Annotated in this window: 53 protein-coding genes and 3 pseudogenes (1 of these 56 cut by a window edge); 27 read left to right on the plus strand and 29 right to left on the minus strand. The window is 70.8% G+C overall.

Annotation, left to right across the window (positions count from 1 at the left end):
• A protein-coding gene (locus IF11_RS0134470; RefSeq protein ID WP_030355747.1) for a thioredoxin domain-containing protein crosses the window boundary here: on the minus strand, nt 1-2002 show its 5' portion. The gene continues 59 nt to the left of window position 1, outside the view; only the first 2002 of its 2061 coding nucleotides appear in the window; the start codon lies at nt 2000-2002; its stop codon lies off the left edge, out of view.
• A gap of 127 nt (nt 2003-2129) precedes the next feature.
• Here IF11_RS0134470 and IF11_RS0134475 point away from each other — a divergent pair, with 127 nt between their 5' ends.
• The gene (locus IF11_RS0134475; RefSeq protein ID WP_030355748.1) at nt 2130-5366 is read left to right on the plus strand and encodes a tetratricopeptide repeat protein; all 3237 of its coding nucleotides are present in this window, start codon (nt 2130-2132) and stop codon (nt 5364-5366) included.
• A 72-nt stretch (nt 5367-5438) separates the two neighbouring features.
• Here IF11_RS0134475 and IF11_RS0134480 read toward each other — a convergent pair whose 3' ends face one another.
• Together IF11_RS0134480 and mca are read right to left on the minus strand one after the other, a co-directional pair.
• The gene (locus IF11_RS0134480; protein WP_420894583.1) at nt 5439-5708 is read right to left on the minus strand and encodes a hypothetical protein; all 270 of its coding nucleotides are present in this window, start codon (nt 5706-5708) and stop codon (nt 5439-5441) included.
• A complete protein-coding gene (gene mca / locus IF11_RS0134485) occupies nt 5701-6582 on the minus strand; it encodes a mycothiol conjugate amidase Mca (protein WP_030355750.1) in 882 nt (293 codons plus the stop codon). The genes IF11_RS0134480 and mca overlap by 8 nt, the downstream gene beginning before the upstream one ends.
• A gap of 99 nt (nt 6583-6681) precedes the next feature.
• Between mca and IF11_RS0134490 the strand changes: the two genes are divergently transcribed.
• Together IF11_RS0134490 and greA are read left to right on the plus strand one after the other, a co-directional pair.
• Complete coding sequence (locus tag IF11_RS0134490) at nt 6682-7083, plus strand: DUF4307 domain-containing protein (RefSeq protein ID WP_030355751.1); 402 nt, start codon at nt 6682-6684, stop codon at nt 7081-7083.
• A 234-nt stretch (nt 7084-7317) separates the two neighbouring features.
• Nucleotides 7318-7815, plus strand: a complete 498-nt coding sequence (gene greA, locus IF11_RS0134495; RefSeq protein ID WP_030355752.1) for a transcription elongation factor GreA — start codon at nt 7318-7320, stop codon at nt 7813-7815.
• 106 nt (nt 7816-7921) lie between these two features.
• Here the strand turns inward: greA and ilvA are convergent, their stop codons facing one another.
• Nucleotides 7922-9187 (minus strand): threonine ammonia-lyase, encoded by a 1266-nt coding sequence (ilvA, locus tag IF11_RS0134500; protein WP_078491067.1) that lies wholly within the window; start codon nt 9185-9187, stop codon nt 7922-7924.
• 246 nt (nt 9188-9433) lie between these two features.
• Here ilvA and IF11_RS0134505 point away from each other — a divergent pair, with 246 nt between their 5' ends.
• Genes IF11_RS0134505 through IF11_RS0134515 form a run of 3 tightly spaced genes read left to right on the plus strand, consistent with a single transcriptional unit; the run spans nt 9434 to nt 10841 of the window.
• A complete protein-coding gene (locus IF11_RS0134505) occupies nt 9434-10045 on the plus strand; it encodes a MarR family winged helix-turn-helix transcriptional regulator (protein WP_407706377.1) in 612 nt (203 codons plus the stop codon).
• 32 nt (nt 10046-10077) lie between these two features.
• Nucleotides 10078-10590 (plus strand): sigma factor-like helix-turn-helix DNA-binding protein, encoded by a 513-nt coding sequence (locus tag IF11_RS0134510; RefSeq protein ID WP_037729297.1) that lies wholly within the window; start codon nt 10078-10080, stop codon nt 10588-10590.
• Nucleotides 10587-10841, plus strand: a complete 255-nt coding sequence (locus IF11_RS0134515; RefSeq protein ID WP_030355756.1) for a hypothetical protein — start codon at nt 10587-10589, stop codon at nt 10839-10841. The genes IF11_RS0134510 and IF11_RS0134515 overlap by 4 nt, the downstream gene beginning before the upstream one ends.
• Nucleotides 10842-10943: 102 nt before the next feature.
• Here IF11_RS0134515 and IF11_RS0134520 read toward each other — a convergent pair whose 3' ends face one another.
• Nucleotides 10944-12104: a cystathionine gamma-synthase gene (locus IF11_RS0134520; protein WP_030355757.1), complete on the minus strand. Its 1161-nt coding sequence runs from the start codon at nt 12102-12104 to the stop codon at nt 10944-10946.
• Nucleotides 12105-12331: 227 nt separating this feature from the next.
• On the opposite strand from IF11_RS0134520, the gene IF11_RS0134525 reads away from it, so the two are divergent.
• Entirely contained in the window at nt 12332-13411 is a 1080-nt protein-coding gene (locus IF11_RS0134525) for a hypothetical protein (protein WP_051746456.1), read from the plus strand.
• 72 nt (nt 13412-13483) lie between these two features.
• Nucleotides 13484-14140, plus strand: coding sequence for a peptide-methionine (S)-S-oxide reductase MsrA (gene msrA, locus IF11_RS0134530; RefSeq protein ID WP_030355759.1), 657 nt, complete (start codon nt 13484-13486; stop codon nt 14138-14140).
• Between the two features lie 42 nt (nt 14141-14182).
• Here msrA and IF11_RS0134535 read toward each other — a convergent pair whose 3' ends face one another.
• The gene (locus tag IF11_RS0134535) at nt 14183-14548 is read right to left on the minus strand and encodes a PH domain-containing protein (protein ID WP_030355760.1); all 366 of its coding nucleotides are present in this window, start codon (nt 14546-14548) and stop codon (nt 14183-14185) included.
• 284 nt (nt 14549-14832) lie between these two features.
• Here IF11_RS0134535 and IF11_RS0134540 point away from each other — a divergent pair, with 284 nt between their 5' ends.
• The 8 genes from IF11_RS0134540 to iscB all read left to right on the plus strand — a co-directional run bounded on the left by IF11_RS0134540 (nt 14833) and on the right by iscB (nt 23608).
• Nucleotides 14833-15657, plus strand: a complete 825-nt coding sequence (locus IF11_RS0134540) for a hypothetical protein (RefSeq protein WP_030355761.1) — start codon at nt 14833-14835, stop codon at nt 15655-15657.
• A 130-nt stretch (nt 15658-15787) separates the two neighbouring features.
• A complete protein-coding gene (locus IF11_RS0134545) occupies nt 15788-16360 on the plus strand; it encodes an RNA polymerase sigma factor (protein ID WP_030355762.1) in 573 nt (190 codons plus the stop codon).
• The gene (locus tag IF11_RS0134550; protein ID WP_030355763.1) at nt 16357-17223 is read left to right on the plus strand and encodes a zf-HC2 domain-containing protein; all 867 of its coding nucleotides are present in this window, start codon (nt 16357-16359) and stop codon (nt 17221-17223) included. Before IF11_RS0134545 ends, IF11_RS0134550 begins: the two co-directional genes overlap by 4 nt.
• A gap of 105 nt (nt 17224-17328) precedes the next feature.
• Entirely contained in the window at nt 17329-18141 is an 813-nt protein-coding gene (locus IF11_RS0134555) for an ABC transporter ATP-binding protein (RefSeq protein WP_030355764.1), read from the plus strand.
• Entirely contained in the window at nt 18138-19568 is a 1431-nt protein-coding gene (locus IF11_RS0134560; RefSeq protein ID WP_063759286.1) for a hypothetical protein, read from the plus strand. The genes IF11_RS0134555 and IF11_RS0134560 overlap by 4 nt, the downstream gene beginning before the upstream one ends.
• A complete protein-coding gene (locus tag IF11_RS0134565; RefSeq protein ID WP_051746458.1) occupies nt 19565-20188 on the plus strand; it encodes a hypothetical protein in 624 nt (207 codons plus the stop codon). The genes IF11_RS0134560 and IF11_RS0134565 overlap by 4 nt, the downstream gene beginning before the upstream one ends.
• Before the next feature lie 192 nt (nt 20189-20380).
• Nucleotides 20381-21808, plus strand: a complete 1428-nt coding sequence (locus tag IF11_RS0134570; protein ID WP_078491069.1) for a ParB/Srx family N-terminal domain-containing protein — start codon at nt 20381-20383, stop codon at nt 21806-21808.
• A gap of 417 nt (nt 21809-22225) precedes the next feature.
• The gene (gene iscB, locus IF11_RS0134575; RefSeq protein ID WP_240627914.1) at nt 22226-23608 is read left to right on the plus strand and encodes an RNA-guided endonuclease IscB; all 1383 of its coding nucleotides are present in this window, start codon (nt 22226-22228) and stop codon (nt 23606-23608) included.
• A gap of 369 nt (nt 23609-23977) precedes the next feature.
• Here the strand turns inward: iscB and IF11_RS0134580 are convergent.
• The 6 genes and pseudogenes from IF11_RS0134580 to IF11_RS41120 form a co-directional block, all read right to left on the minus strand.
• Nucleotides 23978-24436: pseudogene (locus tag IF11_RS0134580) on the minus strand (UDP-N-acetylglucosamine--N-acetylmuramyl-(pentapeptide) pyrophosphoryl-undecaprenol N-acetylglucosamine transferase); the annotation flags it as partial.
• Nucleotides 24437-24658: 222 nt separating this feature from the next.
• Entirely contained in the window at nt 24659-25648 is a 990-nt protein-coding gene (locus IF11_RS37285) for a GNAT family N-acetyltransferase (RefSeq protein ID WP_051746459.1), read from the minus strand.
• A 113-nt stretch (nt 25649-25761) separates the two neighbouring features.
• Nucleotides 25762-26445, minus strand: a complete 684-nt coding sequence (locus IF11_RS0134590; RefSeq protein ID WP_030355771.1) for an ABC transporter ATP-binding protein — start codon at nt 26443-26445, stop codon at nt 25762-25764.
• Nucleotides 26446-26491: 46 nt separating this feature from the next.
• Nucleotides 26492-27940: an ABC transporter permease gene (locus IF11_RS0134595; RefSeq protein ID WP_030355772.1), complete on the minus strand. Its 1449-nt coding sequence runs from the start codon at nt 27938-27940 to the stop codon at nt 26492-26494.
• A 162-nt stretch (nt 27941-28102) separates the two neighbouring features.
• The gene (locus IF11_RS0134600; RefSeq protein ID WP_030355773.1) at nt 28103-29362 is read right to left on the minus strand and encodes a L,D-transpeptidase; all 1260 of its coding nucleotides are present in this window, start codon (nt 29360-29362) and stop codon (nt 28103-28105) included.
• Between the two features lie 164 nt (nt 29363-29526).
• Nucleotides 29527-29907: a hypothetical protein gene (locus tag IF11_RS41120; protein ID WP_078491071.1), complete on the minus strand. Its 381-nt coding sequence runs from the start codon at nt 29905-29907 to the stop codon at nt 29527-29529.
• A 107-nt stretch (nt 29908-30014) separates the two neighbouring features.
• On the opposite strand from IF11_RS41120, the gene IF11_RS0134610 reads away from it, so the two are divergent.
• Nucleotides 30015-30302, plus strand: coding sequence for a hypothetical protein (locus IF11_RS0134610; protein ID WP_030355775.1), 288 nt, complete (start codon nt 30015-30017; stop codon nt 30300-30302).
• A 51-nt stretch (nt 30303-30353) separates the two neighbouring features.
• On the opposite strand, the gene hutH is transcribed toward IF11_RS0134610, so the two are convergent.
• The 6 genes from hutH to IF11_RS0134640 all read right to left on the minus strand — a co-directional run bounded on the left by hutH (nt 30354) and on the right by IF11_RS0134640 (nt 37649).
• Nucleotides 30354-31901, minus strand: a complete 1548-nt coding sequence (gene hutH / locus IF11_RS0134615; RefSeq protein WP_078491072.1) for a histidine ammonia-lyase — start codon at nt 31899-31901, stop codon at nt 30354-30356.
• Nucleotides 31902-32163: 262 nt separating this feature from the next.
• Nucleotides 32164-32580, minus strand: a complete 417-nt coding sequence (locus IF11_RS0134620) for a DUF6010 family protein (RefSeq protein ID WP_030355777.1) — start codon at nt 32578-32580, stop codon at nt 32164-32166.
• Nucleotides 32581-33014: 434 nt separating this feature from the next.
• A complete protein-coding gene (locus IF11_RS0134625; protein ID WP_030355778.1) occupies nt 33015-34190 on the minus strand; it encodes a GGDEF domain-containing protein in 1176 nt (391 codons plus the stop codon).
• 118 nt (nt 34191-34308) lie between these two features.
• Nucleotides 34309-35118: an enoyl-CoA hydratase/isomerase family protein gene (locus IF11_RS0134630; RefSeq protein WP_030355779.1), complete on the minus strand. Its 810-nt coding sequence runs from the start codon at nt 35116-35118 to the stop codon at nt 34309-34311.
• A gap of 278 nt (nt 35119-35396) precedes the next feature.
• Nucleotides 35397-36548 (minus strand): adenylate/guanylate cyclase domain-containing protein, encoded by a 1152-nt coding sequence (locus IF11_RS0134635; RefSeq protein ID WP_030355780.1) that lies wholly within the window; start codon nt 36546-36548, stop codon nt 35397-35399.
• 222 nt (nt 36549-36770) lie between these two features.
• Nucleotides 36771-37649: a biotin--[acetyl-CoA-carboxylase] ligase gene (locus IF11_RS0134640; RefSeq protein WP_030355781.1), complete on the minus strand. Its 879-nt coding sequence runs from the start codon at nt 37647-37649 to the stop codon at nt 36771-36773.
• A gap of 118 nt (nt 37650-37767) precedes the next feature.
• On the opposite strand from IF11_RS0134640, the gene IF11_RS0134645 reads away from it, so the two are divergent.
• Together IF11_RS0134645 and IF11_RS42590 are read left to right on the plus strand one after the other, a co-directional pair.
• Complete coding sequence (locus tag IF11_RS0134645) at nt 37768-39381, plus strand: acyl-CoA carboxylase subunit beta (RefSeq protein ID WP_030355782.1); 1614 nt, start codon at nt 37768-37770, stop codon at nt 39379-39381.
• 22 nt (nt 39382-39403) lie between these two features.
• Entirely contained in the window at nt 39404-39610 is a 207-nt protein-coding gene (locus IF11_RS42590; RefSeq protein ID WP_030355783.1) for an acyl-CoA carboxylase epsilon subunit, read from the plus strand.
• 47 nt (nt 39611-39657) lie between these two features.
• On the opposite strand, the pseudogene IF11_RS0134655 reads toward IF11_RS42590, so the two are convergent.
• Nucleotides 39658-40452 (minus strand): annotated as a pseudogene (locus IF11_RS0134655) (MFS transporter); the annotation flags it as partial.
• Nucleotides 40453-40564: 112 nt separating this feature from the next.
• Here IF11_RS0134655 and mmpB point away from each other — a divergent pair.
• Nucleotides 40565-40693: a morphogenic membrane protein MmpB gene (gene mmpB, locus IF11_RS42830; protein WP_276311302.1), complete on the plus strand. Its 129-nt coding sequence runs from the start codon at nt 40565-40567 to the stop codon at nt 40691-40693.
• Nucleotides 40694-40741: 48 nt separating this feature from the next.
• Nucleotides 40742-41356 carry a nucleoside triphosphate pyrophosphatase gene (locus tag IF11_RS0134665; protein ID WP_206300674.1) on the plus strand — a complete coding sequence of 205 codons (615 nt, stop codon included), beginning with the start codon at nt 40742-40744 and terminating at the stop codon, nt 41354-41356.
• 28 nt (nt 41357-41384) lie between these two features.
• Here the strand turns inward: IF11_RS0134665 and IF11_RS0134670 are convergent, their stop codons facing one another.
• Nucleotides 41385-41876 (minus strand): hypothetical protein, encoded by a 492-nt coding sequence (locus tag IF11_RS0134670; protein WP_030355786.1) that lies wholly within the window; start codon nt 41874-41876, stop codon nt 41385-41387.
• Between the two features lie 306 nt (nt 41877-42182).
• Here IF11_RS0134670 and IF11_RS0134675 point away from each other — a divergent pair, with 306 nt between their 5' ends.
• From IF11_RS0134675 to IF11_RS0134685, 3 genes are all read left to right on the plus strand, one after another.
• Nucleotides 42183-43937: an acetyl/propionyl/methylcrotonyl-CoA carboxylase subunit alpha gene (locus IF11_RS0134675; protein WP_030355787.1), complete on the plus strand. Its 1755-nt coding sequence runs from the start codon at nt 42183-42185 to the stop codon at nt 43935-43937.
• Nucleotides 43938-44032: 95 nt separating this feature from the next.
• On the plus strand, nt 44033-44614 hold the full coding sequence (locus IF11_RS0134680) for a TetR/AcrR family transcriptional regulator (RefSeq protein WP_030355788.1): 582 nt from the start codon (nt 44033-44035) through the stop codon (nt 44612-44614).
• 356 nt (nt 44615-44970) lie between these two features.
• The gene (locus IF11_RS0134685; protein WP_078491074.1) at nt 44971-45384 is read left to right on the plus strand and encodes a DUF5707 domain-containing protein; all 414 of its coding nucleotides are present in this window, start codon (nt 44971-44973) and stop codon (nt 45382-45384) included.
• A gap of 140 nt (nt 45385-45524) precedes the next feature.
• Here IF11_RS0134685 and IF11_RS0134690 read toward each other — a convergent pair.
• Together IF11_RS0134690 and IF11_RS0134695 are read right to left on the minus strand one after the other, a co-directional pair.
• Nucleotides 45525-46565: pseudogene (locus IF11_RS0134690) on the minus strand (DeoR/GlpR family DNA-binding transcription regulator); the annotation flags it as partial.
• A gap of 230 nt (nt 46566-46795) precedes the next feature.
• Nucleotides 46796-48232, minus strand: coding sequence for an NAD(P)H-quinone dehydrogenase (locus IF11_RS0134695; protein WP_030355791.1), 1437 nt, complete (start codon nt 48230-48232; stop codon nt 46796-46798).
• 239 nt (nt 48233-48471) lie between these two features.
• On the opposite strand from IF11_RS0134695, the gene IF11_RS0134700 reads away from it, so the two are divergent.
• The 3 genes from IF11_RS0134700 to IF11_RS0134710 all read left to right on the plus strand — a co-directional run bounded on the left by IF11_RS0134700 (nt 48472) and on the right by IF11_RS0134710 (nt 51663).
• Complete coding sequence (locus IF11_RS0134700) at nt 48472-48909, plus strand: gamma-glutamylcyclotransferase family protein (RefSeq protein ID WP_030355792.1); 438 nt, start codon at nt 48472-48474, stop codon at nt 48907-48909.
• A gap of 179 nt (nt 48910-49088) precedes the next feature.
• Nucleotides 49089-49916 carry a purine-nucleoside phosphorylase gene (locus IF11_RS0134705; RefSeq protein WP_030355793.1) on the plus strand — a complete coding sequence of 276 codons (828 nt, stop codon included), beginning with the start codon at nt 49089-49091 and terminating at the stop codon, nt 49914-49916.
• An 82-nt stretch (nt 49917-49998) separates the two neighbouring features.
• Nucleotides 49999-51663 (plus strand): phospho-sugar mutase, encoded by a 1665-nt coding sequence (locus tag IF11_RS0134710; protein WP_030355794.1) that lies wholly within the window; start codon nt 49999-50001, stop codon nt 51661-51663.
• A gap of 428 nt (nt 51664-52091) precedes the next feature.
• Here IF11_RS0134710 and IF11_RS0134715 read toward each other — a convergent pair whose 3' ends face one another.
• From IF11_RS0134715 to IF11_RS0134750, 7 genes are all read right to left on the minus strand, one after another.
• The gene (locus IF11_RS0134715; RefSeq protein ID WP_030355795.1) at nt 52092-52568 is read right to left on the minus strand and encodes a hypothetical protein; all 477 of its coding nucleotides are present in this window, start codon (nt 52566-52568) and stop codon (nt 52092-52094) included.
• 80 nt (nt 52569-52648) lie between these two features.
• A complete protein-coding gene (locus IF11_RS0134720) occupies nt 52649-52873 on the minus strand; it encodes a DUF397 domain-containing protein (RefSeq protein WP_030355796.1) in 225 nt (74 codons plus the stop codon).
• 701 nt (nt 52874-53574) lie between these two features.
• Complete coding sequence (locus IF11_RS0134730; protein ID WP_078491076.1) at nt 53575-54426, minus strand: helix-turn-helix domain-containing protein; 852 nt, start codon at nt 54424-54426, stop codon at nt 53575-53577.
• Complete coding sequence (locus IF11_RS0134735; protein WP_030355799.1) at nt 54402-54929, minus strand: DUF6879 family protein; 528 nt, start codon at nt 54927-54929, stop codon at nt 54402-54404. The genes IF11_RS0134730 and IF11_RS0134735 overlap by 25 nt, the downstream gene beginning before the upstream one ends.
• Nucleotides 54913-55104 (minus strand): hypothetical protein, encoded by a 192-nt coding sequence (locus IF11_RS0134740; RefSeq protein ID WP_030355800.1) that lies wholly within the window; start codon nt 55102-55104, stop codon nt 54913-54915. The genes IF11_RS0134735 and IF11_RS0134740 overlap by 17 nt, the downstream gene beginning before the upstream one ends.
• A gap of 492 nt (nt 55105-55596) precedes the next feature.
• Nucleotides 55597-55848, minus strand: coding sequence for a DUF397 domain-containing protein (locus IF11_RS0134745; RefSeq protein ID WP_030355801.1), 252 nt, complete (start codon nt 55846-55848; stop codon nt 55597-55599).
• Nucleotides 55845-56720, minus strand: a complete 876-nt coding sequence (locus tag IF11_RS0134750) for a helix-turn-helix domain-containing protein (protein WP_030355802.1) — start codon at nt 56718-56720, stop codon at nt 55845-55847. Before IF11_RS0134750 ends, IF11_RS0134745 begins: the two co-directional genes overlap by 4 nt.
• Nucleotides 56721-56766 lie beyond the last annotated feature (46 nt).

Raw genomic sequence — 56766 nt, forward strand, 5'->3', positions numbered from 1 at the left:
AGACGAACCTCCGGCAGACATACGCGGCGGCCTCCCCGCCGACCAGCGGACGGTCCGTCAGCAGCGGGAACTCATCGCTTCCGGCCACTCCCGCCGCGACGACGGCGCCGGGCGCGGTGCCCAGCAGGGCCGTACGGTGCAGCGGGCTCCGCCACGGCCCCGGCTCGCCCGCTTTCGCCGCCGCTTCCCCCGGCGTCTCCACGACCGCGATCTCGCGCGGCCCGTCGAGCAGCGCCTCGGCCACCGCGAGCCCCCAGCCGATGAAGCGCGGCGCCCTCGGCCCGAGTGCCTTCACCACCCCCAACGCCCCTTCGGCGGCGGTGCGATGGGCCTCGGAGCCGGTGTGCGCGGCATACGAGAGGAGCGCCCCGGCGGCGGCCGTCCAGCCGGAGGGCGTGGCGTTGTCCGTGGGGTCCTGGGGGCGCCTGATCAGATGTTCGGCGTCGTGCGCCGTGTCGTACAGCGTCCCGCCCTCGGCCACGAACTGGTCGAGCACAATGTCCAGCAAGAACCCGGCGAATTCCAGCCAGGCCCCCTCACCGGTGACCCCCGCGAGCGTCAGGAAGCCCTCGGCGACATCGCCATAGTCCTCCAGCACCCCCGCGTTGGCGCCGGTGCGGCCGTCCTTCGACGTACGGGCGAGCCGCGCCGCGTCGTCCAGATGCACCCGCATGAGCAGATCGGCGGCCTCGGTGGCGCGTTCCACCAGATCCGGCCGGTCGAAGTAGGCGCCGGTCTCCGCCAGGGCGGCGATCGCGAGCCCGTTCCAGGCGGCCACGATCTTGTCGTCCCGCCCCGGCCGCGCCCGCCCGTCGCGCGCCGCGAGCAGCCGCCGCCGTACGGAATCGACCCGCTCGGCGTCCACCACCCCGCTGTCCAAGGGCAGTTGCAGCACGGACGCGCCCTCCTCGAACGTGCCCTCCTCCGTCACCCCGAAGTACCGCGCCGCGAAGGCCGCGTCCGACTCCCCCAGCACCTCGCGCAGCTGGTCCGGCGTCCACACATAGAAGGCGCCCTCTACATGCGCGCCGCTGCCGTCGTCGCTGTCCGCGTCCAGCGCGGAGGCGAACCCGCCCTCGGCCGTGCGCAGTTCACGCACCATGAAGTCGGCCGTCTCCAGCGCCACCCGCCGCGCCAGATCGGATCCGGTGGCCCGCCACAGATGCGCGTACACCCGGCACAGCAGCGCATTGTCGTACAACATTTTCTCGAAGTGGGGCACCGTCCACTCACGGTCCACCGAATACCGGGCGAACCCGCCGCCCAGCTGGTCGTAGATCCCGCCCCTGGCCATCGCCTCACACGTATCGGCCGCCATCTGGAGCGCGCCCTCCGCGCCGGTACGGGCGTAATGACGCAGCAGGAACTCCACCACCATCGACGGCGGGAACTTGGGCGCCCCGCCGAACCCGCCCCGTACCGCGTCGTACTCCCGGGTCAGCCCCAGCAGCGCCTGCGCCTGCTCCTCCTCGCCGGGCACCCCGTCCCCCCGGTACGCGAGCGACCGCCCGGCCAGCTCCCCCACGATCCGCGCCGCGACCTCCGTGACCTCCCCGCGCCGGTCCTTCCACGCGGCACTGACCCCCTCCAGGACCTGCGGGAAGGACGCCATGCCGTGGCGGGGCGCGGGCGGGAAGTACGTACCGAAGTAGAACGGCTCGCCGTCCGCCGTCAGAAACACCGTCATGGGCCACCCGCCCTGCCCGGTGGCCGCCTGGACCGCCTCCATATACACGGCGTCGACATCGGGCCGCTCCTCGCGGTCGACCTTGATGCTGACGAAGTGGGCGTTCATGTACTTGGCGGTGGTCGGGTCCTCGAAGCTCTCGCCCGCCATCACATGGCACCAGTGGCAGCTGCTGTACCCGACGCTCAGCAGCACCGGCACATCCCGCCGCCGCGCCTCCTCGAACGCCGCGGGCGACCAGGGCCACCAGTCGACGGGGTTGTCGGCGTGCTGGAGGAGGTAGGGGGAGGTCTCATGGGCCAGTCGGTTCGCCATGCGCCCCATCCTGCCCCAGCCCTCGGGAGACGGCGGACGACACACGCACCCGTGGGCGCCCCTCGCGCTCGCGCCGCGCGCGCAGGACAATGTCGGTTCTCACCCATGCTCTCGGAGGGGGACGCATATGCGGGAAAGCCACCGGGCCGAAGCCGAAGGGCTGTTGGTACGTGCCGTGGAGGAAGAGGTACGGCGCTCCGGCGGGCGGACCGAAGGGAACACACTGCTGGCGCGCGGGCGCAGCGCCCTGGACGCCATGGCGGCGGGTGCGGACGAGGAGTACGCCGCGTACGTGCGGGCGCTGGACGCGGAGCGGGCCGAACGGCCGCCGCTGTCGGAGCGGTTCAGCAGGCAGTCCCTCGGAACGCCCGCACTGGTCACGTCCGTCGCCGCGGTCGCCGCCGTCGGCGCGGATGTCGCGCTGGGCACCGCCACGGGCATCGCGTTCGGCGCCGGAGCCGTCGTCGCGGTCGCCGGGGCCGCGACCACCGTCGCCAAGGTGACCGCCTCGCACTGGCCGGCCGCGCACCGCAGGGCCGGGGCAGCCGGCCAGCCGGGCGGCACCGAGCAGTTGCGGCTCCAGTGGCTGACGGCGCTGGAGGTACGGGGCATCCGCCCGTTCCTCGACCAGCAGCGGGTGCTGACCTCCGCGACCCGGCGCACCGCCAAGAAACCCACCGTCGTCCCGCAGCTGCGCGGCGGGGACCGCAGCGCGGCCGCCCGCCGGCGCAGTGTGCTGGAGCAGTCCTTCGGCCATCTGCCCGAGCCGGACGGGCCGTTCGCCGGGCGGCGCGCGGCGATGGCGCAGATCGCGCAATGGGTGCACGCGGCCCGCGTGTCGACGGAGACGAAGCCGACGGTCGTGGTGCTGTACGGCGCCCCGGGCTCCGGCCGTACCGAGCTGGCCGTACGGGCCGCGCATCAGCTCAAGGACCAGTTCAGGGGCGCCTGCGTGGTCGATCTGCGCGGCGGCGGCTCCTTCGAGGCGCCGCTGTCGACCCGCGACGCGCTGCTGCATCTGCTCAACCGGCTGGGCGCGCCGCGCGAACAGCTGCTGTTCCGCGAGGGGTCCTCCCCGGAGCAGCAGGTACGGCGGCTGAGCGAGCTGTACCACCAGCATCTGACGGGCCTTCCGGTGACGGTCGTCCTGGACGACGCCTCCGATCCCGAGCAGGTGCGGACGCTGGTGCCCGAACGGTCCGACAGCCTGGTGCTGGTGACGGCGCGCGAGCGGCTCGGTCTGCCGGACGACGTACCGGCCTGGGTGCACCAGCTGCCCGTCGAGCCGCTGGACACGGCGGGCGCGGAAGAGCTGCTGCGGGCCGTGGCCGAACCGTCCGCCGCGTCGGCGGAGGGACCGTACGACGCGCAATCCACCGACCGCGTCGGCGAGTTGTGCGGCGGCCTGCCGCTCGCCCTGCGGATCGCCGGGTCCTCGCTCGGGGAGCGCACGGCCCATCGGCTGGCCACGGACCTCGACGCGTACGGCCCGGTCGAACCGGTCGAACGGGCCCTGTGGGTGCGCTACACCGACCAGAGCGACCAGGCCCGCAGGCTGCTGCGCCGCCTCGCGCTGGCGGGCCGCGCCTCCCTGGGCGCGGCCGCGGCGGCGGCGCTGCTGGCGACGGACGAGCAGGAGGCCGGCCGGCTGCTGGCCGAGCTGTCCCGGACGGGTCTGATCGACCACGTACGGGCCAGCCGCTACCGGCTGCACGACGCCGTCAGGGTCTTCGCGCACTCACGGCTGCGGGACGAGGAGGGCGCCGAGGACCGAACGGCCGCCCAGGAGCGGCTGATCCGGAACTACGGCGAGCTCGCCGACTCCGTGATCCGGCTGGTCGACGGAAAGACGTCCACCCGCGTCGATCAGTTCAAGAGCGCTGCAGGCGCGCACGGCTTCTCGTCGCTGGACTCGGCGCTGCGCTGGCTCGATGACGAGTCCAGCTTCATCACGGCCGCGCTGCGGCACGCGGAGGGCGTCGACCAGCAGACCGTACTGGACCTGCTGGGCGCGCTCTGCGACTACTGCCTGCTGCGCGGCGACCTCTACCGGCTGGGCGAGATCAACGAGCTGACGCAGGCGGTGGGCCAGGGGCTGCTGCTCCGCTCGGTCCAGTGGCGTACGGGCATCGCGGCCCGCCAGCTCGGCGAGCTGGACAAGGCGCGCACGACCCTGACGACGGTCGTCGGTCTCTACCGGGAGGCGGACCACGACGCGGGCGCCGCCCGCGCGCTCTGCTCGCTCGGCATCACCCTGCACCACCAGGGCAATCTGACCGAGGCGTCGGCGAAGCTGCGCGAGGCGCTGGCACTCCAGTCCCCGGAACCGCTGGCCGGCGACCGGGGCTGGACGCTGCACGCCCTGGCGGCCGTCGAGCGCGACCGCGGCTCGGTGGCCGAGGCGCTCACGCTCCTCTCCCGCGCGCTCGTCCTGCACCGCGAGAACGAGTCCCTGCACGGCGAGGCGTGGACGCACTTCCAGCTGGGCCAGTTGTATCTGCGGCTCGGCGAGGTGGCGCGGGCGGAGGCGGAGCTGCGCGCGGCCCTCGATCTCTACGGCAGGACCCGCGACGGCCGCGGCGAGGCGTGGGCGATGACCCAGCTCGCCCGTACCCGCCTGGTGGACGGCGACCCGGCCCCGGCGGTCGACGAACTGCGCGACGCCCTCGCCCGCCACCGCGACAACGAGGACGCGCGCGGCGAGGCGTGGACGCTCTACTACCTGGGCCAGGCGCTGGAGGAGACCGGCGACCGCGACCAGGCGGTACGGGAACTGGAGCGGGCGCGCACGATGTTCTCCCGGATGCGCGACGTGTACGGACTGGCCTGCGCCCGGCACCACTCGGGCCGGGTCACCCGCGACCAGCGCGCCGCCCAGACCGGCAACCTCCGCAACTCGGGCTTCGCCCGCCAGCTGCTGACCGACGCCCGCGCGGACTTCCGCCGCATCGGCGTCGCCCACGGCGAGGCCTGGACCTGCCTGGAACTGGCCATCATCGACGCCGGCAACAACCGCCCCGGCCAGGCGCTCCAGCTCTGCGACGAGGCGGCGGCCCTCTTCGCCTCGTACGACGACCACCGCGGCGTCGACTGGTCCCGCTTCCTGCGCTGCACGCTCCTGCCGTACGCCTCGGCGGGCGGCATCGAGGTGGGCTCGGTCGTCGCCGAACAGGAACTCTCGGACCTCTCCGCCGCCGGCCACGCCTCCCGCGACGGCAAACTCGCGGAATCCATCGCGACGCTCGGGGTCATGCTGAGCCGGGGCGTACGACTGGAGGACGGCTGGCAGGCCTGGCACCTGGGAATGGTCCCGAACCGCCACGCACGGGAGGTGATGGGCGTACCGGTGACGGCCGTCACATAGCCATCGCCTCCGGCCCCATGACGCCCTGTGGGTGTCATGGGGCCGGACGCGACGCCGGCTGAGGCGGTCGCGCTACTCGCCCTGCGAGGCGGCGGACGTCGGCTCGTTCTCCGCGGGCTGCTTCGAGGACTGCGCGGACGCGGCGGGCGTCCGCACCGGAGTCTCCTCGAAGTTGACCATGCTCATGTGGCGGTTCATCGACTTCATCAGCATCCACACGCCCCCCGCCATCACCGCGAACACGATGAACCCGAGCACACCGGGCGTCACCTTGTTCTCGTCGAGCTCCTTGGCGAGAGGAGCCGCGAACGCCATCGCCTGAGTCGCATACATATCAGCCATTGTCGCGGATGCCCGCGAACAGGTCGCTCTCGGGGAGGGATGTATCGACGAGCGACTTCGCGAGCTCGTACTCCTCCGTCGGCCAGACCTCCCGCTGGATGTCCATCGGGATACGGAACCAGCCGCCGTCCGGGTCGATCTGGGTGGCGTGCGCGATCAGCGCCTTGTCACGGATCTCGAAGAAGTCGGCACACGGAACATGCGTGGTCAGCGTCCGCTCCACGCGCTCGAACTCCTTCCAGCGCTCCAGCCACTCGCCGTACGGGGACTCAAGACCCCGGGCGAGCAGCGCCTCGTGGAGCGCGACCGTACGCGGCCGGTTGAAGCCCTGGTTGTAGTAGAGCTTCTCCGGCTGCCAGACGGGACCGAAGTCGTCCTCCGGGTACTTCTCCTTGTCCGCCGCGGCCTCGAACGCCACCATCGAGATCTTGTGGGTCATGATGTGGTCCGGGTGCGGATACCCGCCGTTCTCGTCGTACGTGGTGATGACCTGCGGCCGGAACGACCGGATCAGGCGTACGAGACGGCCCGCCGCCTCGTCCACGTCCTCCAGCGCGAAGCAGCCCTCGGGCAGCGGCGGCAGCGGGTCGCCCTCGGGCAGACCCGAGTCGACGTACCCCAGCCACTCCTGCTTGACGCCGAGGATCTCGCGCGCCTCGTCCATCTCCTTCTTGCGTACCTCGTGGATGTGCTCCTCGATATAGGCGTCACCCTGGAGCTTGGGGTTGAGGATGGAGCCGCGCTCGCCTCCCGTGCAGGTCACGACCAGCACGTCCACCCCCTCGGACACGTACTTGGCCATGGTGGCCGCGCCCTTGCTCGACTCGTCGTCGGGGTGGGCGTGAACGGCCATCAGTCGCAGCTGCTCAGTCAAGACTCGATCCTCAGTGATGTGTCGCATCGGACGGCTTCTATAGTGACGGATATCGGGGGGCGGAAATTCCGGGTTGCCCGACTCCGAAGGGAAACGAACATGGCCGCGGTGCGCGAGGAGCCTCTCCGGAGCCGCTACGGCCGCTCGGCGGACCAGCGCGCGGACCGCGGTCTGAAGGTCGTCGGCGCGGTGCTCGGCGTCGCGCTGATCGGTCTGATCGGCTGGTTCGGCTATCACTACGTGGTCGACCGGAGTGTCTCCGGAGAGCTCATCAAGTTCAAGCGGGTTTCCGCCACCGAGGTCGAGGCGCATCTGGAGGTCCGCAAGGACCGGGACGCCACCGGCAGCTGTACGTTGCGCTCCCTCGCGGAGAGCGGCGCGGAGGTCGGCCGGCTGGACGTGCGCTTCGGCGCGGGCGAGACGCGGATCGACCGGGTCGTCACGGTGCGTACCACGTCCAGCGCGACCAGTACCGAGCTGCTGGGCTGTACGTCGGACTGAGCCCCGCCCCGGGCGACGCGGGCTTCCCGGCGCCGGGAGCGGCGGAACCAGGGCCGGGACCCGCCGCCGGTATCGCCGATGGGCCGCGCTGACCTGCGTCGATGTAATTCTGATGGCTTTCGTCCTCCCCCTCGCGCCACGAAATTGTTAGGCTCGTGGTTTCGCCCACCCGAGAAGGCACATTCTTCTGGGTAGGGCGTTGCTTTGTATTCCCGGTACCTACGAGGAGCACCTGTGACCCAGACCAGTGAGAACGTCACCTGGCTCACCCAGGAGGCGTACAACCAGCTGAAGGCCGAGCTGGAGTACCTGTCTGGTCCCGCGCGCACGGAGATCTCTATGAAGATCGCGGCGGCCCGTGAGGAGGGCGATCTGCGGGAGAACGGCGGGTACCACGCGGCCAAGGAGGAGCAGGGCAAGCAGGAGCTCCGAGTGCGCCAGCTGACCCAGCTCCTGCAGAACGCGAAGGTCGGCGAGGCCCCGGCGGACGACGGGATCGTCGAGCCCGGCATGGTCGTGACGATCGCCTTCGACGGAGATCCGGACGACACCCTGGACTTCCTGCTGGCCTCGCGCGAGTACGCCAGCTCGGACATCGAGACCTATTCGCCGCAGTCGCCGCTGGGCAGCGGTGTGAACGGCAAGAAGGTCGGCGAGAACGCGGAGTACGAGCTGCCCAACGGCAGGACCGCCTCCGTGAAGATCCTCAACGCCAAGCCCTACCAGGGCTGAGCCAGGGCCGGTACACCCACGGGTGTACCGGCCCTTACGGGTGTACCGGCCCTTACGCGGACCGCCGGGGTCCGGAACGCGGGCCCCTCAGCCCGGAGCGGGCCCCTCAGCCCAGAATCGTGTAGCCCGCCTCCCGCAGCGCCGCCGCCACCTCCGTGCAGTGCGCGGGCCCCTTGGTCTCCAGATGCACTTCCACGTCCGCCTCCGTCAGCCCGAGCCGCGGATCGGTCCGTACATGGCTCACATCGAGCACATTGGCGTCGGCCACCGACAGCACCCCGAGCATCGTCGCCAGCGCGCCCGGCCGGTCCGTCACCCGCAGCCGCAGGCTCAGATAGCGTCCGGCCGCCGCCATGCCGTGGCGCAGGATGCGCTGCATCAGTACGGGGTCGACGTTGCCGCCCGAGAGCACCGCGACGACCGGGCCGCGGAAGGAGCCGGGGTCGCTGAGGAGCGCGGCCACCGGGCTGGCCCCGGCCGGTTCCACCACCAGCTTCGCCCGCTCCAGACAGAGCAGCAGGGCGCTGGACAGCTCGTCCTCGGAGACCGTACGCACCTCGTCGACCAGCTCCTGGACCAACTGGAACGGGATGTCACCGGGGCGGCCCACCTTGATGCCGTCCGCCATCGTCTGCGGTGACTCGACCACCATCGGCCGGCCCGCCGCGAGCGAGGGCGGATACGCGGCGGCGCCCGCCGCCTGGACCCCGATCACCCGGATGTCGGGGCGCAGCGACTTCACCGCGAGGGCGATGCCAGCGGCCAGCCCGCCGCCGCCGATCCCGACGACGATCGTCCGTACCTCCGGGCACTGCTCCAGGATCTCCAGGCCGACCGTGCCCTGTCCGGCGATGATGTCCGGGTGGTCGAAGGGGTGGATGAAGACCGCGCCGGTGTTCCTGGCGTACTCCTCGGCGGCGGCCAGCGTCTCGTCCACGACCTGTCCGTGCAGCCGCACCTCCGCGCCGTAGTCGCGGGTCGCGGCGACCTTCGGCAGGGGCGCTCCGACCGGCATGAACACCGTCGACCGGACGCCGAGGAGGGTGGAGGCGAGCGCGACGCCCTGGGCGTGGTTGCCGGCGCTGGCCGCGACGACGCCCGCCGCGCGCTCCTCCGGGGAGAGGCCGGCGATCCGTACGTACGCGCCGCGCAGCTTGAACGAGCCGGTCCGCTGGAGGTTCTCGCACTTGAAGAGGACCGGTGCGCCGACCAGCTGCGTCAGATATCTGCTCCCCTCCATCGCGGTCATCCGCGCCACGCCGGACAGCATCTTCTGGGCCCCTCGGATGTCATCGAGAATCAGGGGGTGCGGAGGATGGTGCGCGTGGTGGTGCGCGGGGCGCGGCACCGGGCGGGACGTACCGAAGCTCATGAGTGCCAGTCTCGCAGCTCACGGGCCGGGCGGCCGTCGGCGTCCACCGCCGGGCTCCGGCCGGGGTCGGGTACGGGCTCCGACCGAGGCCGGGTACGGGCTCCGAACCGGGTCGGGTACGGCAACAGGTACGGGTCAGGTGCAGGTCGGGTGCGGCATCAGGTTTACGCAGGGCAGGTACGGTCCAAGCCATCGCCGCGTACTCTGTCCCCCACCAACCGACCCCCGCACGAGAGAGCCCCAGCCATGCCCCCCATTCAGGACATGACTTCCGCTGCGTCGGTCTCCAGGGAGACGGCCTCCGAACCCTCGGACGACGCCGGCCTCCTCGATGCCCTCCAGCACCAGGTGGCCGTCTTCGCCCGGCGGGCCGAACAGACGCGGCTCGGCGGTGTGGGCCAGGTCCGCAACTCGATGGACCGCGCCGCGTATCTGCTGCTCAACCGGCTCGACCGGGAAGGCCCGATGGGCGTCAAGGCGCTGGCCGCCGGGATGGGCATCGACTCCTCGACGGTCACCCGGCAGGTCGCGCCGCTGGTCGACAGCGGCCTGGTCAAGCGCACCTCGCATCCGGAGGACGGCCGCGCGGTCGTGCTCGAACTGTCGCCGCGCGGACTGGCCAGACTCGAAGAGGTCCGCTCGTCACGGCGCGAGCTGATGGCGCAGGTCACGGGCGGCTGGACGGAGGACGAGCGGAACTCCTTCACCACGCTGCTCACCCGGTTCAACGGCGCGCTCTCGGCGCGGGCGGCCGGACTGCCCTCCAGTGACGGCGGTACGGGTGATGAGGACGGCACAGGCGGTACGGGCGGTACGGATGAGCCGGGCGCGGTCGCGGACGCGGGGACGCCCTCTTGACCCTGAACCCCTGACTGGCCTCATATGAGGTCGTGCGAGAGCGGCGGGCTGCCTTGGATCGCCGCCGCGCCCGGGAGTTCGAGGCGTTCGCAGCGGGCGCGGCCGGCCGGCTGCTGCATGCGGCCGTACTGCTCACGGGCGAGCCGCCCGACGCCACCCCGCGGGCCCAGCGCCTGCTGATCGCCGCGCTGTCCCGTACGTACGCGGAGTGGGACCGGCTCAGTGGCGCCGACGGCGAGGATCCGTACGACCGCGCCCGCCGGGAGCTGGTGCTGCGCTTCGCCCGCGAGGCCGCCTGGCGCGACCCGGTCCGGCGGGGCGGCCGGGCGGCCGGCGTGCTCGGGGGGCTCGGTCCGCAGGAACGTATCGTCCTGGTGCTGCGCCTGTACGAGGGGCTGGCCGAGGAGCAGACCGCGGCGCTGATCGGTCTCACGGAGGAGCGGGTCCGCGTGGTCTGCGCGCGGGCGGTCGCGGCGATGCGCGAGCCGTCGCGGCGGCGCCGTACGAGGCCGGGCCCGTCCGGACTCCGGGAGGCGGGCCCATGAGGGGCGCCGACCGGAAGCGGGCCGAGGTGCTTCGGATGATGCTGGATCCGGTACGCCCCGACGTACCCGCCGATATCGTCCGCCGCGCCACCGAACGCGGGGCCCGGCTGCTGCGCAGACGCCGGGCCGCGCGGCGGGTGATCTGGACGCTGCTGATCGTGGCGCTGATCATGTTCGGGGTCTGGGCGTCGGCCGCGCATCCGTGGTCGGTGCCGCCGACGGAGACGACACCGCCGCTGGAGGACTGGTGACGGTCCGGACTTGTGACGGTCCGGCCGGTCGGCCTCCAGCGGCGGTGAGCGATCAGTGGTTCAGCGGGTAGCGGTTCAGCGGTCAGCGGGTGAAGGGGTTGTTCAGCCCAGGGCCTGCTGGAGATCGGCCAGCAGATCGTCGGCGGACTCGATCCCCACGGAGAGCCTGACCAGGTCGGAGGGCACCTCCAGCGCCGAACCCGCCGCCGAGGCGTGCGTCATCCGGCCGGGGTGCTCGATCAGGGACTCGACACCGCCGAGGGACTCGCCGAGCGTGAACAGCTTCGCGCGGTCGCAGACCGCGACCGCCGCCTCCTCGCCGTCCTTGACCTGGAAGGAGATCATCCCGCCGAACGCCTTCATCTGCTTGGCGGCGACCTCGTGGCCCGGGTGCTCGGGCAGCCCCGGGTAGAGGACCTTGGAGACGCGGGGGTGCGAGGTGAGCATCTCGGTGATGCGCGTGGCGTTCTCGCTGTGCCGGTCCATCCGTACGGCGAGGGTCTTGATGCCGCGCAGCACCAGCCAGGCGTCGAAGGGACCGGCGACGGCCCCCATCGCGTTCTGGTGGTAGGCCAGCTCGTCGGCCAGCTCCGCGTCGTCGACGATCAGGGCGCCGCCGACGACGTCGGAGTGCCCGCCCATGTACTTCGTCGTCGAGTGGACGACGACGTCGGCGCCGAGCGCCAGCGGCTGCTGGAGGTAGGGGCTGGCGAAGGTGTTGTCGACGACGAGCCGCACCCCGGCCGAGCGCGCGATCCCGGCGAGCTGGGCGATGTCGGTGATGTTGAGGAGCGGGTTCGAGGGGGTCTCGACCCAGATCGCCTTCGTACGCGGGGTGAGCGCGGCCTGTACGGCCGCCGGGTCCGAGGTGTCCGCGACCGAGAAGTCCACGCCCCAGCGGGAGACGACCTTGGCGAAGAGCCGGAACGTGCCGCCGTAGGCGTCGTTCGGGATCACGACATGGTCGCCGGGCGCCAGCAGCGTACGCAGCAGGCAGTCCTCGGCGGCGAGCCCGGACGCGAAGGCGAGCCCGCGCCGGCCGCCCTCCAGGGCCGCGAGGTTCTCCTCCAGCGCGGTGCGGGTGGGGTTGGCGCTGCGGCTGTACTCGTAGCCGCCGCGGAGGCCGCCGACGCCGTCCTGCTTGTAGGTGGACACCTGGTAGATCGGCGGGACGACGGCGCCGGTGAGGGGGTCCGCGGTGTTGCCCGCGTGGATGGCGCGGGTCTCGAAGTGGTGCGGGTCGCTGGTGTGCTGGTGGGTCATGGGTCCTGAGGGTAGCGCCGCGTCGCCTCCCGGCGGTGCGCCTTCCGACGGGGGGATCGGTCGCGTTGTCCGGGTTGCGGTCGCGGCGCACCCACCCCCAGCCTCAGCGAGGTCGCGGGGTTGCGGGGCCCACCGGCGGGAGGGGGTCGAGGTCGGAGGAGGTGCGTGTCCGGACGTAAAGCGTCGCAGCTCGCGCGAAGCGCGGTGACCACGCGACGGAGTCGCATATCGACCGCAGCGCAGTCCGGAGCAGGGGCGGTATCCGCCAGGTCGCCCCGGGATCGCCCGATGCCGCCGATCCGGCCGCGTACGGCTTCGTACGGCAGGAGGCGCTGGACGTCCGGCTGCCGGGGCCCGACCAGGACCTCCTCGACGTACTCGATGTCGTGCAGCGCACCCAGGACTGGCGGGCCGCCGCGCAGCTGCTCGCGGGCACCGCCAAGGAGGGCGAGGTGCGCTGGCAGCGCGTGCAGGCGTTCGCCGGGGCGGCCTCGCTGGAGCTTCAGGCGGCGGGCGGGCCCGCCAAGGACGGGCAGCGGCCGGCGGGCGGGGCATGGCTGCGGGCCTGGCGCGCGGAGTCGCCGAAGGACGCGGGCGGGGCGGCGGTGCACGCGGAGTTCCTGGTGCAGCAGGCGTGGCGGTCCTCGGCGGCCGGGACCGATGAGTTCCGGATCATCCTGGAGGAGGCCCGGACGGTGTGCGGCGAGGCGGCGCTGCTGGCGCCCGGCGACCCCGTGCCGTACATCATCGAACTGGCCGTGGCCCGTGGACTCGGGTACTCGCCCGAGCAGTTCGACCAGCTGTGGGCGAAGGTGATCGACCGCGCTCCGGCGCACATGGGGGCGCATCTGGCGGCGCTGCACTACTGGTGCGAGAAGTGGCACGGCTCCCGCGACGAGGCCGACCGGTTCGCGACCGCGGCGGCGGCGCGCGCGCCGCGGGGCTCGCTGCTGGCGGCGCTGCCGCTGTTCGCGGTGTACGAGCACCTTCCCGAGGTCAATCTGGTGCAGGGGTTCTACCAGAGCGCGGTGGTCACGAAGGCGGTGGAGGGCGCGCTCTTCGCGGTCCACGCGGCCCGGCAGGACGACCCGATGCTCCCGCACGCACGGCATCTGCTGATCCTCTTCCTCGTACGGTCCGAGCGGTGGGCGGAGGCGATGAACCAGCTGGTACAGGTCGACGGCCATGTCGGAGCGCTGCCCTGGACGCATGACGGCGACCCGGCGGCGGAGTACACGGTGTACCGGGCGCTGGCGGTGGCGGGGTACGAGGCGAACGGCGGCAGCCCGGCGACGCTGCCGCGCTGACCTCCGGGCCCTCGGAATGTCCGGGCCCTCTCATACGTTCCTCTGAGCAGGACCCCACACCTGAGGAGAGCCATGTTCCTGCGACGCACCCCCGAGCTCCCCACTCCCGAGCAGGCCCTGCGCGGCCGCCCGGAGCCGGCGTTCGCGGTCCCCTCCCGCCACACGGTCCTCGGCCACCCCCTGCTGGGCCCGTACCCGGAGGGTCTGGAGACCGCCGACTTCGGCCTGGGCTGTTTCTGGGGCGCGGAGCGTACGTTCTGGCAGAAGGAAGGCGTCTGGACCACGCTGGTCGGCTACCAGGGCGGCTCCACGCCGAACCCCACCTACGAAGAGGTCTGCTCGGGCCTGACGGGCCACACGGAGGCGGTGCGTGTCGTCTACGACCCCAAGGTCGTCTCGTACGCCGACCTGCTGAAGCTCTTCTGGGAGTCCCACAACCCGACCCAGGGCTTCCGCCAGGGCAATGACGTCGGCACGCAGTACCGCTCGGCGATCTACCCGCACACACCGGCCCAGTCCGAGGCCGCGGAATCCTCCCGCGCGGCCTACCAGAAGGTCCTGACGGGCAACGGCTACGGCGCGATCACCACGGAGATCCTCCCGGCGGAAGGCCGCACCTTCTACCCGGCGGAGGCCGACCACCAGCAGTACCTCGACAAGAACCCGGCAGGCTACTGCGGCCTCGGCGGCACGGGCGTCTCCTGCCCGATCGGCGTGGCCTCCGCCTGACCCGCCCGCCCCGTAGCCGGTGGCCCGGTCCGCCCGGTCGGGCTACCGGGCCACGAACTGGGTCAGGATGGCCTGGACCTCGTAGATGTCGACGCCCTTCGTGAACGTCTTCTGGATCGGCGCGGGGTTGCTGGAGATCCAGATCTTCAGCTCGGCGTCGAGGTCGAACGTGCCGGCCGTCTCCACCGCGAAGTGCGTGATGCTCTTGTAGGGGATGGAGTGGTACTCCACCTTCTTGCCGGTGATCCCCTGCTTGTCGACGAGGATGAGCCGGCGGTCGGTGAAGAGCATGGTGTCGCGGATCAACGTGTACGCGGCACGCACCTGTTCGCCCTGGCCCAGGAGGCGCGCGTAGTCCTGCTGGGCCGCCGTCGGGTCGACCGTGTGCGCGTTGCCGAACAGTGCCATGGCTGGCCCCCCATGTATGAAAATTGCCCGATCTTCGGACTATACCGGCTACAGACCGTTGCCCCGGCTCCGACGGACCTTCCCCGCCTTCCGTGTACCCCGCAATACAGTCTCCTGTCATGGACTGGATCGAACGGGTGGGAAACCTGCGTCAGTGGACGCAGAACGGAGAACGCGCCCCGCACAAGCCCGGAACGGCCGCCCGTGACCGGCGCGGGGGCGCGCCAACCGGCGCAGAAACAGGCCCACTTCACGCCCCCCATCCCGGCGGATAGCTTGAGCCCATGTGCGTCTCGATGGACCAGGCGGAGTTCTCAGGCACCACCCTGTACGCCGGGCGGCTGCATCACGCGGCGCACGGGCTGATCCATGTCCTCGGGTATCAGAACACCGCGGCCAATCTCGCCGTCGGGCCCAACGCCATGCTGCTGCATCTGCCCGCGCGGCAGATGTCCCGGGAGAACTTCATCTCGGCGGGGCGCGGTCCGGATGTGCTCAGCCGGATGGTCGATGCCGTACGGCCGGTTCCCGCCGCGGAGCGGGGTGGGATGGCGTGGATGGGGTGGGACTCGGGGCAGCGGGTCGAGGTGTTCGATCACGACATCTATACCGTGCTGCTCGCCACCGATCCGACGCTCCTCGAATCCGCCCTGATACAGGTGCCGTTACGCAGACGGCCGCGTCTGAACCCGCTCCTGCTGGAGTTCTACGCCGCCCACTACCCCGGCCATTCCATCGCCGTGTGCTGCTTCGACAACGCCGAGGCGGAGCGGGCGAAGCCGCTGCTGATGTGGTACCGGCCGACGGCCCCCGACCGGCTGACGCTGCCTGCGCTGGACTGTCATACCGGCGAGCCGCCCGACCTCGACGCCGATGTGCCCGTGGACCATTGGGTGCTGCTCGGCACCGACGAGGCGCCGGAGGACTGGGGGGAGACCGTGGACTATCCGCCCGGGTTGCGCCACCAGCTGCGGCAGTATCTGCCGGACACCGTCATGGGGTCCTATTTCGGCGGCTGTTCCCTCCCCAACGGCGACTTCGCCATCACCCACGACGATCTGCTCGCCGGGGACCTGGACCGCATACACCGGCTCCGGCCCCGTTCCTGAGCCCCCGGGGGATATCGCTCGCAGCGCCCCGAGGTGATGCTGCCGACGGCCGTACGGCACCCTCCCCAGGGATGTGACACAGGGCACACCGGATGGAAAACCTGACGGTGACCCCGTACGTCTAGCCGGTGTGAGATCCAGCGGGAAGACACCAGCGGAGCTTGACGAGGAGGGACTCGTCAAGCTCGTCGCCAAGGGCGACCGCGCCGCGTTCGAGGAGCTCTACCGGCGTACGGCGCCGTGGCTGGCGGTGCGGTTGCGCCGGCGGTGCGCCGATGAGCAGATCGTCGCCGAGGTCATGCAGGAGACGTATCTGGCTGTTTGGCGCGCCGCGAGCGCGTTCGCGGGGGCCGCGGTCGGCGGAACCGCCGTCGGGTGGCTGTGGACGATCGCGGCGCGCCGGCTCGTCGACGCCTTCCGCCGGCGCGCGCACCAGGCCCGGCTGCCCGCCGCCGTGAGCGCCGACGCCACCACGCCGGCCGTCGCGCCCGCCGCCGAGGACGAGGCGCTGGCGGCGGCGGTCGGCGGGGAGGTCGGCGACGCGCTGCGGCGGCTCGCGCCCGAACTGCGCGACGTACTGCGGGCCATGGTGCTCGACGGGATGTCCGTACGGGAGACCTCCGTACTGCTCGGGGTGCCGGAAGGAACCGTCAAGACCCGCGCCCGGCGGGCACGGAGAGCGATGCGGGAGGCACTGTCATGAGCACGGAGGACCACGTGGAACACCCGTCGGAGCGGCTCATCGGCCGGTACGCGCGAGGTGATACGGAAGATACGGAAGCCGCACTCGAAGGCGGCGTAAACGGCACCGGCATCGCGCACGACGAAGTGTGGGCGCTCGAAGCCCATCTGGAGTCCTGCGCGCGATGCCGCGCACGCCTCGCCGTGGCCACCCGCCACACCACCCCGGCCGTGACCGCGCTCGTCGACGGCGTCTGGGACGGGCTGGCACCACAGCTCCCGGCGATCGCGCCGATGCCACGGCGCCACCGATGGGCGCTGCCGCTCTCGGCCTGGGCCTCACCGGTGATGGTGCCGTGGCTGTGCATGACCGTCCTCGTCACCCTGATCGCCGTGATCCTCGACAGCCTGAGCGGCCAGGGCATCTCCTTCGTGCTGCTGCTGGCCCCCGTACTGCCCGTGTTCGGCGTCGCCGCCTCCTGGGCGCGCGGCTTCGATCCGGCGTACGAACTCGTCGCGGGCACCCCGCGCGCCGGGCTCCAACTGGTGCTCCGGCGCACGACATCCGTACTCGTCGTGGTGATCTCCGCGCTGCTGGTGGCCGGTTGGGTGACCGGCGCCGCCGTCGCGCAGTGGCTGCTGCCCTGTCTGGCGTTCACCACCGGCGCGCTCGCGCTCGGCGGGCTGATCGGGGTGACAAGGGCCGCGATCGGGCTGGTGGCGGCCTGGGCCGCGGTGATCGTGGCGCCGACGGTGGCCGTGAGCCGTACGCCCGTCGCCCTCCAGGCGGAAGCCCTGCCCGTGTGGGGCGCCGTCTTCGCGCTCGGGGTGATGGTCGTGATCGCCCGCAGGGGCGCGTACACCCTCCTCGGCATCCACCGCTGAAACGGCTGAAACGGCTGAGACAGCTGTGACCGCTGAGACCGTCGCACATACACGCACACCCACACACACCCGAAAGGGCCTTTCCATGACCGACGTGGTGACGACATGACGCGCGGTGTGACCGCCGCCGAAGTGGCGCCGAAGACCTACGCCTGGGAGATCCGGGCCGAAGGGCTGCGGGTAAGGGCCGGCGGCCGCAAGCTGGCCGTCAACGGCCTCGATCTGAACCTCGGTACCGGAGTCCACGGTCTGCTCGGGCCCAACGGCGCCGGCAAGACCACCCTCATCCGCGCGCTCGCCACCGTCCTCCGGCCCGCCGGGGGCACCCTCGAACTGCTGGGCACCCCCGCCGACGCGCAGACCGGCGGCCGGCGCGAGCTGCGCCGCCGAATCGGTTATCTGCCGCAGGAGTTCGGGTACTACCGGCGCTTCACCGTCCGCGAGTTCGTCGAGTACATGGCGTGGCTGAAGGAGATGCCCCGCGAGGAGATCCCCGGAGCCGTCCAGCGCGCCGTCGAGCGCGTGGGCCTCGCGGACCGCGCCGACGACCGGATGAAGACCCTCTCCGGCGGCATGGTGCGGCGCGCGGGGATCGCGCAGGCGATCGTCAACGATCCGCGCATCCTGCTGCTCGACGAGCCGACGGCCGGGCTCGACCCGGCGCAGCGGCTGCGCTTCCGCGAGCTGCTGCACCAACTCGGCACGGACAGCTGTGTGGTCGTCTCCACGCATCTGGTCGAGGACGTCGCGGCGGCCTGTACGGACGTGGTGCTCATCGCGGACGGCGCGCTGGTGTTCCGGGGCACCCCGGACCAGCTCGCCGCCGCGGGCGGCGCCGCGCACCCGGGCGACAGCCCCATCGAGCGTGGTTACGCGGCGCTGCTCATGCGCTCCGAGCCGGGAAGGGGTACGTGGTGAGCCCGGAAGCCCCCGTACAACAGGTACGCGCACCTCGCAGAGGCCGGATCCTGCGGATCGAACTCCGGCGCTCGGCCGCCCCGTTGGCGGGCGTCCTGCTCCTGATCGTCGCGCTCGGCTTCCTCCAGCTGGTCGGCGGACCGTGGTGGCAGGGCGCCGAGAGCTGGACGCGGCAGTGGACCTCCACCGCCTGGTGGGAACGGTTCGCGATGGTGTTCATGTGGCCCCTGGCGGTGACCGCCGGGGCCGTGAACGGGATACGCGACCGGCGCTCCGGTACGTCCGAACTCCTCGCGACGACACCGCGCCCCGGATGGCACCGCGCCGTCACGGCCGCCGGCGCGTTCGCGCTCACGCTGACCGCCGCCTACGCGCTGGTGTTCCTCTACGGCGGGGTACGGGTGCTCGCCAACGACGGTTACGCCGATCTCGGCTGGCTGCCGATCCTGGCGGTCGGGGCGCTGGCGCTGGTCGCGGGCGCGCTGCTGGGCATGGGGGTCGGCAGGACCGTACCGTCCGCGCTGACTCCGCCGGTGCTCGCGATGGTGTCCCTGACGGCGGTGACGGCCGTGCATGTGACGGTCACCCCCGACATGGTGCCGAACCGGATCGTGCTGCTCTCTCCCGCGCTCTCCCAGGTGTACAGCGCGTTCCTGACCGTCACGTGGCGCGTCCACGCCGGACAGACCGTCTGGCTGCTCGGGCTGGCGGCCACCGGGTTCCTCCTGCTCGTGGCCCGGAGGCCGCGCGCCCGGCTGCTCGCGCTGCTGCCCGTGGCGCTGGGCGCGGCCGTCGCGGTGCCGCTCCTGCCGACCGATTCCGCGCGTAACTACGCGCTCGACAAGGCGGCGACGGCGCTGGTGTGCGACGGCCGCGTCTGCGTGACGAAGCTGCACGAACCCCGGCTGGCCGCGCTCAAAGGACCCGGCGAGGAGGCCCTGCGGCTGCTGGGACGGCTGCCCGACCCGCCGTCGGCGGTACGCGAGAGTGTCGATCCGTGGCCCAGGGACACGGAGGTGTCCCGGCCCTCCGGAGTCGTACCCGTCGACTTCGAGGCCCAGGCTCTCGACGGCGCGACGAAGGACGAGTACACCCGCGCCCTGCTGGCGGGCGCCGGGACGGCGCCGTGTCTCGTCGCGGACATGAGCGACCCGACCGAGGAGCAACGGCGGGCGTACGACGAGACCAAGGTCGTACGCGAACTGGCCGCGCGGACGGTGGCCGCCGCCTGGTTCACCGGTGAACTGGAACCCCTGCGCGGCACCGCCTGGCTGCGCGCCGACGCCGACAAACTGGCCGGGCCTGCCTGGAACGCGCTGCGCGCCCTGCCGCCGGACGTACAGCGCGAGCGGATCACAGCCCTGCGGACGGCCGCGCTCTCCTGCGACGGAGACCTGCTGAACGTACTGAAGGACGGCCCTCGGTGAGACGACGGCAGCCGGAACGACGGGCGGCGGCCCCCACCCGCCGGCCGTCCACCCGCTGGCTCACGCTGTACGCGCGCTCCCGCCAGGTCCCCGCGTCGCTCGCCGCCGCGCTGATCGCCACCGTCGCCGCCTGGTCGCTCACCCGGGGCACCGAGTCCGGTGATCCGAGGACCCAGGTCCTGCTGCTGACCTCCGTCGTGGCGGCGGCCGCGGTCGGCCTGAGCGGGCAGGACCGCGCGCTCGACCGTACGGCGGCGATCCGCTGGGCACCCCGGCGCGCGGCACATGTGCTGTTCATCGGGGTGCTCGCCGGGGCGGTGCTGCTCGCCCTTCCGGCCGCTGGTGACGAGCCGTTGGCGGCCGGGACGCTCGTACGGAACAGCGCCGGGGCGGCGGGGCTCGCCGCGATCGGGGCGGCGCTGTGGGGCGGGCAGTACGCCTGGACGCTGCCCTTCGGCTGGTGCGCGGTGGCGCTGTTCGTACCGCCCACGGACGGGGTGACGGCCCAGGTCGCGACATGGCTGCTCCAGCCGTCCGGTACGACCGTCGCCGGCTGGACGGCGGTCGCTCTCGCGTCGGGCGGCGGGCTGCTCTACGCGCTGGCCGGCCCACGGCGCTGAACCGGCCCCGTACCGACAGCGGCGCCGCACCGACCGGACAACTCCCCACCTTGAAGGCACCGTTCACCCGGCCGCCACCCTCCAGATGACCGAAAGCCACCGGCCGGTGCCCGCAGAGGTGAATGGATATGCGCGACCCACCACGCCTCCCGTTGGGGGCGCGGTCCCGCGACCACACCAACTGGAGACCGTATGACCGGCTCAGCCCGTACGCAGCACCGGCCTGACAGCCATCGCCCCGCACGGGCCGCCAGGCGCCCCGGCGGCGCGGCGCGCGGTCTGGCCGCCGGACTGGCCGCGGGCGCGCTCGCGTTGGGCGGTGTCGTCGCGAGCGGCTCCCCCGCCGGCGCGGCCCCGACGGGTACGACCGGCACAGCCGGAGCCAAGGGCGCCGCGCTCCAGGCCGAGGCCGGTGACCTCCTCGATGTCACGCTGGATCAACTGCGCCCCACCCAGCCCTCCGTGGGCTTCGACCAGATCTACTACAAGCTCGGCCGCTACAGCAGCCCCAAGGACGAGCAGAACGGCGACTTCAACAAGCGGTTCGACGACTGGTGCGAGACCAACGGCCAGGAGGAAGCCGCCACGGTGTCGCCGGGCGCCAAGCTCACCGACCCCTCCAGCTTCACCTGCACCGTCCCGGTCGGCCAGGAGACGGACGAGACGCGCGCCGCGATGAAGACGGTCGTCATCGGCCCCGGCGGCGAGCTGTATCTCACCGACGGACACCACACCCTGACGTCCTTCCTGGAGACGCCCGACGGCGGCCCCACGACGCATATCCGGCTGCGCGTCACCGGCAATCTGAGCGGTCTGTCGCCCGCCGCCTTCTGGCAGGCCATGCAGGAGAAGAAGTGGGTCTGGCTGCGCGACGAGAACAACAACCCCATCACCACGGACCAGCTTCCCCAGCGCCTCGGCCTGGCCCGCTTCCATGACGACCGCTACCGCAGCCTCGTCTACTTCACGCGCGACATCGGCTACCAGGCTCCCGCGGACGCGGCGGAGTACCTGGAGTTCCTGTGGGGCACCTGGCTGCGCGAGCGCGTGAACCTCGACGCGTACGACCTCGACTCCCCCGCCTCCTACCTGACCGCGATCCGCGCCGCCTCCGAGGCCATGTCGGGCACGGCAGGTGACACCGTCATCGCCGACGGCCGCACCGCCGACGAGCTGGGCCGGATGCCGGAGTGGAACGCCGGGAAGAAGCCGACCGGCGGTGAGTTCGGCAAGCTGAGCGCCCCGATCTCCGACCAGAAGCCCGGCAAGCTCGCGTACGCCCTGGACTTCCGCAGCCGGATCCTGGCCGCGCCCGCCTGCACGAAGACGCTGACCGGCAAGCACACCGGCCCGCTGGTCGTCTCCTCGGGCGTCCTCTGCCTGAACGGCACGCGGCAGACCGGCCCCGTCGTGGTCGCCGCGGGCGCGAGCCTGGTGGCGAAGGGCGCGGACATCACCGGGCCCGTCCAGGCGGTCGGCGCCCACACGGTGCAGCTCTGCGGCACCTCGCTGACCGGTCCCCTCTCCGTGGTCAACACCAAGCAGCGGCTGACCCTGTCGGGCGCCGGCTGCACCCCGAACACCCTCAACGGACCGGTCCATCTGGTCGGCAATCCATAGGTTCCTGGGGCCTCCGCCCCTGGGCGCGACTACGCTCGATGCCATGTCCGCGCACTACTTCTTCCTGTCACACGCTCCCTGGCCCTGAACGCTGGGGCCTACCAGCCGTTGGCGTGTAGGCCCGTGTGTGACCAGCCCAAGTCATCACGATCCGCAGATCGGAAGGAGGTGCATTCGATGACTACGTTCGATGCAGGACAGAAGACCCACTCCGGGGTGCTTCCTCAGCCCCGGACCCTGGAACCGGCGTCAGCAGACACTCCTGGGAGCAGGAACGAAACGGGGCGCCGGGGTACGGGCGACCGCACACCCGGTATCGGACATGGGCGAGGGGAGATTCCGCGGACCGGCACCCGGTCCGCGGGGCGTCACCCCGGCACTGATGTGCCGGGCGAGGGCCGTGAGGCCCATTCCGTCGTGTTCGTCCTCGACAAGCACGGCACACCCTTGCAGCCCACGTCTCCGGCGCGGGCTCGCAAGCTCCTCAAGCGAGGCCGGGCAGTGGTTGCCCGGCACACCCCGTTCGTCATCCGCCTCAAAGACCGCACGGCTACCGGATCATCGGTGGACGGTGTGGAGTTGGGGATCGACCCCGGCAGCAAGCGCACAGGCATCGCCGTCTTCACCACGAACGGGGGCGGGGAACGTCGCGGCCTGTTCGCGGTCGAACTCGCCCACCGGGGAGGGCAGATCCGCGACAGGCTCACCGTCCGTGCCGCTTACCGCCGAGGCCGTCGCTCGCGGAACCTGCGCTACCGCGCGCCCCGCTTCAACAACCGCTCCAGACTGCGGGGCTGGCTCGCCCCGTCGCTTCGCCACCGCGTAGAGACCACCATGTCGTGGACGAACCGGCTGGCCCGTTGGGCGCCTGTCACTGCCGTACATGTGGAGCGGGTCGCCTTCGACACCCATCTCATGACAGCCGGTAAACCGCTGGAGGGGGTCGAGTACCAGCACGGCACCCTGCACGGAACGGAGGTCCGCGAATACCTCCTGGCCAAGTGGGGCCGTGTCTGTGCCTACTGCGGGGCGTCGGGCGTGCCGCTGAACATCGACCACATCCACCCCAGCTCACGCGGCGGCTCCGACCGCATCAGCAACCTCACCATCGCCTGCGCCCGCTGCAACCAGACCAAGAACAACAGCCCCGTCGAAGACTTCCTCATAAACAAGCCGAAGCTGCTCGCGAAGATCCTCACGCAGGCCAAGGCCCCGCTGCGGGACGCAGCCGCCGTCAACGCCACCCGATGGGCCCTGTGGCGCGCGCTGGACGCCGCCTTCCCCCACGCCGTGCGTACCGCGTCGGGCGGACGCACCAAGTGGAACCGGCAACGCACAGGGCTCCCTAAAACCCACACCCTCGACGCCCTGTGCGTCGGCGCCTTGAACACCGTCACCCAGCACCCGCACACCGTGCTGACGGCCCTGGCCGGTGGACGTGGCCGCTACCGGCGCACGGACCCCGACCGGTACGGCTTCCCCCGCAAAACCAATCCCCGCACCAAAACCGTTCACGGCTTCCAGACCGGCGACTACGCCCGCGCCATCGTCCTCGCCGGCAAACACGCGGGCACCCACACGGGCCGCATCGCGGTGCGCTCCACCGGCCGATTCAATATCCGCACAGCTCACGGACTTGTTCAAGGCATCCACTACCGGCACATTCGCCTTCTCCAGCGAGCCGACGGCTACGCCTACACCATCCAGGATGAAGGCCCGCCTTCGCCTTCTCACCCAGCCGCGAACCCGTCTCTGCTGCGGCAGGAACTACGGGCGGGGCGCGTGGTTCCGGAGGGGTAACGTCCCGGGCGACGTGGCTACCGTCGGCCTCGCCGTGCCATCGGTTACGCTGAGCGACATATGGATCGGCTCTGCTGGACCTGGCACGGCGACGTTCACTCTCCCACCTCGTACTCGTCGCGGCCGTAATCCTGAACACCGGCTGGATGATCAACAAGACTGATGACGATCCGGTGGTCTCCGCCACCGTGCCGTCGTGGGCGCACACCGACGGTGTCGTCTCGGCCTTGGACCGGCTCGGCGCCGCCCGTACCTCGTGGAGGCCGTCCCCGGCCGCAATCACCGCGAGACCGCTGTCCTCGCCCCGCGCATCACCATGGCGCGCCGCTGGAAACGGCAGCTCGACGTCGCGCGCGGACGGCTCTTCTACTTCCGGTTGGCCAGGCCCAGGCGCACGGTCTGCTCGTGGAGGACCGGCGAGCGGCGGCACATGCGGGCGGCCAGCCCCGCGGGAACAGCGACGTATCCGCCGGTGGCGAGAACGACGTCCGGCCGGAATTCGGCAACGATCTTCCGAGCCTGCGCCACACCGAGCGGCACCCGGGCCATGTCCCGCACATTGGCCGGACTTACCATTTTGAGGGGGTTGCTGGACCGGCGGATCTTGCCCGTGCTGACCGTGGTGAACGGAATGCCCTCGGCCGGGGCGACGCGGGCCTCCAAGCCGTCCGCCGTGCCGATCCAAAGCACATCGAGCGTTCCGCCCTCGGCCGCCAACCTGCCCCGCAACGTTCGGATCGCGGTCAGGGCAGGGTACGTGTGACCGCCGGTTCCTCCACCCGTGACGATCAAGCGGAAGACGCGCGAGGGAAGGGAAGCACCGTTCATCCGGCGCACCCTACTGGCTGTTACAAGCCCAGGCGCACACGTCCGGTGCGTTATCGCCATGCCCTGAGCCTAGGGCCCGGCCGCCTGGTCGGTGGCGGGAGGGGGTCGGGGTCGGAGGAGGTGCGTGTCCGGACGTAAAGCGTCGCAGCTCGCGCGAAGCGCGGTGACCACGCGACGGAGTCGCATATCGACCGCAGCGCAGTCCGGAGCCACCCGCACCCGTCAGAGCTTCGCCTGGAAAATCCCCGCCGGCCGCTCCCGCCGATACCCCAGCGACTCGTTCATCGCCAGCGTCGACTCGTTGTCGTCGGAGACGGTGGTACGGATCTCCCGCACGCCCGGATGCAGTTCACGCAGCCGCCCCAGCAAATGCCGTTTGACGGCGCGGCCCAGGCCCCGGCCCCGGTGCGTGGGGACGACCACCGTGTCGTACTGGAGCGCGCGGGTGTCCGACGGGGCGGTCAGGACGAGTTCGGTGTAGGCGACGACGGCGTCGTCCCGCTCGGTGTCCAGGACGGCCGAGGTGAGGACGACCCCGCCGCGCTGCTCGATCAGCCGGGCCGCGGTCCGTACCCGCTCCACGTCCCAGCTCGGGGTGCGTTCGTCCAGTTGTCTGCTCGGGCCCGACACGTCGCGTCTCGCGTCGTGGGCGCGGGCGAACGCCTCGGCCGTGCCGTCGGGCACGACGCCCGACCAGCCCGCGAAGCGCAGCCCCTCGGGCAGGGCGGGCTGCGGTATTTCCTCCAGCGCCTGGGCGACGCGCTGCACGTACCAGCCGAGCCGCAGCACGTTCGTGAAGCCGAGGCTGTCGACGAACGCCTCGCCCGCGCCGCCGAGTTCGAGGACGGTCGAGACCGAGGAGCGTCCCTGGGCGGCGAGTTCGGCGCGGATCGCCGTCCAGAGCGTCGCGCCGATGCCGCGCCGGCGGGCGTCGGGCCGTACCACCAGGGCGTCCAGGAAGGCCGTGTGCCGGTTGGTCTCGTCGGTGAACAGGAGCAGCGAGGCGACGCCCTCGTACGTGCCGTCCCGCCCCACCACCGCGAGATGAACGTTTCGCCCGCTCACCGGCGGGACCCGCAGCTTTCCCGCCGTCTCCGTCCGGCTCGGCTCCGGCGCGGAGGCCGGGAGATCGCGGACATGGGCCGCGCTGATCACCGCGTGCCAGGCGGCTGTCTCGGCGTCCGAGGGCGGGCTTCCCAGAGTGATCAGCATGGGTCGAACCTACGCGTACGAGGATGGTGACGCCCCCGGGTTACCGGAGACATCCGGGCGGAACCGGGCCGTACGTGGACGCCCGTACGGCCCGGCGAACGCCACTCGCGGACTCAGGCCGCGGCGTTCTCGGTGATCGTGACCCGTCCCTTGCGGATCGTGGCGAGCCGTGGAGCGCGGCGGGCGATCGAGCTGTCGTGAGTGACCATGATGAAGGTCAGGCCGTGCTCTTTCCAGAGGCCCTCCAGCAGTTCCATGATCTCGTCACGCATCGACTCGTCGAGATTTCCCGTGGGTTCATCGGCGAGCAGCACCTTCGGCCGCTTGACAAGGGCGCGGGCGATCGCGACGCGCTGCTGCTGGCCGCCGGAGAGTTCGCCGGGCACATGGCCGAGCCGTTCGCCGAGGCCGACGGAGCCGAGCGCCTCCGCCGCGCGTTCGCGCCGGGCCGCGCCCTTGAGGCCGAGCGGCACGAGCGCCGTCTCGACGTTCTCCTGCGCGGTCAGCGTGGGGATGAGGTTGAAGCTCTGGAAGACGAAGCCGATGCTCTCCGCCCGTACCTTGGTGAGCCTGGCCTCGGGGAGCTGGGCCAGGTCCACCCCGTCGAACTCGACGCTGCCCCGCGTCGGCCGGTCGAGGCCGCCGAGCATCTGGAGGAGCGTGGACTTTCCCCCGCCGGTCGGGCCCTGGATGACGAGCCGGCCGCCGTCCTCGATGGTCAGATCGACGCCGGCGAGCGCGTCGACGGTCTTCTTGCCGCGCGAGTAGCGCTTGGTGACGCCTCTGAGCTGGTACACGGTTCAACTCCTGCTGTGCGAAATCCTGTTGAAAGGGGGGACGGGACTACTCGACGCGGCGCAGGGCGTCCGCGGGCCGCAGCCGGGAGGCCCGCCAGCCGCCGAAGCCGCCGGCGATCAGACCGCCCGCGACGGCCAGCCCCACGGCGATGCCGATGGTGGAGACGGAGACGGGCGCGGTCAGGGCGATGTCGAGGGCCTTGGACGCGGTCTGCCGCGCGGGGCCGCCGCCCATGGGACCGCCGCCGGCGAGGCCGCCGCCCCCACCCGTGGAGCCGAGCTGCGCCGTGAGGGTCGGGCTGATGGCGGTGACGAGGTAGGCGCCGCCGAGACCGAGGGCGATGCCGAGCACCCCGCCGAGCAGTCCGTTGACGAGCGCCTCGCCGACCACCTGGCGGGTGACCCGGCCGCTCTTCCAGCCGAGCGCCTTGAGCGTGCCGAACTCCCGTACCCGGCGGCTGACGGCCGAGGAGGTGAGCAGCCCCGCCACCAGGAAGGCAGCGATCAGCACGGCGATGGAGAGCCACTTGCCGACCGTCGTGGCGAGGTCGGAGGCGGTGGAGAGGGAGCCGGACACGGTGCCGGCGAGATCGGCGGAGGTGGTGACCGTCGTGTCCGGGATGTTCTTCTGGATGGCGGACTTGACGCTGTCGATCTGCTGCGAGTCGGCGGCCTTGACGTAGACCGTGGTGACCTTGTCCTTGGAGTCGGCCAGGGTCTGGGCCTTCTTCAGCGGGATGTAGAGGTTGGCGGCGGAGTCCCCGCTGTCGGCGGTCGCGACGCCGACGATGGAGAACTTCGTACCGGAGATGGTGACGGTCTTGCCGACCGCGAGGCTCTTCTCCTTGGCGTACGCGCTGTCGACGACCGCGACCGCCGCGTCCGTCTCGGTGCTCTTGAACGTACGGCCCGTGGTGATCTTGGACGAGGTCAGCGGGCCCAGCGCGGGCGCGGCGACATCGGTGCCGAACACGGTGTAGGAGTTGACGTCGAACGCGGCGCCGCCGCCCCGGACTTCGCCGCCGCCGGCGCCGCCCGTACCGCCCTGGCCGGTCCTGCCACCGCCTTGCGGCGGGGTGATCTCGCCGGGCTTGAACTCCCCGTTGACCTTGAGCACGGTCAGGCTGAGCCCGCCGACGGCCTGCGCGACCCCGTCCTGGCCGCCGACTTGGGTGACGGTCGAGGAGGCCAGGGTCTGGAAGCCCTGCACCATCACGCGGTCGCTGCTCTGTTCGGCGCCGGTGTCGCCCTTGGCGTCGAACTCGAAGCGCCGGCGGTTGTCGCCCTCGCCGGGCGGGGCCGCGGCCTTGGTGACGGTCATGTCGGTGCCGAGGCCGTACAGCGACTGCAGGACCTTGTCCTGGGCCTGGCTCATGCCCGAGGAGACGGAGCTGACGACGATCACCAGCGCGATGCCCAGGGCGAGCCCCGAGGCGACGACGAGCGCCGCCTTTCTGCGACGGCGCAGCTCGCGCCTGAGGTAGGTGAAGAACATGGGCGTGAAGCTAGGTGCCCGGTGTGATGAGGAGTTAAGGGCCGGGTGAGAGCGGGATGAGAACGCGGACGGCGGCGGCACCTGGAGAAGGTGCCGCCGCCGTCCGCGTACGGACTCGGACCGGCCGGGCGAGTCGGTTCAGGGCCTGACGACCCGTCCGGATCAGGCGGCCGAACCGGCCTGCCAGTCGGACCAGTTCATGTTCCAGCCGTTGAGGCCGTTGTCCGGGGCGATGGTCTTGTCTGCGGAGTTCTTGACGACGACCACGTCACCGATGAGCGAGTTGTTGTAGAACCAGGCGGCCGGCTGGTTGGGGTCACCGGCGCCCTTCACGTCCTTCAGGCCCACACAGCCGTGGCTCGTGTTGACGTTGCCGAACGCGTTGCCGCCCCAGTAGCTGCCGTGGATGAAGGTCCCGGACGTGGACAGCCGCATGGCGTGCGGGACGTCCTTGATGTCGTACTCGCCCTTGCCGTCGTCGTCCGTGAAGCCGACCGTGGCGCCGTTCATCCGGGTCTCCTTGAACTTCTCGGAGATCACCATCTGGCCGTTGTAGGTCGTGTTCTCGGGCGAGCCGGCCGAGATCGGGATGGTCTTGAGCGTCTGGCCGTCCCGTACGACGGTCATCGTCTTGCTTTTGACGTCGACGGTGCTGACCTGGCTGCGGCCGATCTGGAAGGTGACCGTCTTCTGCTGGACGCCGAAGACGCCGTTGGCACCCTCGATCCCGTCCAGGTTCAGCTTGAGGGTGACCGTGGAGCCGCCCGTCCAGTACTGCTCGGGGCGGAAGTCGAGGCGCTGCTGGTTGAACCAGTGGCCGACGACCTGCTGGCCGCTGCTCGACGTGACGGTGATGCCGTCCTGGACGGCCTTCTTGTCGGTGATCGCCTTGTCGAAGTTGATCGAGACCGGCATACCGACGCCGACGGTGGAGCCGTCCTCGGGGGTGAAGTTCCCGATGAAGCTGTTGCTGGGCGAGACAGTGGTGAAGGAGGAGTTCTCATGGGCCTCGCGGCCCTTGGCGTCCTTCGCCGTCGCGGTGATCTTGTACGAGGTGGAGCGCTCCAGCTGGGCGTCCGGCTTCCAGCTCTTGGCATCGGCGGCCAGGGTGCCCTTGACGGCGGTGCCGTCCGCGGTGGTCATCGTCACGCTGGTGAGGGTGCCCTTGGTGACGGTGACCTTGGCGTCGTTGTTGATGCCCACATTCGTCGCGCCGTTCTTGGGCGCGATGGTTATCTGGGCCTGCGAGGTCTCCTTGGCGGCCACCTCGTCCGCCTTGGCCTGTGCCGACGCCGAGCTCTCCGAAGGGGCCTTGTCCGCCCCCTGGCTGCACGCCGCGAGCACCAGTACGCCGCCGAGCACCGCGGACGCGGCCACGAGGCCCTTGCGCCGCTTGCTGTCCCTCATCACACGCTTCTCCATCATCGCCGCTAACCCTGCCGATAACACTTAAGAACACCTGTACCGGTTCGTCCGGTTCCACATCCGCCGGAGATGTGGTGAACACCACTCGCCCCGGGGAAATGCGTGAGCCCCGGCCCGTCGCTGCGGCGGACCGGGGCTTACCAGAGTGACACGCCCGCGCGTTACACCCGACCAGCTCCGACCTCGCCCTCGACCCCCACCTCGCTGTCGTCCTCGTCGTCCTCGTCGTCCTCGTCGTCCTCGTCGAGGCCCCACTCCACCGCGTCGGGGTCGTAGTCGATCACTTCACTGGTCCAGGATGCCTGGGCCAGCTCGATCCCCGGGACCTCCTTGACGAGGTCGAAGGGTTCCACCAGATACGCGAGGGCCTCCGCCTCGTCTTCCCGGACCGCGGACCGGGCATGCGCCCGTTCATCGTCCGGCATGGACTCGTCCGCGCCGATGCGGTCGAGGGCGGCGGCGCTCAGTCGCTGGGGGTCATCGACCTCCAGCACCAATTCCACCTGTACCCGAACATACCGTGATGTCTCAGAATCGCTCATACGACGGAGGGTAAGCTCCCGGCCCCACGACTTTCCCGCGACCCGCTGCGGTCATTACCATCACCGCACCCAGCCAATTCGGCGTTGTCACAAGGGGGATCGATCACGTGTCCATCGCGCGCCGACCGCTCCTGACAGCTACCGCCGCCGGCACCCTGCTCTGCGCTCTGTGGTTCGTGCCCTCAGCGAAGGCCACCGAGGAGCAGGGCGGCCCGCGGGAGCAGTCAGCGGTATCCGCTCAGAGCCTCACCGCCGGGGACTCCGGGCAGCTGACCCTCGCCGACACGGGCGGCGTGGACACCACGCCGTACCTGGTCGGCGGGAGCCTCTGTCTCGGGATCGGCGCGGGGTTCGTCGCGTACTCCGTACGCAGAGGTGCCCGCGCGTCGTTCTGAGACGCGTACATACGGAGGGGCCGCCCGGACGCCGGGCGGCCCCTCCGTATCTCAGGCCAACGGCCCGGTCACCGGCTCCACCGAGGCGACCAGCCCGCCCCCGCGCACGAACGCGTCGGCCCCGGCGAGATCGGGCGCCAGGAAGCGGTCGGGGCCGGGCCCCTGGACACCCGCGGCGCGCAGCCCGTCGATGGCCGCCTGCGAGGCGGGCGCGGGCGTGAGGCCCGTACGCAGCTCGATCGCGCGCGTCGCGGCGTACAGCTCGACGGCGATCACCCGGGTCAGGTTGTCGACGGCGGTACGGAGCTTGCGCGCGGCCGACCAGCCCATGGAGACATGGTCCTCCTGCATCGCGGAAGAGGGGATCGAGTCGACCGACGCCGGCACCGCGAGCCGCTTCATCTCGCTGACCAGCGCGGCCTGGGTGTACTGGGCGATCATCAGTCCCGAGTCGACGCCCGCGTCGTCGGCGAGGAAGGGCGGCAGACCGTGCGAGCGGTTCTTGTCCAGCAGCCGGTCCGTACGGCGCTCCGCGATGGAACCGAGGTCGGCGGCGGCGATCGCCAGGAAGTCCAGCACGTACGCCACCGGGGCGCCGTGGAAGTTGCCGTTGGACTCCACCCGGCCGTCCGGCAGCACCACGGGGTTGTCCACCGCCGACGCCAGCTCCCGGTCGGCCACGACGCTCGCGTACGCCAGCGTGTCCCGGCCCGCGCCCGCGACCTGCGGGGCGCAGCGCACGGAGTAGGCGTCCTGGACCCGCGGGGCCTCGTCCTGCTGGAAGTGCCCGGTCAGCCCGGACCCGGCGAGCACTCGCAGCATATTGGCGGCGCTGGCGCCCTGGCCCGGATGCGGGCGGATGGCGTGCAGCTCGGGGGCGAGGACCTTGGCGGTACCGAGCAGAGCCTCCAGGCTCAGCGCGGCGGTGATGTCGGCGGAGGTGTAGAGCCGCCGCAGATCGGCGATGGCCATGACCAGCATGCCGAGCATGCCGTCGGTCCCGTTGAGCAGGGCGAGCCCTTCCTTCTCCCGCAGCTCCACGGGCTCGATCCCATGCGCGGCGAGCAGCTCCCCCGCGGGCTGCACGACGCCGTCGGGACCCTCCGCGTCGCCCTCGCCCATCAGGGTCAGCGCGCAGTGGGAGAGCGGCGCGAGATCCCCGGAGCAGCCGAGCGAGCCGAACTCGTGCACCAGGGGCGTGATCCCCGCGTTCAGCACGTCGGCCATGGTCCGCGCCACGAGCGGGCGCACGCCGGTGCGCCCGGAGGCCACGGTCTTGAGCCGCAGGAACATCAGCGCGCGTACGACCTCCCGCTCGACGCGGGGGCCCATCCCGGCGGCGTGCGACCGCACGATATTGCGCTGGAGCTGGGCCCGGAGATCCTGGCCGATCCACCGGGTGGCCAGCGCCCCGAACCCGGTGGAGACCCCGTACACGGGCTCGGGCTTGGCGGCCAGCGCGTCCACGACTTCCCGAGCGGCGGCCAGCGCGTCGAGGGCCTCGGCGGAGAGCTCGACCCGAGCGTGGCCCCGGGCCACGGCGACCACGTCCTCGGCGGTCGTCCCGGACGTCCCCACCACGACTGTGTGCATATCCATATTCAGGAGCGTACGGACTGAATCGCAGGGTGTCACTACACGAAGCGCCTCCCGGCGGGGGGGTCGTGGTGCGGGGGTGCGTTGTACCTCCGGGGGCCGGGGCCTCCGGAGGTACATGTCCGGACGGCATGATTTACGGCGCGCAGCTGCCCACAGTCAGAAGACGGGCGTCCACGCGCCACAAATCACGCTTTAGTGTCCGGACACGCACCTCCTACGACCCCGACCCCCTCCCCCGGTCGGCCCGCGCGCCCTCGCGGTGTCAGGCGGTCCGGTCCTGGATCACCACGGGTCGCTTACCGCGGAAGAGCTCACGCAACGTCGGGCCCCCTCGCAGGCACCAGAGCGCGATGACCGGGTCACAGATGGCACAGCCCAGCGACGAGTCGTGGGCGAAAGGGATCAAGGGGCTGCCCTTGATGTGGTGAACGATGTCCCACGCGGTGTGCAGCAGCCAGCCGATGCCGATGAAGGTCCACGAGTCCAGGCCGCGGTAGGCGACATAGGTGACGAGTGCGGCGAATGCGAACTCCCAGCCTTGCAGGCCGCCGCCGCTGAGGTACGCGGCGCCCGCCCCGGCGAGCATGACGGCGTTGAAGCGCCGCCGGTGCGGTTCGCGGATGAGGGACATCAGCAGCGCGTAGAGAACGCCGATCCCGACCGGTATGACGTATTGCATGCGTGCCTCTTCTTGAGGTGTGACGGTACGTCGGCCCGCCATGTGGGGGCCGGCGCGGCGGCTCACCACGCTAGGCCCGCGTCCGGTCGCCCCCCAGAGGCATTACTGACAGGTTCCAACGGGTTGCCGCCACGGCGGGGGGCCGCCTCGCGCACGGCCGCGTCGTCGGTGACGGGCGGCGAAGGGGGGCGCGCAGGGGTCGTGTCCGGGACACTAAGCGTGATGTGTGGCGCACGACCGCCCGCATCCCGACTGTGGCCGGAGTCGCGCCGTACGGGGGTCCGGGGGTGTCCCCCGGGAAAGCACAGCATGCCGTCCCGGGCGCGAGCCCCGGAGCGCACCCCGGCAACAACCCGACCCCAGCCAAAGATCACCCGCACCGAACAACCCGCACCCGGAAACCGGCCCCAGGCCAAAGACGAACGCACTCCGGACTACGCCCCCCCGCCGGGAGGCGCAGGCGCGTCCCGGAAGCGCCGACGGTCCCGAGCCGGCCTCGCCGGCGCAGGCGCGTCCGCCAGCCGCAGCACCGCCCCGTCCCGCCCCGCCACCACCGGCCCCCCCGCCCGCGCCGCCTTCGCCCGGTACTGCGCCGCGTCCGCCAGCCGGAACAGCCGGCGTGCCGACCGCACCTCGCCGATCGGATCCCCCGTCGACGCGATCCCGCACGCCACGCCCTCCCCCAGCTCCAGCCCGGCCGCCCGCTCGCACAGCTCCGTCGCCACCGCCAGCACCTCGTCCGACGTCGGCCCCACCGTCAGCAGACAGAACTCGTCCCCGCCCAGCCGCGCCACCAGTGCGCCCGGAAGCCGCGCGCCGCTCACGGACAGCAGCGTGGCGAACCGTTCCAGCAGACGGTCACCGACCGCGTGCCCCTGGGTGTCGTTGACCTTCTTGAGGCCGTTGAGATCGCAGACGACCAGGCTGACGACGGCCCCCTCCTCCCGGTACCGCTCGATCGCCTCGTCGAGCCGTGCGTCGACCGCGCGCCGGTTCGCGAGCCCGGTCAGCGGGTCGGTGAAGGCGAGTCTGCGGACCTCTTCGAGCCGCTCCGTCTGGGCGATCCCCGCCGCCACCACGGACGCGATGACGGTCGCGAAATCCGCGTCGGCCACGTCGAACAGCGGTGCTTCCGGAGGTCTGGCCACGTACAGCTCGCCCCACGCCCGCCCGTGCAGCACGATCGGCGCGACGACACAGCAGCCACGGCCCCGCCTGCGCAGCGCGGCCACGCGCTGGTGGTTGTAGCCGGGCCGGCCCGAAACCCCCGCGCCCCCAAACGCCGGCCCCGCCGCCGTCTCGACCCACGCCTGCGGCCCGCCGCCCCCCGCCCACCGCTCGTGCAGGAACTCCGCGATCTCGGGGAACTCATGCACGGGGTACGTCTCGTCCTCGGGGAACTCCTCCTCCCCGCCCACCCGCGCCCCCGCGTTCACCAGCACCTTGAGCCGGCCGAGATCCCGCTCCCACACCGACAGCGCCCCGAAGCTCCCCCCGAGTGCCTCCAGCGCGCCCCGCGCGGCGGCCCGCCAGGACTCGATCGCCGTTGGGGCCGCCGCCATCGCCTGAGACAGTTCCACTATGGCGCGCAGTCGCCCATCCACTCCCATCGCCCCAGCTTAAAACGGTTTGACAGGATTTGATCATCTGGACCGTTAGGTGATCACGACGCGTTCACCCGCAGGGAACCGTACGGCGTCCCGGGACGCCACAGGACGCCGTACGGCCTCACTCACCCGGCCACTGCGGCTTCCGCTTCTCGTTGAACGCGGCGACCCCCTCCGCCCGGTCCCCGGAGAACGCGACGGACCGCCACGCGGCGTCCTCGACCTCAAGGCCCGCCCGCAGATCGAGCCCGTGCCCCAGCCGCAGCGCGCGCTTGGCAGCGCGCAGGCCGACGGGCGAGTGGGCGGCGATACGGCCGGCCAGGGCCAGCGCCTCGTCCCGGTCGGCGCCCTCGTCCACCAGCTGGTCGACCAGCCCCAGCGCCGCCGCCTCGGCCGCGGCCACCCGCCGCGCCGTGAAGACCAGTTCCGCGGCACGCGCGGCGCCGACCCGGCGCGGCAGCAGCTGCGTACCACCGCCGCCGGGGATCACCCCGACCGACACCTCGGGCAGCCCCACGACCGCCGTGGAGTCGGCGACGATCAGATCGCAGGCGAGCGCCAGCTCGAAGCCCCCGCCCAGCGCGTAGCCGTGCACCGCCGCGATCGTCGGCATCGGCAGTTCCAGTACGCCCGTATACGCGGCCCGCGCGGTCGGCCGCTGACGCACGAGTTCGGCGTCGCTCAGGGAGTTGCGCTCCTTGAGGTCGGCGCCGACACAGAAGGCCCGCGCGTGAGTGGAGGTCAGGACCGTGACCCGTACGCCCCGGTCGGCGCCGAGCGCGGCGCACGCGGCCCCGAGGGACCGGGCCAGCTCGGTGGAGACGGCGTTCATGGCCTTGGGCCGGTCCAGGACCAGTTCCGCGACATGATCGTCCTGACCGTGCCGCCGTACGACGACGAACTCCCCGAACCTCTGCTCAGCCTCAGCCATGACCGCACCCTCCCGGTTAACGACGGTTCACCTTCACCGGGGCCGATCCTAAGGGGCGGCTCCGGGCCCCCGGGCCTGAACAGCGGCGTTGGACTCGGCGCCCGATGAGGAACTACGACGGCCAAACCGCCGAGCAGCGCCGTGATTCGAGACGGACACGCCTGAGAACCCGGAGCACATCCACGCCGTCGACATCGTCCCCGGCCAGATCGAGGGCGCGCCTCGCTGAGCACGGCGGGCGGACGCACCTCCCCGGTCGGTCCGGATCCGCCCAGGACCTACCTGTTCCGCCGCCCCATCAGCCAGGGCTCCACCACGCCCAGCCCCCGCACCGGCCGCTGCCACATCGGCTGGAGCCCGAAGCGGTACGAGGGCAGCGCCGCGCCCGCCTTCTCGGCCTTCGCCGCGGCCTCCGCGGCCTGCGCCTCGGAGGCCGGGGCGTCGCCGGTGCGGATCAGCTCCTCCGCGAACGCGCCGTCGACCAGCACCGTGTCCTTCGGCGCTATCGACGTCAGCCGGCTCGCGAGGTTCACCGTCGTACCGAACACGTCGCCCATCCGCGTCGTGACCGTCCCGAACGCGATCCCGACGCGGAGGGCCGGCATCGACTCGTCATGGGTCATGGTCTCTATCAGCCGCAGCGCTATCTCCGCGGCCGTTCCCGCGTCGTCCGCCGCGAACAGGACCTCGTCGCCGAGGGTCTTGATCAGCCGGCCGCCGTGCGCGGCGACGAGGTCGGCGGCGGTCGTCTCGAACGCCTCGACCAGCTCGCCGAGCTCCTCCTCCTCCAGCCGGCGGGTCAGCCGGGTGAACCCGACGAGGTCGGCGAAGCCGACGGCGAGCCGCCGGTCGACCATCTCGTCGTCGTCCGCCGCCTGGACGACGCGGCCGGTGGCGGCGGCGAGCTGGCGCCGCCACACGTAGACGAGGAACTCCTCCAGCTCGGGCAGGAGCAGCTCCACCAGGGGGTATGTGACTTCCGTACGGGTCATGCCGGGCTCGGGCGGCTCGGTCAGGCCCTCCAGGAAGGAATCGATCTGCCACTCCGCCAGCCGGGCGGTGGTCTGCCCGGTCGAGCGGGCGACCTGGATCGCCATCGGCTCGCTGAGCAGCCCCGCCTCCACCAGACCGGCGAGCCTCCGCAGAGCCAGTACGTCCGCTTCCGTGAGCGCCTTGGCCTGGCCGATGTCGGCGAAGCCCATGGCGCGCCAGAAGCGGGAGGCGAGGTCCATCGAGACCCCGGCGGTACGGGCCGCCTGGAAGGCGGTGTAGCGGCGGTCCGCGCCGAGGATCAGCTGTTCGAGGCGGATGGCCAGCGGGTCGTCGGACGGCTCGGCCGTGTGGTCGACGACATGGTGGGGGTTGGGGTGTGCCGAGGACTCCGACGGCGGCTGCGCGTCCTCGCCGGAAGTCGAATCGTCGACGGTCACCAGCCGCCTCCTGCCCGTTCCCTGCGCACTGCCCTGCCGATCTGTCGTGGACCGCCTCAACGATACGGCAGATGTGCGCTGGCTCACGTATCGCGGGGGCACCTGGATCGGGGCGCGACGGTCCGGTCACGGGCCGTCGCCGGAGGCCGCCCCAGCGACTCCGCCATATGCATCCTGCATATGCCCGTGCCGGAAAACGCCCCCGGACGGACAGCGCGCGCCTCAGACGACCGGCCGCAGATGGACGATGTCGCCCGCGCCGACCGGATGCCTGGCGCCGTCCTCCGTCGCGACCACCAGCCGTCCGTCGCCGTCCACGGCCACCGCCTCGCCCACCAGCTCGCGGTCGCCCGGCAGGACCGCCCGGACCGTGCGGCCCAGCGTCGCGCACCCCGCCGCGTACGCCTCCTGGAGCCGGGACACCACCGGGTCGCCGTCCGCCTCGCGCCACTCCCCGTACCACCGCTCCAGGGACCGCAGGACCCCGCGCAGCAGGGTGTCGCGGTCGAGGGACACCGCGTTCGCCAGGGCCAGCGAGCCGGCCGCCGGAACGGGAAGTTCCGCCGCGTGCAGCGAGACATTGATGCCGACGCCCACCACGACCGCGTCGTCCCCGGCCCGCTCCGCGAGGATCCCGCCGGCCTTCCGCTCCTCGCCGTCCACGGTCACCAGCAGGTCATTGGGCCATTTGAGTGCCGTGTCCACGCCCGCGGCCCGCGCCAGCCCGGTCGCGACGGCCACTCCGGTCAACAGCGGCAGCCAGCCGTAGCGGTGGACGGGTACGCCGGGGCCCGGTCTGAGCAGTACGGAGAAGAAGAGCCCGGAGCGCGCGGGCGCGGACCATCGCCGGTCCAGCCGGCCGCGTCCCGCCGTCTGCTCCTCGGCGATCAGTACGGTGCCCTCCGGCGCTCCCGGTGTGCCGTCCGCCCCCGCCCGGGCCCGCGCGGCCAGATCGGAGTTGGTGGATCCGGTGGCGGCGACCACGTCGAGCGAGCTCCACAGCCCGCCGGGCCGGATCAGCCCGCGGCGCAGCGCGCGCTCGTTCAGCGGGGGGCGTTCGAGGTCGGACCAGCGGCTCTCGGGTGCATGGGGATCCGTCATGCAAGCCACCCTAGGTGTGGCCAACACCGCACTGCCGAACGGTATCCGCGCCGATACCCTACGGATCAGTAGCACCCGGAACACCCGCATCCGTGACCCCGCAGGGAGCCGCATCCCGATGTCCGAGCCGGAAAACGCCCGAGGAATCCCCCACGGAACCGCCGCCCACACCACCGCGGGCAAGATCGCGGATCTCCAGCGGCGTATCGAGGAAGCCACGCACGCGGGTTCCGCGCGCGCCGTGGAGAAGCAGCACGCCAAAGGCAAGCTGACGGCCCGCGAGCGGGTCGGTCTGCTGCTGGACGAGGGGTCCTTCGTCGAGCTGGACGAGTTCGCCCGGCACCGCTCCACCAATTTCGGCATCGAGAAGAACCGCCCGTACGGGGACGGGGTGGTCACCGGTTACGGCACGGTCGACGGCCGTCCGGTCTGTGTCTACTCGCAGGACTTCACGATCTTCGGCGGCTCGCTCGGCGAGGTCTACGGCGAGAAGATCGTGAAGGTCATGGACTTCGCGCTGAAGACCGGCTGTCCGATCATCGGCATCAACGACGGCGGCGGCGCCCGGATCCAGGAAGGGGTGGCCGCCCTCGGTCTCTTCGCCGAGATCTTCCGCCGCAATGTGCACGCCTCGGGCGTCGTACCGCAGATCAGCCTGATCGTCGGCCCGTGCGCGGGTGGCGCGGTCTACTCCCCCGCGATCACCGACTTCACGGTGATGGTCGACCAGACCTCGCACATGTTCATCACGGGTCCCGATGTGATCAAGACGGTGACCGGCGAGGACGTGGGCTTCGAGGAACTGGGCGGCGCCCGTACGCACAACACGACCTCCGGCGTCGCGCACCACATGGCGGGCGACGAGAAGGACGCCATCGAGTACGTCAAGTCCCTGCTCTCGTACCTCCCCTCGAACAATCTGTCCGAGCCGCCCGCCTTCCCCGAGGAGGCGTCGCTGGAGCCGACGGACGAGGACCGCGAGCTGGACACGCTGATCCCGGACTCCGCGAACCAGCCGTACGACATGCACGCGGCCATCGAGCACGTACTGGACGACGCCGAATTCCTGGAGACCCAGGCGCTGTTCGCGCCGAACATCATCACCGGCTTCGGCCGGGTCGAGGGCTTCCCGGTCGGGATCGTGGCGAACCAGCCGTTGCAGTACGCGGGCTGTCTGGACATCAACGCCTCGGAGAAGGCAGCGCGTTTCGTCCGTACGTGCGACGCCTTCAACGTCCCGGTGCTGACGTTCGTGGACGTCCCGGGGTTCCTGCCGGGCGTCGACCAGGAGTACGGCGGCATCATCCGGCGCGGCGCCAAGCTGATCTACGCGTACGCCGAGGCCACCGTCCCGCTGATCACGGTGATCACCCGCAAGGCCTTCGGCGGCGCGTACGACGTCATGGGCTCCAAGCATCTGGGCGCCGACCTCAACGTGGCCTGGCCGACCGCGCAGATCGCGGTGATGGGCGCGCAGGGCGCGGTGAACATCCTGCACCGCCGCACGATCGCGGCGGCCGGTGATGTGACGGCGCAGGAGGAGACGCGCGCCGAACTGATCCAGGAGTACGAGGACACGCTGCTCAATCCGTATGTGGCGGCCGAGCGCGGCTATGTCGACGCGGTCATCATGCCGTCGGAGACCCGGGCGCATATCGTCCGGGGCCTGCGTCAGCTGCGGACGAAACGGGAAAGCCTGCCTCCGAAGAAGCACGGCAACATCCCCCTCTAGGACTCCGGGAAGGCCGCCGACAGTGATCAAGGTTGTACGAGGAAATCCCACCCGGGAGGAGCTGGCCGCCGCACTCGCGGTGGTCCGGGCCCGCGCGGCGGCGATGGCGGACTCCCCGCCGGGCACACCCGAGCCCCCCGCCGAGTGGTCCGCCCCGACGCGGATCGCCCGCCGCCGGTTCCCCCAGCCGGGGCCGCGGGCGTGGGCGCGTACGTACTGGCCGGGGTAGGCGCGGGTGTCCTGGGCCCCGAGAGGGACCGAGGACGGGGCGCGGGCTCAGCGGCGCTTGAGGAACAGCCCGGCCAGGGCGGCGCCGGCCACCACGATCGCGGCGTTGACCAGGACGGCGAGCCCGATCCCGGCGCGGACCGGGCCGGCGGTGACGACCACGGCGCTCATGATCGGTGTGCCCATGGTGATACCGATCTGCTGGGTCATGGTGGCGAGACCGGTCGCCGTCCCCTGCTCGGAGTCGGGCAGCCCGGAGGTCGCGGTGACCATGAAGCCGACGATGGCGAGCATGTTCCCGACCCCGCCCACGAACGTGCCCGCGAGCAGCAGCGCCAGCCGGCCACGGTCGTCGCCGAGGGCGAACAGGGAGGCGGTGGCGACCGCTTGGAGCAGCCCGCCGCCGACGAGCGTGGCGCGGGTCCCGTACCGGCCGATGACGCGGGGGGCCAGCACCCCGCCGAGGATCGTGCCGACCCCGAGCACCCCGAAGGAGAGCCCGGCGGCCAGCGGTGAGAAGCCCAGGACCTGCTGAAGGTAGAGCGTCATCAGGAAGACCAGGGAGGTCTCGGTGACGAAGGCGACGAGTCCGGCGAGGTTGCCCCAGATGACGGTCCTCCGGCGCAGGATCCATACGGGCACGAGCGGCGCGGCGGACCGCTTCTCCAGGAAGTAGAACCCGGTCAGCGGTACGGCGCCGACGGCCAACGGGACGAGCGCGCGCGGGTCGCCCCAGCCGTACTCACCGGCGGCCGTGAGGCCGTACACGAGCGCGAGCAGTCCACCGGTCACGGCGAGGGCGCCGGGCAGGTCGAGCGGTGGCAGTCGCACTCGCGGGCGCGCGCGCCGGGGCGTTCCGCGGCCTGAGGAGCCGGCGAGGATAGGCCGCCGGGAGCGCCGCGCCTGAGTACACGTACTCAGGCGCTCCGGACCCGGCGGCCGGAGTATCGGTCTCATGCTGTGGTCCGACCCGGAGAACGAGCCGCCCAGGGAGATGCGCGACGCGCAGCTCATGCTGCGCCGCGCCGGTGTGCTGCTCGCGCTGGCGGTGGTGCTGGCGATGATCGTGCTCGGGCTGCACTGACCGTCTCCCGCGGACCTCCCCCGTACCAGCCGGACGCCGCGACTTACGATGGCCCGCATGACCGATCAGCGCCGCCGGCTCGTTCTCGCCTCCGCCTCCCCCGCCCGTCTCGGACTGCTCCGGCAGGCCGGGCTCGACCCCGAGGTGATCGTCAGCGGCGTCGACGAGGACGCCCTCTCCGCCCCGACCCCCGCCGAACTGGCGCTCGTTCTCGCCGAGGCCAAGGCCACCGCCGTGGCCGCGCTCCCCGCGACGGCCGGCGCGCTGGTCATCGGCTGCGACTCCGTCCTCGAACTCGACGGCGAGGCGTACGGCAAGCCCGCCGACGCCGAGGAGGCCATCGCCCGCTGGAAGTCGATGCGGGGACGCGCCGGAATCCTGCGGACCGGGCACTGCGTGATCGATACGACGACCGGCCGCCGCGCCGCCGAGACCGCCTCGACCACCGTCCGCTTCGGGAACCCGACGGACGCCGAGATCGCCGCGTACGTCGCCTCCGGCGAACCCCTCCAGGTCGCGGGCGCCTTCACCCTGGACGGCCGCTCCGCGCCCTTCGTCGACGCGATCGACGGCAACCACGGCAATGTCATCGGCCTGTCGCTGCCCCTGCTGCGCCGGCTGCTCGGCGAGCACGGCGTCACGATCACCGACCTGTGGGCCTGAACCGGCCCCGTCAACACGGCACTTGCGCTCAGGCGGGCGCCGACCCCTCGGCGGGCCCCTCAGCCGGCCCCTCGGCCGCGCCCACCCGCTCGGGCTCGTACGCCACCAGCACCAGCACGATCAGCCCCAGCACGACCATCATGAACGCGAAGGCGCTCCACCCCACCAGCCCCACCGTCACCGAGCCGAGCACCCCGTGCACGACCGCGCAGGTGATGAGCGCGATCCTGCCGAAGCGCCCCGGAGCGCGGTTCCTGAGGGCCGTACGCACCAGAATCGCCGCGACGAGCACGAGATAGGCGCCGAAGACGCCTCCCATCACCCACGTACCAAGAGACATGGCGGACGGATCGAGTCCGGCCAGGGACATCCGCTGATTGTCGACAACCGTCGCCAGCACCCCGTTGACGAACACGATGCCGACCGCTTCGAGCAACAGCACGATCGCGGCCACCCAGGCCACCGGTCTGCGCGCCACGACGCCACCCTCTTCCCCTGTTACCGGTAGTACGTACGACATCGCGCACGCTACTAACCGGTAAACCTCCGGACAAGGGCCCGGGCACGGGCAAAGATTCATTCGGCCATTCGTAGGGACTCCACAAAGAATCGCGATCCGCCGAGGGGCACTCGGACAGAGAGCTGGACCACATCCGAGCGCTACTGTGCGACGGGGGATCCCGGCGTACCGTGGTGCCACAAGGGATTTCGCCTCCTGAACGAGCCTCGAACCACGCTCCGTGTGGGCAGGGTCACCAATGGGGACGGATCCATGGGGCGTGTCGGCAGTCCCTAAACTCAGCTTGTTTTCAAGGAGGGAGCCATCGTGCGCAAGGTGCTCATCGCCAACCGTGGCGAAATCGCTGTCCGCGTTGCCCGTGCCTGCCGGGATGCCGGGATCCAGAGCGTAGCCGTCTACGCGGACCCGGACCGGGACGCCCTGCACGTCCGCGCGGCCGACGAGGCCTTCGCCCTGGGCGGTGACACCCCGGCAGCCAGCTATCTGGACATGGCCAAGGTGCTCCAGGCGGCCAAGGACTCCGGCGCTGACGCGATCCACCCGGGCTACGGATTCCTGTCCGAGAACGCCGAATTCGCCCAGGCCGTACTGGACGCCGGGCTCACCTGGATCGGCCCGCCGCCGGGGGCCATCCGCGACCTCGGCGACAAGGTCGCCGCCCGCCATATCGCCCAGCGCGCCGGTGCCCCCCTGGTCGCCGGAACGCCCGACCCGGTCTCCGGCGCGGACGAGGTCGTCGCGTTCGCCGAGGAGCACGGCCTGCCGATCGCCATCAAGGCGGCCTTCGGCGGCGGCGGACGCGGCCTCAAGGTCGCCCGTACGCTCGAAGAGATCCCGGAGCTGTACGACTCGGCCGTCCGCGAGGCCGTCGCCGCCTTCGGCCGCGGCGAGTGCTTCGTCGAGCGCTACCTCGACAAGCCCCGCCATGTCGAGACCCAGTGCCTGGCCGACACCCACGGCAATGTCGTCGTCGTCTCCACCCGCGACTGCTCCCTCCAGCGCCGCCACCAGAAGCTCGTCGAGGAAGCCCCCGCCCCCTTCCTCTCCGACGCCCAGAACGCCGAGCTGTACGCCGCCTCCAAGGCGATCCTCAAGGAGGCCGGCTACGTCGGCGCGGGCACCGTCGAGTTCCTCGTCGGCACCGACGGCACGATCTCCTTCCTGGAGGTCAACACCCGCCTCCAAGTGGAGCACCCGGTCACCGAAGAGGTCACCGGCATCGACCTGGTCCGCGAGATGTTCCGCATCGCCGACGGCGAGGCCCTCGGCTACGACGACCCGGCCGTGCGCGGGCACTCCTTCGAGTTCCGTATCAACGGCGAGGACCCGGGCCGCGGCTTCCTGCCCGCCCCCGGCACGGTCACCACCTTCGCCCCGCCCACCGGCCCCGGCGTCCGCCTGGACGCGGGCGTCGAGTCCGGCTCCGTCATCGGCCCGGCCTGGGACTCCCTGCTCGCCAAGCTGATCGTCACCGGCGCCACCCGCGAACAGGCCCTCCAGCGCGCCTCCCGCGCCCTCAACGAGTTCACCGTCGAGGGCATGGCCACCGCGATCCCCTTCCACCGCAAGGTCGTCACCGACCCCGCCTTCACCTCCGACCCGTTCACCGTCCACACCCGCTGGATGGAAACGGAGTTCACCAACGACATCCCGCCCTTCGCGGCCCCCGCCGACGCCGAGACCGACGACGAGCCCGGCCGCGAGACCGTCGTCGTCGAGGTCGGCGGCAAGCGCCTCGAAGTCTCCCTGCCCACCAGCCTGGGCATGACCCTGGCCCGCACCGGCCTCGCCGCCGGCGCCAAGCCCAAGCGCCGCGCCGCCAAGAAGTCCGCCTCCGCGGCCTCCGGCGACACCCTGGCCTCCCCGATGCAGGGCACCATCGTCAAGGTCGCCGTCGAAGAGGGCCAGGACGTCAAGGAAGGCGACCTCGTCGTCGTCCTCGAAGCCATGAAGATGGAACAGCCCCTCAACGCGCACCGCTCCGGCACGATCAAGGGCCTCACCGCCGAAGTCGGCGCGTCCCTCACCTCCGGCGCCACCATCTGCGAAATCAAGGACTGACCCACCGCCGAGGCCCCGCCCGAGCGCATCGGCCGGGGCCTCGGCGTGTGCGGTGGCATCCTTGACGCCACGGGTGGAGACAGAGAGGACCCCCAATGGCGAGCAGTACGGCACACCCGCTGCCCCGGCCCATGCGCGCCGACGCACGGCGCAACTACGAGCGCCTGCTCACGGAGGCCCGCCGCACCTTCGCGGAACACGGCACGGACGCCTCCCTGGAGGACATCGCGCGCCACGCGGGCGTCGGCATCGGCACGCTCTACCGGCACTTCCCGAACCGCCAAGCGCTGATGAACGCGGTCTTCCAGGAAGCGGTCACCTCCCTCATCGAGCGCTCCCGCGAACTCGCCGAGGCGGAGCAGCCGTGCGGTGCGCTGGTCGAATGGCTGGGCGCGCTCATCACTCACGCGGGTGAGTACCGCGGGCTCTCACAGGCGCTCATGTCGGCGTCCCACGACGAGAGTTCGGCGCTGTCGCAGTGCAGCGTGCCGATGCGCGAGGCGGGCGGGCGCCTTCTGGTACGGGCGCAGCGGGCCGGCCATGTCCGGCCGGAGGTCTCGATCGACGACCTGCTGCAACTCACGAACGCGATTGCCTTGGCGGCGGAGCAGTCCCCGTCCGACCCGCACTTGGCGGAACGCCTCCTGAAATTGACGCTTACGGGCCTGCGGGCCTGAGCCTTTTTATCTTTGGCCGAGGCCGGTTTCCGGGTGCGGGTTGTTCGGTGCGGGCGGTCTTTGGCCGACGCCGGTTTCCGGGTGCGGGTTGTTCGGTGCGGGCGGTCTTTGGCCGACGCCGGTTTCCGGGTGCGGGTTGTCGCCGGGTGACGCTCCGGGGCTCGCGCCCGGGACGGCATGATTTACGGCGCGCAGCTGCCCAACGTCTAGACACTGGCGTTCGCGCGCCACAAATCACGCTTTAGTGTCCCGGACACGACCCCTGCGCGCCCCCCTTCACCGCCCGTCACCGACGACGCGGCCGTGCGCAAGGGCGGGCTCTGTCACGAAACGCACCGTTTTCCGGAGGGGAATTCGTGTCCAAGCGCATCGTTATTCCGTCGCTTATTGGTGCCGTCGCTATCGGCGGCATGGCGTCCGCCGCCCCCGCCAAGCCGACCGTGGAGAACAACTCGGCCCGATACGCCGCGGGCTCGCTCACCTTCACCGCGAAGGTGACCGACGACTCGGGAGTCCAGGGCCTCAAGGTCCTGGCCTGGCCGAAGAGTTCGGACCTCAAACCGACGGCCGAGGAAATGGCGCACGTCGAGAGCGCCACATGCAAGAAGTCCACAGCGGAGACGTCCGTGTGCACCTACACCCTGAAGGTCACCCAGAAGGAGGCGGCCGACCTGCCCAAGGGCACCTGGTACGTCTCCGCGCTGGCGACAGCCAAAGACGGAGACAAGACCTTCGTGCCCGAGGCCGCGGTCTTCAGCGTCACGCGCTGAACCGCGCGGCGGCTGGGGGCGACCACCGGCGGGAGGGGGCCGGGGTCGGAGGAGGTGCGTGTCCGGACACTAAAGCGTGATTTGTGGCGCGCGAACGCCCGCATCCCAACTGTGGGCCGGTACGCGCCGTAAATCATGCCGTCCGGACGCAAGTCCGCCACCCGCGCCCGCTCCCCCGGCTCCTGCGCCGCCAGCGACGCCGCCGCACTCCGCAGCTGCGACCCCGGCCCCCCGCTCCCCGGCCCCTGTCCCGGACCCGGCCCCGCCGCATGCGTACGGCGCTGCCCCGGAAGCGGTACGTCTCGACGCGACTGACGCCCCGCCTGATGCGCTTCACCGCCCGAGCCACCGGCCCCGCCCACGGAACCGGACCCGGCACCCGCACCCGCCCCGGCCGAAGACCCGCCGACAGAGCCGGCCCCGCCGGCCCCGCCGACCCCGCCGGCCACCGCGATCTGCACCCCCTGATCCGCCAGCGCCTGAAGCTCCGTCGCCGCGCGATCGTCATGCGCCGGCGGCTCGTCGGTCACCAGCCTGCTGATGAGATCCGTCGGCACCGTCTGGAACATCGTGTCGGTGCCCAGCTTCGTATGGTCGGCCAGCACCACGACCTCCGCCGCGGCCTGCACCAGCGCCCGGTCCACGCTCGCCGAGAGCATGTTGGACGTGGACAGCCCGCGCTCGGCGGTCAGCCCGCTCCCGGACAGGAACGCGCGGGTGACCCGGAGGCCCTGGAGGGACTGCTCCGCCCCGCTGCCGACCAGCGCGTAGTTCGAGCCGCGCAGCGTGCCGCCGGTCATGACGACCTCGACCCGGTTGGCATGCGCGAGGGCCTGCGCGACGAGCAGCGAGTTGGTGACGACCGTCAGGCCGGGGATCCGCGCGAGCCGGCGGGCCAGCTCCTGCGTGGTCGTACCGGCGCCGACGACCACGGCCTCGCCCTCTTCGACGAGACTCGCGGCGAGATCGGCGATGGCCGTCTTCTCGGCCGTTGCGAGATGGGACTTTTGCGGAAAGCCGGATTCTCGCGTGAATCCGCCCGGCAATACCGCACCGCCGTGCCGGCGGTCGAGGAGTCCTTCGGCCTCCAGCGCCCGCACGTCCCGCCGTACGGTCACTTCGGAGGTCTGGACGACGCGGGCGAGCTCACGGAGCGACACGGCCCCGTTGGCGCGCACCATTTCGAGGATCAATTGGCGACGTTCTGCAGCGAACACGAAACTGACAGTAACCCCAACGACCGTCTGCTTTCAGCAGTTTGCGCCGAATAACAGAAGTTGTACACAGACGAGCGCGCACAGTGGTATAAAGCGATCCCGCTATTCGAACGCACCACCATGGAACGGGCTTACCCAGCCCTACGAGCCGATGAACGCCCCGCCGCGAACGCCGCCGCGACCGGCGGAACCGGTCAGCTCTCCTCGCCGGTCTTCACGGTGTGCAGCTGTCGCGCCACCTCGGCGATCGAGCCCGACAGGGACGGGTAGACCGTGAAGGCGTTCGCGATCTGCTCCACGGTCAGGTTGTTGTCGACCGCGAGCGCGATGGGATGGATCAACTCGCTGGCGCGCGGCGATACGACGACCCCGCCGACCACGATCCCGGTGCCGGGACGGGCGAAGATCTTGACGAAGCCGTCCCTGATGCCCTGCATCTTGGCGCGCGGGTTGCGCAGCAGCGGCAGCTTGACGACGCGCGCGTCGATCTTGCCGGCGTCGACGTCCGCCTGGCTGTAACCGACGGTGGCGATCTCCGGGTCGGTGAAGACGTTCGACGAGACGGTCTTGAGGTTGAGCGGGGCGACCGCGTCGCCCAGGAAGTGGTACATCGCGATCCGGCCCTGCATGGCCGCGACCGAGGCGAGGGCGAAGATCCCGGTGACGTCACCGGCGGCGTAGACGCCGGGCGCGGAGGTACGGGAGACCCGGTCGGTCTTGATGTGGCCCGACTCCTTGACCAGGACGCCGGCCTCCTCCAGGCCCATCCCCGCGGTGTTGGGGATGGCGCCGACGGCCATCAGACAGTGCGTACCGGAGATGACGCGGCCGTCGGAGAGTGCCACCTCGACCCGGTCGCCGACCCGCTTGGCGGCCTCGGCGCGGGAGCGGGACATCACGTTCATGCCGCGGCGCCGGAAGACGTCCTCCAGCACGCCCGCGGCGTCCGGGTCCTCGCCGGGCAGTACGCGGTCACGGGAGGAGACGAGCGTCACCCGCGAGCCGAGCGCCTGGTAGGCACCGGCGAACTCGGCGCCGGTGACGCCGGAGCCGACCACGATCAGTTCCTCGGGCAGCTCGTCGAGGTCGTACACCTGCGTCCAGTTGAGGATGCGCTCGCCGTCGGGCTGCGCGTCCGGGATCTCGCGGGGGTGCGCGCCGGTGGCGATCAGTACGGCGTCGGCGGTAAGCGACTCCTCGCTGCCGTCCGCGGCGGTCACGATCACCTGGCGCGAGCCGTCCACGGCCTGCCGTCCGTCGAGCCGCCCGCGCCCGCGCATGACACGCGCGCCGGCCCGGGTGACGGAGGCGGTGATGTCGTGCGACTGGGCGAGGGCGAGCCGCTTCACACGCCGGTTGACCTTGCCGAGATCGACCCCGACGACGCGGGCGGCCTGTTCCGAGGGAGTGTCGTCGGCGACGATGATGCCCAGCTCCTCGTACGAGGAGTCGAAGGTGGTCATCACCTCGGCCGTCGCGATGAGGGTCTTCGACGGCACGCAGTCGGTGAGCACCGACGCGCCGCCGAGTCCGTCGCAGTCGACGACGGTCACTTCCGCGCCGAGCTGGGCCCCTACCAGAGCCGCCTCGTAGCCGCCGGGGCCGCCACCGATGATCACGATCCGGGTCACGAAAAAGTCCGCCTCGCGTTGTCAACCCGGCCCGTCTGCCACCCCGGCCGGGGTTCCGGGGGAGCCCCGGGGGATGCAGTACGTACTCCATTGTCCCGCACGCTTCAAGTAGCGCCCCTCCGGGGTGCCACCGGCCCCCGGAGGAAGGTGACCGTCACGTTCCGGGTGCCGTCTTTCCGGAGGCGAACCGAGCCCTCAAAAAAGCAAGCCACGTCCGTACCTCCCGTACCCTCGACCCCATGTCGCTCTACGCCGCGTACGCCGGCAACCTCGACGCGCGGCTGATGACCCGCCGCGCCCCGCACTCCCCGCTGCGCGGCACCGGCTGGCTCAACGGCTGGCGGCTGACCTTCGGCGGCGAGCAGATGGGCTGGGAGGGCGCGCTGGCCACCGTCGTGGAGGCGCCGCGTTCCCAGGTCTTCGTCGCGCTGTACGACATCGCCCCGATGGACGAGGACTCCATGGACCGCTGGGAGGGCGTGGGGCTCGACATCTACCGCCGTATGCGGGTACGGGTGCACACCCTGGACGGCGAGGAGCCGACCTGGATGTACGTCCTGAACGGCTACGAGGGTGGTCTCCCCTCGGCGCGCTATCTGGGCGAGCTGGCCGACGCCGCGGAGTCGGCGGGCGCCCCGCACGACTACGTGATGGAGCTGCGCAAGCGCCCCTGCTGACGGGAATGAACCGGGGAACGAACCGGCGGCGACCCGGGGGACAAACCCCGAAAGAACCGGACCGGAACCGGGGAAGCGGCGCACCGCCGCCGTTTTCGTTGGAAACGACAACACAACGATGTCATGACCGTGCGACCATCATCTACGCGCGTAGGGCATGACCGGCTACCCTCATCCGCGTGAACGCATCTGTTATCCCGGCCAACGCCGACGGATCCGACCCCCTGGCCGCCGCCGACGCCGCCGCCACCCGCCTGCGCGAGCTGACCGGCGCCGAGACCCATGACGTCGCCCTGGTGATGGGCTCCGGCTGGGCACCGGCCGTCGACGCGCTCGGCGCACCCGAGGCGGAGTTCCCCGTAACCGAACTGCCCGGCTTCCCCCCGCCGGTCGTGGCCGGCCACGGCGGCAGAATCCGCTCGTACCGGATCGCCGAGAAGCGCGCGCTGGTCTTCCTGGGGCGTACGCACTACTACGAGGGCCGCGGGGTCGCCGCCGTCGCGCACGGCGTACGTACCGCGGTCGCCGCGGGCTGCAAGACCGTCGTCCTGACCAACGGCTGCGGCGGACTGCGCGAGGGCATGCGACCCGGCCAGCCCGTGCTGATCAGCGACCACATCAATCTGACGGCCGTCTCCCCGATCGTCGGCGCCAACTTCGTGGATCTCACGGACTTGTACTCGCCGCGGCTGCGCGCGCTGTGCAAGGAGATCGACCCGGCCCTCGAAGAGGGGGTGTACGTGCAGTTCCCCGGCCCGCACTACGAGACGCCGGCCGAGATCAACATGGTCCGTGTCATGGGCGGCGACCTCGTCGGCATGTCCACCGTCCTGGAGGCCATCGCGGCCCGCGAGGCGGGCGCCGAGGTGCTCGGCATCTCGCTGGTCACGAACCTGGCCGCGGGCATCTCGGGCGAGCCGCTCAACCACGAGGAGGTCCTCCAGGCGGGACGCGACTCGGCCACCCAGATGGGCGCCCTGCTCGCCCAGGTGCTCGAACGCGTCTAGTGCCCCTCTGAGCCGGGAATGACATCCCGCCGGGGCCACGCCGTAGGCCCCGGCACCACAGCTACCAGGAGGTGCCCCCACCGTGCAGCAGGACGCCACGCATCAGGACCTCATCGCGCGGGCCAAGGCCTGGCAGGCCGAGGACCCCGACAGCGACACCCGCGAAGAACTCGGCAAGATCATCGACGCCGGGGACACCGGCACACTGGCGGAACGGTTCGCCGGCACGCTCCAGTTCGGCACCGCCGGGCTGCGCGGCGAGCTGGGCGCCGGGCCCATGCGGATGAACCGCGCGGTCGTCATCCGCGCCGCGGCCGGCCTCGCCGCGTACCTCATCGCCCAAGGCCATGGTGACGGCCTGGTCGTCATCGGATACGACGCCCGCTACAAGTCCGCCGACTTCGCCAGGGACACCGCGGCCGTGATGACCGGCGCCGGGCTGCGCGCCGCCGTACTGCCCCGGCCGTTGCCGACGCCTGTACTGGCCTTCGCCGTACGGCATCTCGGCGCCGTCGCGGGCGTGGAGGTCACCGCCAGCCACAACCCGCCCCAGGACAACGGCTACAAGGTCTATCTTGGCGGCGGCTCCCAGATCGTGCCGCCCGCCGACGGCGAGATCGCGGCCCGGATCGCCGCGGTCGGCCCGCTGGCCGGTGTGGCCCGGCCCGACGACGGCTGGGAGATCCTCGGCGACGAGGTTCTGACGGCGTATCTGGAACGTACGGACGCGGTCCTGACCCCCGGCACCCCCCGCACCGCGCGCGTCGTCCACACGGCGCTGCACGGCGTCGGTACGGAAACCCTCCTGGCGGCCTTCGCGCGGGCCGGCTTCCCCGAGCCCGCGCTCGTGGCGGAGCAGGCCGAGCCCGATCCGGCCTTCCCGACCGTCGCGTTCCCGAACCCGGAAGAGCCGGGCGCGATGGATCTGGCCTTCGCCACCGCCCGGCGCGTACGGCCCGACCTGATCATCGCGAACGACCCGGACGCGGACCGCTGCGCCGTCGCCGTCCCCGACGACACGGCCGTCAGCGGCTGGCGGATGCTGACCGGCGACGAGGTCGGCGCGCTGCTCGCGGCCCATCTCGTCCACAAGGGCGCGACGGGCACCTTCGCCGAGTCGATCGTCTCGTCCTCGCTGCTCGGCCGGATCGCCGGGGCGGCGGAGCTCGGGTACGAGGAGACGCTGACCGGCTTCAAGTGGATCGCCCGCGTCGAGGGCCTGCGGTACGGATACGAGGAGGCGCTCGGCTACTGCGTCGACCCCGACGGCGTCCGCGACAAGGACGGCATCACGGCCGCGCTGCTGGTGGCGGAGCTGGCCTCCGAGCTCAAGGCCCAGGACCGCACGCTCAGCGACCTGCTGGACGATCTGGCCGTCACCCACGGCCTGCATGCCACGGACCAGCTCTCGGTCCGCGTCCAGGTCCTGTCCCTGATCACCGACGCGATGCGCCGCCTGCGCGAGAATCCGCCGAAGGAACTGGCCGGCCTGACCGTCGCCTCTACCGAGGACCTGACGCGCGGTACGGACACGCTCCCCCCGACGGACGGCCTCCGCTACCACCTGGAGGGCGCGTACCGTGCCCGCGTCATCGTCAGGCCGAGCGGCACCGAGCCCAAGCTCAAGTGCTACCTGGAGGTCGTGATCCCGGTCGAGGACGCGACGGCCCTGGCGACGGCACGGACCACGGCCACGGCGACGCTGGCCGCGATGAAGCGCGACCTGGCAGCGGCGGCCGGCATCTGACCTGCCGACACGTGTAGGGCGTACCCCCAGCAGGGTCACGGACTTCGCAGGAATCCGACAGACGGTCCGCAGGTTCGGCGGGGGTACGCGGTGCAGGCGTTGAAGGCGTTACGTGCCGGGGGCCCCGAACAGGTGGGGCCCTACCGCCTCGTGGGCCGGCTCGGCTCCGGCGGCATGGGCAGCGTATTCCTGGGGCGGTCGCGGGGCGGGCGCACGGCAGCCGTCACTCGACCTGGAGCAGGTACGTGACCAGCGCGCCTACCTGGTCCGGATCACGACCCGCCAGGCGCGCAACCCAGAGCGCTCAGCCCCGCCAGGTGAACTGCTCACTCGCCGGATGAAGTGCTCAGACTTCCGACGCAGGAGATCGCACCGGAGACGGAGCGTAAATGTTCACGCAGGCCCCCGGCAACAGTCGGGGACCTCTGTCAGGCACGGGCCCGCCGGGCCGGACAGGGAAGGTCGGGAGCAGCGCGGTTCGGAGAGCACGTCACCAGCGCGACCGAGTGGAAGACAGTGCCTTTCAGGTAGTGGCCAAGGGATACGTCTCCTCCCCACGTCAGACGCTCGACTGCGGCCTTCACCAGCACAACCAGCCGCGTCGCTTCCCGATCCTCCTCAGAGGCGAACCGAGGTGAGTACTGGGCGAGTTGGAGGCCGAGCCATTCGCCGGCTCCATTGGGTTCCTCCCATGTCCCGAGGATCACGGACGGCGGTTTCATGAGCCAGTGCGCTGTCTGGATCGGGGGAACGTCAGAAGTCGGGAACACGGCCACGGCTTCCCTGTACCGGTCGACTACCTCCTTCTCGCTGGTCGCGGTCGGGGCCTGGCTGGGCGGTCTGCGAATGCTCTCACTGTCGAACGTCTTCTTCTCTCCGAGCCATGCGTAGCCGTGGTGGTGCACTGCTGCTCCGTTCCGAGAGACGGCGACGGCCCCACCCGTCGGCATGAGGGCAGGGCCGTCAGTTCAGGTGGTGCTGTGGGTCAGGCCGAAAGGTCGAAGCGCGCAGGGTCGATGCCCGCCGCGCCCAGCTCCGCCGTGGTAAAGCGCAGCGGCTCGGCGTCCGGGCGCTTGCTGTCGCCCATGGCCCACGCGTCCGGCCCGATCTTTGCGAGGGTCACGCACGCCTCCCCGTCCGGATGGGTATTGCCGCCGCAAGCCTTCGAGAACTCCGCTCCCTCGATCGAGAGCCTGTACAGGTCGGTCATCGTTGTGTCCTTCCTGATCTGCTGACGGCCCAGAGAGGGCCGTCCCCCGCCCGTAGCGGACGGAAGTCTTGGAGGTGGGTGCCCCGGGCTTCCCTGGACGAGTAAGTCCGAAGCAGCGTCGTCCGCCCCCGGGCAGACGGGACTTCGGACTTACTCGTCCAGGTCCGAAGCGATGCGCTCACCGCCCAGGGCGGTACCCGGCCAAGGGGCGGATTCCGCGAGTCCGTCAGTGCGCCGAGGGCAACCGCGGCGCCTCAGCGATCTGCTGCACCACGTCAGCCGGAAGCATCCCGAGATGCACGTAGGGCTGGCCGGTGTGCGTCACCGTGGGATGTAAGCCGCTCCATGAGGACTCGGGAACGCCGAGGGCAGACAGAGCGGCCCGTATCGCTGCCGTGGCGTCAGTGGCCCGGGTACGGCCGTCTCTCCATGTCTGCATGTCCATCACGCCGCAGCCGCTTTCCGAGTGGGGCATTCCCCCGAGTGCCGGTAGACCACGACTGGCGGTCCCGAAGCACGCTCGATGGTTCCCCGGCGCACGGGGTCGAGAGGCTTAACCTCCCGCAGGCAGGCCGAACACTTGTGTCCCGGGGGCGCGTAGGTCACGTACTCCCACTCGTCCGTCCTGGTTGCCATTGCGCACCCCTTCACCGCCGCTTGCGTGCATCAGCGGCCATAGTGTCCGGGCAAGGGTCCAGGTTCTAGTCGGTTTCCTGTTCGCGCAAAATCTCGTCCCGGATACCCTCGATCAGGGCCCGCATCTCGCCACCTGAAACGGCAGTCCCGCTGAATCCTTCGAACTTGGATGCGTACAGGGAAATGTCCCTGGGGTCCGTCACCACCGTTTCCGCATGAACAGTCTCAACGGTCACCGTGCGGTCATCCTTGATAGAGAACGAGTGGCCCGGAAAATCCGTCTGAGGAGTGGACAACGTAATGATCCTGATGTCCACGTCAGGTAGCCGAGAGATAGAAATCAATCGATCAAGCTGCCCAACCATCATCAGGGGCGGAAGAATGCGCCACCGAAGGACCGATTCCGTGATGATGAATCGGAACGTCTTCCCTTCGGAGTACAAGATGTTTTGTCGTGCCAGTCTCGCACCGATGGTGCGCTCTAGCTGCGCTTCCGTCAGGTCCCTCCGGGCGAAGACTGCCCGAATATACTCGGGAGTCTGGAGCAGACCGGGAATTAGCGATGGTTGAAACAGGCGCAGCAGGGTTGTTTGTGATTCGAGAGCTTGCACCTGTTGTTGTTTACGACTGTACCCGAGCCGTCGAATAAGCCGCCACGCCGTGGCCTCCGTTGCCGCCTCTCTGGCGGCAGCCATGTACTCGGCCTTGACCTCGTCGGATACACCTATGGCCGTGAGGATGCAGTCAACGTCCGTGACACTCGGAGCTGCGTTCCCGTTCTCAATCTTGGACAGCTTGGAACGAGACATAGCAGCGCCACGGGCGACCGCTTTCGCCTCCAGTCCGGAGCACTCCCGCAGTTCCCGCAGCGCTGACCCAAGGCTAGATTTGATCACTCGCCGTACTTTGTCCACCATTCAGAGAACGGCACAGCCTGAGCCATTGCCGTGTCTCTGTACGTCAAGAATCGGGCGAGCTGATCCTCTTCGAGGAAATCGACCCCCAGGTACTTACCCTCCGCGTCGTACTTCATGGCGCCGATGACCTGCTCATCGAACAGCCAGTAATCCGGAGCGTCCGAAATCGGGTTCTCTTGGCTCGTGGTGTCCAAGATGAAGAACTCTTCCCCGGCCTGCATATTGCGCCGGTAGCCCCAGGAAAGTTCGAACCGCAGGTAGTCGGTAAGCGGACGGGCGAGGATGTGGACGCGGTAGATTCTCTTCCCCGATTGGACCGCGTTCCCGACGGTCGTCATCCAGCCAGCCGTCTTGTAGTCCTCGGGCTGCGGCTCACCGGCAAGGAATGCCTGATAGGCATCAACACCACCCGACTTGCTGTAATCGTCCAGGGTCTCCAGCCGGAATGCCTCCCGACCGAAGTCCTTGAACCAATCCCCCAGCGTCTTAGATGAGGTTGTCACGTACAGCCTTTCGGATGAGCTCGACAGGGATTTCCACCAGGGTTTCGTGAGCTGGAATCTCCAGCCCGTGGTCGGCCACCTTGTCCCCCTGGATGGCCAGCGTTCCCCGGTCCGTTGCGTAGACAGTCGGGCACTCGCCCTCGTCGCACTCGCCCACCAGTCGTGTCAGCTTCACAGCCTGCCCCCCTTTCGTCGGGTGTTGCGTCCAATGCTCTCGGGCCTCACCGCGCGGAACAAGAGGTTCGAGTTTCCGTAACTGGAAACCGCTCGGCAGCCCTGCCCGGCATCGCCCGCACGCTCGGCGGTAGGCGGTCCCGTGACCCTAGGAGCGTCGGACAGCCGACGACACGCCGCTGGTGACCGCGGTGCGGCAGCCCTGAGCCTCTTACGTGACTGGGACGAACGCCGGGTTGTTGCCCGGCGGCTCCTGCACGACAAGACCATCAACACGACGGACCGCGTCGCGGGGCTCCTCGCGCTGCTCTACGCGCAGAGGGCCAGCGACATTCGTCGCCTGACGACCGATCGCGTCAGATACATATCGGGAGCGAGTCCGCCTTCCACGTGGAATAGCCCCGGATTGCGCGTGATCCGGGGCTTCCTGCTGAGAGCTTCTGATCCGTCCTGAGTAGAGGTCATCCTTCGGATTGCCCGCGGGATCTCCTTCTCAGAGCTCGGTTCCTTCGGGGATGAGGTGGTCGTACTGGCCCGCCTTGACGGCCAGGATGTGAGCCAGCATCTCCCGGTCGGTGAACCGCAACGCCCCGTCCAGGTCACGCCGCTTGGAGTCGCCGAAGGCGACACCGCCATCGATCGGCATGATCTGAACGCAGGAGTCTCCTGTGCCGTTGCTGAACGAGGATTTCTCCCACTCCCCGTTGAGTGGCGCCGAATAGAGGGAGTCCTTCGGGTTACTCATGTCAGTTCCTTCTCGATCTCTTCGATGCGCCGGACGGTCTCCTGCTCGTCCAGCGCATGACTCGCCAAGTCGGCGAACCTCCGGCGGGCGCTCCGTACCTCTGCGGGATCGTCCTGGAGGGTATCGCCGTGTACCCACTCCTTCGATACGACGCTGCGGTTGTCGGCGCCAGGAAAGTCGAGGATCGTGAAGATCGCGCTTGAGATACTCGCGGCTCCTGCCGTGAACGGGATCATTCGCAGCGAGATGTTCTGCTGCTTGGTGATCGACATCAGGTGTTGAAGCTGCCCGCGCATGACCTCCGGTCCGCCCACAACGGCCCGAAGGGCGGACTCGAAGCAGAGGCCGTCCATGGTCAGAGGGTTTCTGCGAGTGAGGACTTGCTGCCTCTTTATCCGGGCTTCGACAAAGGTTTCACGGTGCTCCGTGCTCTCGTGCCGCTGGCCGAACGCCGCGATCGCATCCACGTACTCGCGGGTCTGGAGGAGCCCCGGTACGTACGTGCCTCCGTGTACCGACATGCGGTCGGCAGCATCTTCGAGCGAGAAGTAGCGGTACGAGTCGCCGCTGAACAGGGCCTGCATTTCCGGCCGTTCATACCATGCGCGGCCGTACGATCTGCCCTGCGCGATCGTCGCGACGATCCCGGCCCGTTCCTCGGGCGTCACCTTCAAGAGCTTGAGCAGCTTGGGGAGTTGTTCATCCGTGGGGAATGCCCTGCCGCGCTCGATCTTGCCCACGGTGTACCGCGAGACGCCGAGCGCCTGCCCCACCGCCTCCTGCTGGAGACCAGCTTCCACGCGGAGACGTTGAAGCTCCTCGCCCACGCGCCGCATGGCGAAGATCGCGTTCGCGTTGACGCTTACAGCCACGAGTCCCCTTCCGCTGGCGTGCTCTCCCGACGCCGTCAGAGTATCG

It is taken from the genome of Streptomyces scopuliridis RB72 (assembly GCF_000718095.1).
Taxonomy (GTDB): domain Bacteria; phylum Actinomycetota; class Actinomycetes; order Streptomycetales; family Streptomycetaceae; genus Streptomyces; species Streptomyces scopuliridis.

Excerpts from the sequence above, each read along its gene's own strand:
- IF11_RS41120 (WP_078491071.1), bottom strand. The coding sequence starts at position 29,907 with ATGAGCGATTCTGAGACATCACGGTATGTTCGGGTACAGGTGGAATTG.
- IF11_RS0134490 (WP_030355751.1), top strand. The coding sequence starts at position 6,682 with ATGGCCGCGGTGCGCGAGGAGCCTCTCCGGAGCCGCTACGGCCGCTCG.
- IF11_RS0134625 (WP_030355778.1), bottom strand. The coding sequence starts at position 34,190 with ATGGGAGTGGATGGGCGACTGCGCGCCATAGTGGAACTGTCTCAGGCG.
- IF11_RS0134620 (WP_030355777.1), bottom strand. The coding sequence starts at position 32,580 with ATGCAATACGTCATACCGGTCGGGATCGGCGTTCTCTACGCGCTGCTG.
- IF11_RS0134670 (WP_030355786.1), bottom strand. The coding sequence starts at position 41,876 with ATGTCGTACGTACTACCGGTAACAGGGGAAGAGGGTGGCGTCGTGGCG.
- IF11_RS0134595 (WP_030355772.1), bottom strand. The coding sequence starts at position 27,940 with ATGTTCTTCACCTACCTCAGGCGCGAGCTGCGCCGTCGCAGAAAGGCG.
- hutH (WP_078491072.1), bottom strand. The coding sequence starts at position 31,901 with ATGGATATGCACACAGTCGTGGTGGGGACGTCCGGGACGACCGCCGAG.
- IF11_RS0134720 (WP_030355796.1), bottom strand. The coding sequence starts at position 52,873 with ATGACCGACCTGTACAGGCTCTCGATCGAGGGAGCGGAGTTCTCGAAG.
- ilvA (WP_078491067.1), bottom strand. The coding sequence starts at position 9,187 with ATGAGCTTCGGTACGTCCCGCCCGGTGCCGCGCCCCGCGCACCACCAC.
- IF11_RS0134475 (WP_030355748.1), top strand. The coding sequence starts at position 2,130 with ATGCGGGAAAGCCACCGGGCCGAAGCCGAAGGGCTGTTGGTACGTGCC.
- IF11_RS0134570 (WP_078491069.1), top strand. The coding sequence starts at position 20,381 with ATGACCGGCTCAGCCCGTACGCAGCACCGGCCTGACAGCCATCGCCCC.
- IF11_RS0134730 (WP_078491076.1), bottom strand. The coding sequence starts at position 54,426 with ATGGTGGACAAAGTACGGCGAGTGATCAAATCTAGCCTTGGGTCAGCG.
- IF11_RS0134540 (WP_030355761.1), top strand. The coding sequence starts at position 14,833 with ATGTGCGTCTCGATGGACCAGGCGGAGTTCTCAGGCACCACCCTGTAC.
- IF11_RS37285 (WP_051746459.1), bottom strand. The coding sequence starts at position 25,648 with ATGCTGATCACTCTGGGAAGCCCGCCCTCGGACGCCGAGACAGCCGCC.
- IF11_RS0134505 (WP_407706377.1), top strand. The coding sequence starts at position 9,434 with ATGCCCCCCATTCAGGACATGACTTCCGCTGCGTCGGTCTCCAGGGAG.
- IF11_RS0134745 (WP_030355801.1), bottom strand. The coding sequence starts at position 55,848 with ATGAGTAACCCGAAGGACTCCCTCTATTCGGCGCCACTCAACGGGGAG.
- IF11_RS0134515 (WP_030355756.1), top strand. The coding sequence starts at position 10,587 with ATGAGGGGCGCCGACCGGAAGCGGGCCGAGGTGCTTCGGATGATGCTG.
- IF11_RS0134555 (WP_030355764.1), top strand. The coding sequence starts at position 17,329 with ATGACGCGCGGTGTGACCGCCGCCGAAGTGGCGCCGAAGACCTACGCC.
- IF11_RS0134630 (WP_030355779.1), bottom strand. The coding sequence starts at position 35,118 with ATGGCTGAGGCTGAGCAGAGGTTCGGGGAGTTCGTCGTCGTACGGCGG.
- IF11_RS0134645 (WP_030355782.1), top strand. The coding sequence starts at position 37,768 with ATGTCCGAGCCGGAAAACGCCCGAGGAATCCCCCACGGAACCGCCGCC.
- IF11_RS0134535 (WP_030355760.1), bottom strand. The coding sequence starts at position 14,548 with ATGGCACTGTTCGGCAACGCGCACACGGTCGACCCGACGGCGGCCCAG.
- IF11_RS0134640 (WP_030355781.1), bottom strand. The coding sequence starts at position 37,649 with ATGACGGATCCCCATGCACCCGAGAGCCGCTGGTCCGACCTCGAACGC.
- IF11_RS0134600 (WP_030355773.1), bottom strand. The coding sequence starts at position 29,362 with ATGGAGAAGCGTGTGATGAGGGACAGCAAGCGGCGCAAGGGCCTCGTG.
- IF11_RS0134665 (WP_206300674.1), top strand. The coding sequence starts at position 40,742 with ATGGCCCGCATGACCGATCAGCGCCGCCGGCTCGTTCTCGCCTCCGCC.
- IF11_RS0134700 (WP_030355792.1), top strand. The coding sequence starts at position 48,472 with ATGTCGCTCTACGCCGCGTACGCCGGCAACCTCGACGCGCGGCTGATG.
- IF11_RS0134480 (WP_420894583.1), bottom strand. The coding sequence starts at position 5,708 with ATGGCTGATATGTATGCGACTCAGGCGATGGCGTTCGCGGCTCCTCTC.
- IF11_RS0134680 (WP_030355788.1), top strand. The coding sequence starts at position 44,033 with ATGGCGAGCAGTACGGCACACCCGCTGCCCCGGCCCATGCGCGCCGAC.
- IF11_RS0134520 (WP_030355757.1), bottom strand. The coding sequence starts at position 12,104 with ATGACCCACCAGCACACCAGCGACCCGCACCACTTCGAGACCCGCGCC.
- mmpB (WP_276311302.1), top strand. The coding sequence starts at position 40,565 with ATGCTGTGGTCCGACCCGGAGAACGAGCCGCCCAGGGAGATGCGCGAC.
- IF11_RS0134550 (WP_030355763.1), top strand. The coding sequence starts at position 16,357 with ATGAGCACGGAGGACCACGTGGAACACCCGTCGGAGCGGCTCATCGGC.
- msrA (WP_030355759.1), top strand. The coding sequence starts at position 13,484 with ATGTTCCTGCGACGCACCCCCGAGCTCCCCACTCCCGAGCAGGCCCTG.